The organism is Nocardioides nematodiphilus (assembly GCF_020216525.1).
In the GTDB taxonomy this organism is placed as follows: domain Bacteria; phylum Actinomycetota; class Actinomycetes; order Propionibacteriales; family Nocardioidaceae; genus Nocardioides; species Nocardioides nematodiphilus.
The window spans coordinates 115101-168736 of record NZ_JAIWOY010000009.1 but is presented as its reverse complement, the minus strand read 5'-3'; the positions used below and the strand labels follow the sequence as shown (position 1 = coordinate 168736).

General features: G+C 71.1%; 66 protein-coding genes, 2 tRNA genes and 1 other RNA gene (2 of these 69 cut by a window edge). 53 read left to right on the top strand and 16 right to left on the bottom strand.

The genetic code is table 11. From position 1 onward, the window contains the following. The 8 genes in view from KSO98_RS15125 to prfB are tightly spaced (at most 20 nt apart) and all read left to right on the top strand, a layout consistent with a single transcriptional unit that may run on beyond the window. Positions 1 to 60 carry the end of a P-loop NTPase family protein gene (locus KSO98_RS15125; protein ID WP_225286503.1) on the top strand. The gene continues 279 nt to the left of window position 1, outside the view, so the window shows 60 of its 339 coding nt (coding positions 280-339); its start codon lies beyond the left edge, outside the window; the stop codon is at positions 58 to 60. Continuing rightward, a complete protein-coding gene (locus KSO98_RS15120) occupies positions 60 to 911 on the top strand; it encodes a type II secretion system F family protein (RefSeq protein ID WP_225286502.1) in 852 nt (283 codons plus the stop codon). Before KSO98_RS15125 ends, KSO98_RS15120 begins: the two co-directional genes overlap by 1 nt. Continuing rightward, positions 908 to 1849, top strand: a complete 942-nt coding sequence (locus KSO98_RS15115; protein WP_225286501.1) for a type II secretion system F family protein — start codon at positions 908 to 910, stop codon at positions 1847 to 1849. The genes KSO98_RS15120 and KSO98_RS15115 overlap by 4 nt, the downstream gene beginning before the upstream one ends. A 20-nt stretch (positions 1850 to 1869) precedes the next feature. Continuing rightward, positions 1870 to 2058, top strand: a complete 189-nt coding sequence (locus KSO98_RS15110) for a hypothetical protein (protein ID WP_225286500.1) — start codon at positions 1870 to 1872, stop codon at positions 2056 to 2058. After that, on the top strand, positions 2055 to 2429 hold the full coding sequence (locus tag KSO98_RS15105; protein WP_225286499.1) for a TadE/TadG family type IV pilus assembly protein: 375 nt from the start codon (positions 2055 to 2057) through the stop codon (positions 2427 to 2429). Before KSO98_RS15110 ends, KSO98_RS15105 begins: the two co-directional genes overlap by 4 nt. Beyond that, positions 2426 to 2896: a hypothetical protein gene (locus KSO98_RS15100; protein ID WP_225286498.1), complete on the top strand. Its 471-nt coding sequence runs from the start codon at positions 2426 to 2428 to the stop codon at positions 2894 to 2896. Before KSO98_RS15105 ends, KSO98_RS15100 begins: the two co-directional genes overlap by 4 nt. Next, positions 2883 to 3326: a pilus assembly protein TadG-related protein gene (locus tag KSO98_RS15095; protein WP_225286497.1), complete on the top strand. Its 444-nt coding sequence runs from the start codon at positions 2883 to 2885 to the stop codon at positions 3324 to 3326. Before KSO98_RS15100 ends, KSO98_RS15095 begins: the two co-directional genes overlap by 14 nt. 11 nt (positions 3327 to 3337) lie before the next feature. Next, positions 3338 to 4453 carry a peptide chain release factor 2 gene (prfB, locus tag KSO98_RS15090; RefSeq protein WP_225286496.1) on the top strand — a complete coding sequence of 372 codons (1116 nt, stop codon included), beginning with the start codon at positions 3338 to 3340 and terminating at the stop codon, positions 4451 to 4453. A 244-nt stretch (positions 4454 to 4697) separates the two neighbouring features. Here prfB and KSO98_RS15085 read toward each other — a convergent pair whose 3' ends face one another. Together KSO98_RS15085 and KSO98_RS15080 are read right to left on the bottom strand one after the other, a co-directional pair. Next, complete coding sequence (locus KSO98_RS15085; RefSeq protein WP_225286495.1) at positions 4698 to 5465, bottom strand: ATP-binding cassette domain-containing protein; 768 nt, start codon at positions 5463 to 5465, stop codon at positions 4698 to 4700. 86 nt (positions 5466 to 5551) lie between these two features. Beyond that, entirely contained in the window at positions 5552 to 6091 is a 540-nt protein-coding gene (locus KSO98_RS15080) for a hypothetical protein (RefSeq protein WP_225286494.1), read from the bottom strand. A gap of 94 nt (positions 6092 to 6185) precedes the next feature. On the opposite strand from KSO98_RS15080, the gene ftsE reads away from it, so the two are divergent. The 9 genes from ftsE to KSO98_RS15035 all read left to right on the top strand — a co-directional run bounded on the left by ftsE (position 6186) and on the right by KSO98_RS15035 (position 12753). After that, the gene (gene ftsE, locus KSO98_RS15075; RefSeq protein ID WP_225286493.1) at positions 6186 to 6875 is read left to right on the top strand and encodes a cell division ATP-binding protein FtsE; all 690 of its coding nucleotides are present in this window, start codon (positions 6186 to 6188) and stop codon (positions 6873 to 6875) included. 59 nt (positions 6876 to 6934) lie between these two features. Further along, positions 6935 to 7849, top strand: a complete 915-nt coding sequence (gene ftsX, locus KSO98_RS15070) for a permease-like cell division protein FtsX (protein WP_225286491.1) — start codon at positions 6935 to 6937, stop codon at positions 7847 to 7849. Positions 7850 to 7906: 57 nt separating this feature from the next. Next, positions 7907 to 9175, top strand: coding sequence for a M23 family metallopeptidase (locus KSO98_RS18980; protein WP_225286490.1), 1269 nt, complete (start codon positions 7907 to 7909; stop codon positions 9173 to 9175). 11 nt (positions 9176 to 9186) lie between these two features. Then, on the top strand, positions 9187 to 9945 hold the full coding sequence (locus tag KSO98_RS15060; protein ID WP_225286489.1) for a crotonase/enoyl-CoA hydratase family protein: 759 nt from the start codon (positions 9187 to 9189) through the stop codon (positions 9943 to 9945). Between the two features lie 30 nt (positions 9946 to 9975). Continuing rightward, entirely contained in the window at positions 9976 to 10455 is a 480-nt protein-coding gene (smpB, locus tag KSO98_RS15055) for an SsrA-binding protein SmpB (RefSeq protein ID WP_225286488.1), read from the top strand. A 4-nt stretch (positions 10456 to 10459) separates the two neighbouring features. Further along, positions 10460 to 10906, top strand: coding sequence for a TIGR03668 family PPOX class F420-dependent oxidoreductase (locus KSO98_RS15050; RefSeq protein ID WP_225286487.1), 447 nt, complete (start codon positions 10460 to 10462; stop codon positions 10904 to 10906). Positions 10907 to 10913: 7 nt separating this feature from the next. Continuing rightward, positions 10914 to 11816 (top strand): amidohydrolase family protein, encoded by a 903-nt coding sequence (locus KSO98_RS15045; RefSeq protein ID WP_225286486.1) that lies wholly within the window; start codon positions 10914 to 10916, stop codon positions 11814 to 11816. 21 nt (positions 11817 to 11837) lie between these two features. Then, positions 11838 to 12209, top strand: a transfer-messenger RNA (tmRNA) gene (gene ssrA, locus KSO98_RS15040). Between the two features lie 121 nt (positions 12210 to 12330). Beyond that, positions 12331 to 12753 carry an HIT family protein gene (locus KSO98_RS15035; RefSeq protein ID WP_225286485.1) on the top strand — a complete coding sequence of 141 codons (423 nt, stop codon included), beginning with the start codon at positions 12331 to 12333 and terminating at the stop codon, positions 12751 to 12753. On the opposite strand, the gene KSO98_RS15030 is transcribed toward KSO98_RS15035, so the two are convergent. Both KSO98_RS15030 and KSO98_RS15025 read right to left on the bottom strand, forming a co-directional pair. Further along, complete coding sequence (locus KSO98_RS15030; RefSeq protein WP_225286484.1) at positions 12737 to 13432, bottom strand: DUF4386 domain-containing protein; 696 nt, start codon at positions 13430 to 13432, stop codon at positions 12737 to 12739. The genes KSO98_RS15035 and KSO98_RS15030 overlap by 17 nt on opposite strands. A gap of 56 nt (positions 13433 to 13488) precedes the next feature. Next, entirely contained in the window at positions 13489 to 14232 is a 744-nt protein-coding gene (locus tag KSO98_RS15025; protein ID WP_225286483.1) for a type 1 glutamine amidotransferase, read from the bottom strand. Between the two features lie 69 nt (positions 14233 to 14301). Here KSO98_RS15025 and KSO98_RS15020 point away from each other — a divergent pair, with 69 nt between their 5' ends. Together KSO98_RS15020 and KSO98_RS15015 are read left to right on the top strand one after the other, a co-directional pair. Further along, complete coding sequence (locus KSO98_RS15020; RefSeq protein ID WP_225286482.1) at positions 14302 to 15216, top strand: LysR family transcriptional regulator; 915 nt, start codon at positions 14302 to 14304, stop codon at positions 15214 to 15216. Positions 15217 to 15225: 9 nt separating this feature from the next. Next, the gene (locus KSO98_RS15015; protein ID WP_225286481.1) at positions 15226 to 16362 is read left to right on the top strand and encodes a glycoside hydrolase family 3 N-terminal domain-containing protein; all 1137 of its coding nucleotides are present in this window, start codon (positions 15226 to 15228) and stop codon (positions 16360 to 16362) included. Position 16363: 1 nt separating this feature from the next. On the opposite strand, the gene KSO98_RS15010 is transcribed toward KSO98_RS15015, so the two are convergent. Genes KSO98_RS15010 through KSO98_RS15000 form a run of 3 tightly spaced genes read right to left on the bottom strand, consistent with a single transcriptional unit; the run spans position 16364 to position 18721 of the window. Beyond that, entirely contained in the window at positions 16364 to 16516 is a 153-nt protein-coding gene (locus KSO98_RS15010) for a hypothetical protein (RefSeq protein WP_225286479.1), read from the bottom strand. Between the two features lie 47 nt (positions 16517 to 16563). Beyond that, positions 16564 to 17997 carry a pyridoxal phosphate-dependent decarboxylase family protein gene (locus KSO98_RS15005; protein ID WP_225286478.1) on the bottom strand — a complete coding sequence of 478 codons (1434 nt, stop codon included), beginning with the start codon at positions 17995 to 17997 and terminating at the stop codon, positions 16564 to 16566. Positions 17998 to 18028: 31 nt separating this feature from the next. Continuing rightward, on the bottom strand, positions 18029 to 18721 hold the full coding sequence (locus KSO98_RS15000; protein ID WP_225286477.1) for an SDR family oxidoreductase: 693 nt from the start codon (positions 18719 to 18721) through the stop codon (positions 18029 to 18031). Between the two features lie 115 nt (positions 18722 to 18836). Between KSO98_RS15000 and KSO98_RS14995 the strand changes: the two genes are divergently transcribed. Beyond that, the gene (locus KSO98_RS14995) at positions 18837 to 19610 is read left to right on the top strand and encodes an SDR family NAD(P)-dependent oxidoreductase (protein WP_225286476.1); all 774 of its coding nucleotides are present in this window, start codon (positions 18837 to 18839) and stop codon (positions 19608 to 19610) included. 134 nt (positions 19611 to 19744) lie between these two features. Beyond that, on the top strand, positions 19745 to 20803 hold the full coding sequence (locus KSO98_RS14990) for a DUF3048 domain-containing protein (protein WP_225286475.1): 1059 nt from the start codon (positions 19745 to 19747) through the stop codon (positions 20801 to 20803). A 20-nt stretch (positions 20804 to 20823) separates the two neighbouring features. Here the strand turns inward: KSO98_RS14990 and KSO98_RS14985 are convergent, their stop codons facing one another. Further along, entirely contained in the window at positions 20824 to 21552 is a 729-nt protein-coding gene (locus KSO98_RS14985; RefSeq protein ID WP_225286474.1) for a TetR family C-terminal domain-containing protein, read from the bottom strand. Between the two features lie 146 nt (positions 21553 to 21698). Between KSO98_RS14985 and KSO98_RS14980 the strand changes: the two genes are divergently transcribed. The 4 genes from KSO98_RS14980 (at position 21699) to KSO98_RS14965 (ending at position 24983) form a co-directional block, all read left to right on the top strand. After that, positions 21699 to 22217, top strand: a complete 519-nt coding sequence (locus KSO98_RS14980; protein ID WP_225286473.1) for a hypothetical protein — start codon at positions 21699 to 21701, stop codon at positions 22215 to 22217. A 53-nt stretch (positions 22218 to 22270) separates the two neighbouring features. Beyond that, entirely contained in the window at positions 22271 to 22825 is a 555-nt protein-coding gene (locus KSO98_RS14975; protein ID WP_225286472.1) for a YqgE/AlgH family protein, read from the top strand. A 101-nt stretch (positions 22826 to 22926) separates the two neighbouring features. Next, positions 22927 to 23199, top strand: coding sequence for a DUF3039 domain-containing protein (locus KSO98_RS14970; RefSeq protein WP_225286471.1), 273 nt, complete (start codon positions 22927 to 22929; stop codon positions 23197 to 23199). Next, positions 23196 to 24983 carry a DEAD/DEAH box helicase gene (locus KSO98_RS14965; RefSeq protein WP_225286469.1) on the top strand — a complete coding sequence of 596 codons (1788 nt, stop codon included), beginning with the start codon at positions 23196 to 23198 and terminating at the stop codon, positions 24981 to 24983. Before KSO98_RS14970 ends, KSO98_RS14965 begins: the two co-directional genes overlap by 4 nt. A gap of 98 nt (positions 24984 to 25081) precedes the next feature. Here KSO98_RS14965 and KSO98_RS14960 read toward each other — a convergent pair whose 3' ends face one another. From KSO98_RS14960 to KSO98_RS14950, 3 genes are all read right to left on the bottom strand, one after another. Further along, positions 25082 to 26389 carry a S53 family peptidase gene (locus KSO98_RS14960; protein ID WP_225286467.1) on the bottom strand — a complete coding sequence of 436 codons (1308 nt, stop codon included), beginning with the start codon at positions 26387 to 26389 and terminating at the stop codon, positions 25082 to 25084. Between the two features lie 145 nt (positions 26390 to 26534). Beyond that, a complete protein-coding gene (locus tag KSO98_RS14955; protein WP_225286466.1) occupies positions 26535 to 27860 on the bottom strand; it encodes an MFS transporter in 1326 nt (441 codons plus the stop codon). After that, a complete protein-coding gene (locus tag KSO98_RS14950; RefSeq protein ID WP_225286465.1) occupies positions 27857 to 28258 on the bottom strand; it encodes a MarR family winged helix-turn-helix transcriptional regulator in 402 nt (133 codons plus the stop codon). The genes KSO98_RS14955 and KSO98_RS14950 overlap by 4 nt, the downstream gene beginning before the upstream one ends. Before the next feature lie 64 nt (positions 28259 to 28322). Here KSO98_RS14950 and KSO98_RS14945 point away from each other — a divergent pair, with 64 nt between their 5' ends. Both KSO98_RS14945 and KSO98_RS14940 read left to right on the top strand, forming a co-directional pair. Further along, positions 28323 to 28898 (top strand): nicotinamidase, encoded by a 576-nt coding sequence (locus KSO98_RS14945; RefSeq protein ID WP_225286464.1) that lies wholly within the window; start codon positions 28323 to 28325, stop codon positions 28896 to 28898. Next, positions 28898 to 29104: a putative signal transducing protein gene (locus tag KSO98_RS14940; RefSeq protein ID WP_225286463.1), complete on the top strand. Its 207-nt coding sequence runs from the start codon at positions 28898 to 28900 to the stop codon at positions 29102 to 29104. The genes KSO98_RS14945 and KSO98_RS14940 overlap by 1 nt, the downstream gene beginning before the upstream one ends. Position 29105: 1 nt before the next feature. Here the strand turns inward: KSO98_RS14940 and KSO98_RS14935 are convergent, their stop codons facing one another. Beyond that, entirely contained in the window at positions 29106 to 30422 is a 1317-nt protein-coding gene (locus KSO98_RS14935; protein WP_225286462.1) for a nicotinate phosphoribosyltransferase, read from the bottom strand. 18 nt (positions 30423 to 30440) lie between these two features. On the opposite strand from KSO98_RS14935, the gene clpS reads away from it, so the two are divergent. The 5 genes from clpS (at position 30441) to KSO98_RS14910 (ending at position 33148) form a co-directional block, all read left to right on the top strand. Beyond that, positions 30441 to 30740 (top strand): ATP-dependent Clp protease adapter ClpS, encoded by a 300-nt coding sequence (gene clpS / locus KSO98_RS14930; protein WP_225286461.1) that lies wholly within the window; start codon positions 30441 to 30443, stop codon positions 30738 to 30740. Continuing rightward, positions 30737 to 31330, top strand: coding sequence for a DUF2017 domain-containing protein (locus KSO98_RS14925; RefSeq protein WP_225286460.1), 594 nt, complete (start codon positions 30737 to 30739; stop codon positions 31328 to 31330). The genes clpS and KSO98_RS14925 overlap by 4 nt, the downstream gene beginning before the upstream one ends. 70 nt (positions 31331 to 31400) lie before the next feature. Continuing rightward, positions 31401 to 31826 carry a M67 family metallopeptidase gene (locus tag KSO98_RS14920; RefSeq protein ID WP_225286459.1) on the top strand — a complete coding sequence of 142 codons (426 nt, stop codon included), beginning with the start codon at positions 31401 to 31403 and terminating at the stop codon, positions 31824 to 31826. A gap of 41 nt (positions 31827 to 31867) precedes the next feature. After that, positions 31868 to 32146, top strand: a complete 279-nt coding sequence (locus KSO98_RS14915) for a MoaD family protein (protein ID WP_225286458.1) — start codon at positions 31868 to 31870, stop codon at positions 32144 to 32146. A 27-nt stretch (positions 32147 to 32173) separates the two neighbouring features. Beyond that, positions 32174 to 33148: a PLP-dependent cysteine synthase family protein gene (locus KSO98_RS14910; RefSeq protein WP_225286456.1), complete on the top strand. Its 975-nt coding sequence runs from the start codon at positions 32174 to 32176 to the stop codon at positions 33146 to 33148. An 11-nt stretch (positions 33149 to 33159) separates the two neighbouring features. Here the strand turns inward: KSO98_RS14910 and KSO98_RS14905 are convergent, their stop codons facing one another. Beyond that, positions 33160 to 33771 (bottom strand): TetR/AcrR family transcriptional regulator, encoded by a 612-nt coding sequence (locus tag KSO98_RS14905; protein WP_225286455.1) that lies wholly within the window; start codon positions 33769 to 33771, stop codon positions 33160 to 33162. Between the two features lie 136 nt (positions 33772 to 33907). On the opposite strand from KSO98_RS14905, the gene KSO98_RS14900 reads away from it, so the two are divergent. The 9 genes from KSO98_RS14900 (at position 33908) to rdgB (ending at position 40888) form a co-directional block, all read left to right on the top strand. Continuing rightward, a complete protein-coding gene (locus KSO98_RS14900; RefSeq protein ID WP_225286454.1) occupies positions 33908 to 34657 on the top strand; it encodes an SDR family oxidoreductase in 750 nt (249 codons plus the stop codon). Between the two features lie 31 nt (positions 34658 to 34688). Continuing rightward, positions 34689 to 35048 carry a nuclear transport factor 2 family protein gene (locus KSO98_RS14895; RefSeq protein WP_225286453.1) on the top strand — a complete coding sequence of 120 codons (360 nt, stop codon included), beginning with the start codon at positions 34689 to 34691 and terminating at the stop codon, positions 35046 to 35048. 94 nt (positions 35049 to 35142) lie between these two features. Next, positions 35143 to 35967, top strand: coding sequence for a glutamate racemase (murI, locus tag KSO98_RS14890; RefSeq protein WP_225286452.1), 825 nt, complete (start codon positions 35143 to 35145; stop codon positions 35965 to 35967). Between the two features lie 115 nt (positions 35968 to 36082). After that, positions 36083 to 36841: an MBL fold metallo-hydrolase gene (locus KSO98_RS14885; protein WP_225286451.1), complete on the top strand. Its 759-nt coding sequence runs from the start codon at positions 36083 to 36085 to the stop codon at positions 36839 to 36841. 76 nt (positions 36842 to 36917) lie between these two features. Next, complete coding sequence (locus KSO98_RS14880) at positions 36918 to 37820, top strand: ABC transporter ATP-binding protein (protein ID WP_225286450.1); 903 nt, start codon at positions 36918 to 36920, stop codon at positions 37818 to 37820. Then, a complete protein-coding gene (locus KSO98_RS14875; protein WP_225286449.1) occupies positions 37817 to 38629 on the top strand; it encodes an ABC transporter permease in 813 nt (270 codons plus the stop codon). The genes KSO98_RS14880 and KSO98_RS14875 overlap by 4 nt, the downstream gene beginning before the upstream one ends. An 87-nt stretch (positions 38630 to 38716) precedes the next feature. Continuing rightward, positions 38717 to 39520 (top strand): SGNH/GDSL hydrolase family protein, encoded by an 804-nt coding sequence (locus KSO98_RS14870; protein ID WP_225286448.1) that lies wholly within the window; start codon positions 38717 to 38719, stop codon positions 39518 to 39520. Positions 39521 to 39563: 43 nt separating this feature from the next. Continuing rightward, the gene (gene rph, locus KSO98_RS14865; protein ID WP_225286446.1) at positions 39564 to 40274 is read left to right on the top strand and encodes a ribonuclease PH; all 711 of its coding nucleotides are present in this window, start codon (positions 39564 to 39566) and stop codon (positions 40272 to 40274) included. Next, a complete protein-coding gene (gene rdgB, locus KSO98_RS14860; RefSeq protein ID WP_225286444.1) occupies positions 40271 to 40888 on the top strand; it encodes an RdgB/HAM1 family non-canonical purine NTP pyrophosphatase in 618 nt (205 codons plus the stop codon). Before rph ends, rdgB begins: the two co-directional genes overlap by 4 nt. On the opposite strand, the gene KSO98_RS14855 is transcribed toward rdgB, so the two are convergent. Further along, a complete protein-coding gene (locus KSO98_RS14855) occupies positions 40885 to 41481 on the bottom strand; it encodes a carboxymuconolactone decarboxylase family protein (RefSeq protein ID WP_225286442.1) in 597 nt (198 codons plus the stop codon). The two genes, rdgB and KSO98_RS14855, sit on opposite strands and share 4 nt — an antisense overlap. Before the next feature lie 91 nt (positions 41482 to 41572). Here KSO98_RS14855 and KSO98_RS14850 point away from each other — a divergent pair, with 91 nt between their 5' ends. Next, positions 41573 to 42430 (top strand): alpha/beta hydrolase, encoded by an 858-nt coding sequence (locus KSO98_RS14850; RefSeq protein WP_225286441.1) that lies wholly within the window; start codon positions 41573 to 41575, stop codon positions 42428 to 42430. On the opposite strand, the gene KSO98_RS14845 is transcribed toward KSO98_RS14850, so the two are convergent. Beyond that, positions 42414 to 43892 carry a LamG domain-containing protein gene (locus KSO98_RS14845; RefSeq protein WP_225286439.1) on the bottom strand — a complete coding sequence of 493 codons (1479 nt, stop codon included), beginning with the start codon at positions 43890 to 43892 and terminating at the stop codon, positions 42414 to 42416. The genes KSO98_RS14850 and KSO98_RS14845 overlap by 17 nt on opposite strands. Before the next feature lie 81 nt (positions 43893 to 43973). On the opposite strand from KSO98_RS14845, the gene KSO98_RS14840 reads away from it, so the two are divergent. From KSO98_RS14840 to KSO98_RS14790, 11 genes are all read left to right on the top strand, one after another. Continuing rightward, complete coding sequence (locus KSO98_RS14840) at positions 43974 to 44492, top strand: ribose-5-phosphate isomerase (RefSeq protein WP_225286438.1); 519 nt, start codon at positions 43974 to 43976, stop codon at positions 44490 to 44492. Between the two features lie 17 nt (positions 44493 to 44509). Beyond that, on the top strand, positions 44510 to 45370 hold the full coding sequence (locus tag KSO98_RS14835; RefSeq protein WP_225286436.1) for an Fpg/Nei family DNA glycosylase: 861 nt from the start codon (positions 44510 to 44512) through the stop codon (positions 45368 to 45370). A 32-nt stretch (positions 45371 to 45402) separates the two neighbouring features. After that, on the top strand, positions 45403 to 46506 hold the full coding sequence (locus KSO98_RS14830; protein ID WP_225286435.1) for a PP2C family protein-serine/threonine phosphatase: 1104 nt from the start codon (positions 45403 to 45405) through the stop codon (positions 46504 to 46506). 103 nt (positions 46507 to 46609) lie between these two features. Continuing rightward, a tRNA-Gly gene (locus tag KSO98_RS14825) sits at positions 46610 to 46680 on the top strand. Between the two features lie 28 nt (positions 46681 to 46708). Continuing rightward, positions 46709 to 46781 (top strand) — tRNA-Pro (locus tag KSO98_RS14820). Between the two features lie 37 nt (positions 46782 to 46818). Further along, positions 46819 to 48204: a trigger factor gene (gene tig / locus KSO98_RS14815; protein WP_225286434.1), complete on the top strand. Its 1386-nt coding sequence runs from the start codon at positions 46819 to 46821 to the stop codon at positions 48202 to 48204. Positions 48205 to 48425: 221 nt separating this feature from the next. Further along, on the top strand, positions 48426 to 49400 hold the full coding sequence (locus KSO98_RS14810; protein ID WP_225286433.1) for a hypothetical protein: 975 nt from the start codon (positions 48426 to 48428) through the stop codon (positions 49398 to 49400). 69 nt (positions 49401 to 49469) lie between these two features. After that, positions 49470 to 50120 carry an ATP-dependent Clp protease proteolytic subunit gene (locus tag KSO98_RS14805; RefSeq protein ID WP_372457785.1) on the top strand — a complete coding sequence of 217 codons (651 nt, stop codon included), beginning with the start codon at positions 49470 to 49472 and terminating at the stop codon, positions 50118 to 50120. Between the two features lie 3 nt (positions 50121 to 50123). Further along, positions 50124 to 50735: an ATP-dependent Clp protease proteolytic subunit gene (locus KSO98_RS14800; RefSeq protein WP_225286432.1), complete on the top strand. Its 612-nt coding sequence runs from the start codon at positions 50124 to 50126 to the stop codon at positions 50733 to 50735. A gap of 157 nt (positions 50736 to 50892) precedes the next feature. Next, a complete protein-coding gene (gene clpX / locus KSO98_RS14795; protein ID WP_225286431.1) occupies positions 50893 to 52179 on the top strand; it encodes an ATP-dependent Clp protease ATP-binding subunit ClpX in 1287 nt (428 codons plus the stop codon). A 133-nt stretch (positions 52180 to 52312) separates the two neighbouring features. Next, positions 52313 to 53098: a hypothetical protein gene (locus KSO98_RS14790; RefSeq protein ID WP_225286430.1), complete on the top strand. Its 786-nt coding sequence runs from the start codon at positions 52313 to 52315 to the stop codon at positions 53096 to 53098. 130 nt (positions 53099 to 53228) lie between these two features. Here the strand turns inward: KSO98_RS14790 and valS are convergent, their stop codons facing one another. Further along, positions 53229 to 53636 carry the 3' portion of a valine--tRNA ligase gene (valS, locus tag KSO98_RS14785; RefSeq protein ID WP_225286429.1) on the bottom strand. Its footprint extends 2214 nt past the window's final position, so only the last 408 of its 2622 coding nucleotides appear in the window; its start codon lies off the right edge, out of view; the stop codon is at positions 53229 to 53231.

The window sequence follows — 53636 nt, the reverse complement described above, 5'->3', positions numbered from 1 at the left end:
GTGGAGCGGTACGAGCGGCTCGGCATCGATCTGCACGCGCTCCTGGCCGGAGCACGCTGATGGGTGCCGTGCTCGGTCTTGGCATCGGCGTGGGCCTGCTGCTGTGTTGGTCCGCCTTCGCGGTGCCGCGCGCGCCCCGCGGTCCGCGCGAGCGCGACCGCACCGGGGCCCTGCTGGCCCGCGCCGGCCTGCACGGCGTCTCCTCCACCAGCCTCTGGCTGCTCTGCGGCGCCTGCGCGATGGTGGTCCTCCTGCTCGCCGAGATCGTCACCCGCACGCCACCGGTCGCGGTCGTCTTCGCCGCGATGGCGGGCTACCTCCCGGTCGCGATCGTCTCCGGGCGGGCGCGCCGCCGCCAGCGTGAGTTCGCCGAGGTGTGGCCCGAGGCTGTCGACAACCTGGCCTCCGCCGTGCGGGCCGGGCTCTCGTTGCCCGAGGCGCTGTCCGGGCTCGCGATTCGCGGCCCGGAGGCCCTGCGCGAGCCCTTCGCCCAGTTCGCGGTCGACTACCAGGTCTCGGGGCGCTTCGGGGAGTGCCTCGACCGACTCAAGGACCGGCTGGCCGATCCGGTCGGCGATCGCGTGGTCGAGGGGCTGCGGATCGCCAGGGAGGTCGGTGGCGGCGAGCTCGGCCGGCTGCTGCGCAACCTCTCGGCCTACCTGCGTGCCGACGCCCGGACCCGCGCCGAGCTCGAGTCGCGCCAGGCGTGGGCGGTCAACGGCGCCCGCCTCGCAGTGGCCGCGCCGTGGCTGGTTCTGCTCTTCCTCTCCTTCCAGCCCGACGTCATCCAGCGCTACTCCTCACCGGGCGGTGCGATCGTGCTCGCGGGCGGTGCGGCTGCCTGCCTGGTCGCGTACCGGGTGATGCTCCGCATCGGCAGGCTCCCGATCGAGCGACGGATCCTGCGATGAGCGCCGCCGTGGTCGGTGGGGCGGCACTCGGTGCCGTGGCCGGGGGAGCGCTCCTTCTCGTCGGCGCCCGGGTGCGGGCGATCCGGCGACCGCAGCTGGCGGACCGGGTGCTCCCGTACGTCCGCGATCTGTCAGCCGCCCGCGCCGCGCGTCCGATCGACGCGAGCGGCCCGCTGCCGCCCGTCGTGGGCGCCGTCTTCGGGCCCGTGCTGCGGCGCGCTGCCGATGGGGTCGAGCGGGTGCTGGGCGGCGCCGCCTCGGTCCAGCGCCGCCTGGAGCGGGCCGGTCTCGACCGCACCGTGCACGACCTGCGGGTGGAGCAGGTGCTGTGGGGCCTGGCGTGCTTCGCGATCGCCGCCCTCTATGGCCTGCTGCGGGGGCTCAGCGACCCGGGCAACGCGCTGCCCGCGCTGCTGGTCTGCCTCGCCGCCTTCGCCTTCGGTGTGCTCGCCCGCGACTCCTGGCTCACCAGCCAGGTCCGCGACCGCGAGCGCCGGATCGTGGCGGAGTTCCCCGCCGTCGCCGAGCTGCTCGCCCTCGCGGTGGCGGCCGGTGAGTCGCCGGTCGCGGCCCTCGACCGGGTGGTGCAGCGCAGCGACGGCGAGCTCTCCGTGGAGCTCGCCCGCGTGCTCGCAGCGATCCGGACCGGGCAGCCGGTCGGTGGCGCCTTCGACGACCTCGCCGCGAGGACCGGCCTGCCGCTCGTCGCACGCTTCGCCGCCGGCATCGCCGTCGCGATCGAGCGCGGCACCCCGCTCGCCGACGTCCTGCATGCCCAGGCCGCCGACGTACGAGAGGCCGGGCGCCGCGAGCTCATCGAGGTCGCGGCCCGCAAGGAGGTGGCGATGATGGCGCCGATCGTCTTCCTCGTGATGCCGGTGACGGTGATCTTCGCGTTCTTCCCCGGGGTGCTCGGACTGCACCTCGGCGTCTCCTGATGCTCGGAAAGGAACACCCGATGGAACCGCTCCTGCTCGCCCTCCTCAGGCTCCAGCACGATCTGCGTACCCGGCGCGACGACCGCGGCGACGTGCCCGGCTGGGTGATGATCGTGGTGATGAGCGCCGGACTCTGCGCGATGCTGCTGGGCGTCGCGAAGACCCAGCTCCACGACATGCTGACCAATGCGCTCGACCAGGTGAAATGAGCAGGCAGCGCGGGTCGGCGGTCGTCGACTTCGTGCTGGTGCTGCTCATCCTGATCCCGCTCGTGCTCGGCATCCTCCAGGTCGGCCTCGTCCTCTACGTCCGCAACACGCTCACCTCCGCAGCCTCCGAGGGCGCGCGCTACGCCGCCACGCTCGACCACACCGGGGCCGACGGCGTCGCCCGGACGAGGAGCCAGCTGCGCGGCGTGATCTCAGCGGAGTACGCCCAGGACATCGAAGCCAGCCCCACGACGATCGCCGGCGCCCCCGCTATCGAGATCACCGTGCACGCCGAGGTGCCCGCGCTCGGGATGTGGGGACCGTCGGTCTCGCTGTCGGTCACCGGCCACGCCATCCGGGAGGCGCCATGACCGGCCGTACGAGACGCGATGAGCGGGCCGGTGAGCGGGGCAGCGGCCTCATCGAGGTGACCTGGCTCGGCATCCTGCTGCTCGTCCCGCTGGTCTGGATCCTGCTCTCGGTCTTCACCGTCCAGCGCGGCGCGTTCGCGGTCAGCGGCGCCGCACGTGCTGCCGGCCGGGCGTACGTCCTCGCACCCGACGACGCGACCGGCCGCGAGCGCGCCGAGGCCGCCGCCGGGCTGGCGCTCGCCGACCAGGGCATCGCCGGTGCCGACCTCGACGTCACGATCACCTGCGAGCCCTATCCGCGCGCCTGCCACAGCGGCACCTCGGTGGTGACGGTCAGGATCGGCAGCAGCGTCCAGCTCCCGCTGCTCCCCGTGCTGCTCGGCGGCGGCTCGCCGCGGTTCGCCCTGGACGCCACCCAGGTGGTGCCGGTGGGGCAGTACCAGGAGGTGGCTGATGGGTCGTCGTGACGAGCGCGGGTCGACCATCCCGCTGATCATCGGCTTCGCGCTGGTCCTGATGCTGGTGGTCGGCGTCGTCATCGACGCCACCGCGGCCTACCTCCGTCGCCAGGACCTCGACTCGCTGGCCGACGGCGCGGCCCTGCGCGGCGCCGACCTCGGCGCGGCCGGCACCGAGGTGTACGGCGGCGGTCTGGGTGCCGCCGACCTCCAGCTCACCCCGGCCGCCGCTCGCCAGGCCGTGGACGCCTACCTGGCTGCGGTCGACGCCTACCGGCGCTATCCCGGGCTGCTCGCCGAGGTGAGCGTCGACGTCACCGCGCGACGCGTCCGCGTCCACCTGCGCGCTCCTGCCGACCTGCCGCTGCACGTCCCCGGCTCGCCATCGCACCCGATCGTCGGTGCCGAGGGTTCGGCTGTGGTTGCTCTGGACCGATAACCTTGGCGATTGTGGCAGCCACCGACTTCGACGCCGAGATCAAGCAGCTCCAGGCGACGCTTCACACCGTCGAGCAGGTCCTCGACCTGCCTCAGATGAAGGCCGAGATCGCTGATCTCGGCGAGCAGGTCGCCGCACCCGACCTCTGGGACGACCAGGACAACGCGCAGCGCATCACCAGCCGTCTGTCCATGCTCCAGGGCGAGGTCGAGCGCTTCGAGGTGCTCGCCGGCCGCGTCGAGGACCTCGGTGTCCTCGCGGAGCTCGCACAGGAGGAGGCCGACGCCGGCGTCCTCGCCGAGGCCGAGGCCGAGCTGGTCCGCGTCCAGAAGGACGTCGAGGCGCTCGAGGTCCGCACCCTGCTCTCGGGTGAGTACGACGTGCGTGAGGCGATCGTCTCGATCCGGGCCGGCGCCGGTGGCGTGGACGCCGCCGACTTCGCCGAGACCCTGATGCGGATGTACACGCGCTGGGCCGAGCAGCACAAGTACCCCGTCGAGGTCTTCGACGTCTCCTACGCCGAGGAGGCCGGCATCAAGTCGGCCGAGTTCGCGATCCACGCCCCCTACGCCTACGGCACGCTCTCGGTCGAGGCCGGCACCCACCGCCTGGTCCGCATCTCGCCGTTCGACAACCAGGGCCGCCGCCAGACGTCGTTCGCCGCCGTCGAGGTCGTGCCCGTGCTCGAGCAGACCGACGAGATCGAGGTCGACGAGAACGACCTCCGCGTCGACGTCTTCCGCTCCGGCGGTCCGGGCGGTCAGTCGGTCAACACCACCGACTCCGCGGTCCGCCTCACCCACATCCCGACCGGCATCGTCGTCTCCTGCCAGAACGAGAAGTCGCAGCTGCAGAACAAGGCCTCTGCGATGGTCGTGCTCAAGGCCAAGCTCCTCGCGCGGAAGAAGGCCGAGGAGGCCGCGCTCAAGAAGGAGCTCAAGGGCGACGTCGCCGCCTCCTGGGGCGACCAGATGCGCAACTACGTGCTCAACCCGTACCAGATCGTCAAGGACCTGCGCACGGGCTTCGAGACCGGCAACCCGAGCTCGGTCTTCGACGGCGACCTCGACGGCTTCCTCGAGGCCGGCATCCGCTGGCGCCGCGACGCGGAGAAGGCGACCAAGTGAGCGACAGCGCGAGCGAGGAACGAGCTCTGGCGCTGGCCGCGAGCGCGGGAGCCGGCGCACCGAAGGTGCGCCTGACGGCTGCTGCCAATAACTGACGCACCACCCCGACGTACGACAGGGCCGCGACCCCCATCCCTGGGGTCGCGGCCCTGCTGCGTGGGCGGCGCGGATCGCGCCTGCTCCACCCGCCGCGCGGCTGCTCTGACTCAGCGGCGCGGCCCTCGGCGTGCGTGACGCCGGCGTCTCAGGCGGTCACCCGCCGTGTCACGTGCTCCTCGACCGGCGCGGTCTCGGTGCGCGACGGCGTCCCGACCCGCTCGACGACCCGCGCGCGCACCGCGGCGCGGGCGTCGTGGTCGTGGCGGGGGACCGGGAGCTCCTCGACGATCCGGCCGGCCTCGAGGACCAGCACGCGGTCGGCCACCTCGAGCACCTGGTCGGGGTCGTTGGTGACCATGAGCACGGCCGTCCGCCGCTCGGCGGCGCTGTATCGCAGCGCCCGGTGCAGGGCCAGCTTCCCCAGCGGCTCCAGGGTCTGCCACGGCTGGTCGGCCAGGATCAGCTCCGGCTCGCCGGCGAGCACCCGCGCCAGGGCGAGCCGCTGCTGGTCCAGGAAGGACAGGTCGCCGGCCCAGGACGCCTCCGCGTCGAGCAGGCCGACCTCGGCGAGTGCGCGGCGGGCGGGCCGCCGGGTGGCGACGCCCGGGACGCCCGCGGCGACGTACTCCAGCGTCCGCTTCCACGGCGCTGCGTCCGCCGACGTGCCCAACAGGGCGATCCGCTCGGGCAGGCGCAGGTAGCCCGACGCCACGACCTCGCGGTCCTGGCGCGCCAGGGCCCGCAGCAGGCTGGCCCGGCCGCTGCCGCGCCGCCCGACCAGGGCGACCACCTCGCCGGCGCCGAGGTCGAGGTCGACGCCGTCGAGGATGCCGGCGTCCGGGGTGAAGCGACGGCACAGTCCCCGCGCCCGTACGACGCTGTCTGCCGGGTCGTAGGTCGGGTGCTGGCTCATGCCGCCTCCTGGAGTTAGATCATGAAAGATGATCAAAATACTAGACAAAGACGGCGAGCGAGGCAAGCCGAGGCCCTGGCGGCGTGTCAGGCGGCCGCCCGGGCGACCGCGAGACACCAGCGGCCGACCAGGTCGAGGTCCTGGCTGGTGAGCGAGCAGCTGAGCCAGGCATCGCCGAACAGGCCGCGCACGACCGTCGCGTCCCCGCAGGTCAAAGCGGAGGTCGGCGCGCCGAAAGCGGGCACGCCCGACGCCGGATGACACCCGTCAGCCGGCTTCGTCGCAGCGAGCGCCGCTGCCCGCGCCCGGGTCACCGGGGGAGCGAAGACCCAGGCCCGTGCCACCGCCCCGGAGCTGGCCGTCCAGGAGCAGCCGAACTCGTCGGCGACGTCCTTCACGTGCGGCGCCAGCCGGGTCCGGTCGCCGGGCTTCCAGGACGAGGAGGAGACGACCGCGCCCCCGAGTACCGCCGGTGCCGCAGCCGTCAGGCCGTCACAGAACAACGCCCGCCGTACGGTCATCGTGGTGGTGTCCACCGACGCGAGCCGGGCGGCGAGCGGATCCGCCGGAGCGTGCGGCGCGGGGGAGGCCCGCAGCACGCCGATCGCCACCAGGATCCCCGTCACTAGCACACAAACTCCCGCCCTGAAGGGCAAAGAGTGGAAGAGCGACGGCACGCGGAGACCTTAACTGCTCGGTCCATCGTCTAACCTCGATCGGGTGATTCGCTTCGAGAAGGTCACCAAGACCTACCCCGGCTCGGGTAAGCCCGCGCTCGACCAGGTCTCCATCGACGTGGAGAAGGGCGAGTTCGTCTTCCTGGTCGGACAATCGGGCTCGGGCAAGTCCACCGCGCTGCGCCTCATCCTGCGCGAGGCACGGCCCAGCGCCGGTCGCGTGTACGTCGCCGGCAAGGAGATCAACCGCCTCGCCGGCTGGAAGGTGCCCCGGCTGCGCCGCCAGATCGGCACCGTCTTCCAGGACTTCCGCCTCCTGCAGAACAAGAACGTCGCCGAGAACGTCGCCTTCGCGATGCAGGTGACCGGGCACTCCCGCGAGGAGATCGCCGAGCGCGTCCCCGACACGCTCGAGCTGGTCGGGCTCGAGGGCAAGGCCGACCGGATGCCCGACGAGCTCTCCGGTGGCGAGCAGCAGCGGGTCGCGATCGCCCGCGCGTTCGTCGGCCGACCGATGATCCTCATCGCCGACGAGCCGACCGGAAACCTCGACCCGACCACCAGCGTCGGGATCATGAAGCTGCTCGACCGGATCAACCGCACCGGCACCACCGTGGTGATGGCGACCCACGACGCGAGCATCGTCGACCAGATGCGCAAGCGCGTCATCGAGCTCGAGGGGGGCAAGGTCGTGCGCGACCAGGCGCAGGGCGTCTACGGCTTCCAGCACTGACCCCGCCCCCGTACGTCCTCTGCCCCCACGCAGACAACAGAGAGAGACATCTCCCTCCCATGCAGCTTCGTTACGTCTTCACCGAGCTCCGTCAGGGCCTGCGCCGCAACCTGTCGATGCACCTGGCCGTGGTCCTCACCCTGCTGGTCTCGCTGAGCCTCCTCGGCGTCGGCATCCTGCTCTACCAGGAGGCCGACAAGACCGCCGAGCAGTGGGGCAGCGAGCTCCAGATCACGGTCTTCCTCTGCAACGGCACGACCGACGCGACCCCGTCGTGCGTCGGGCCGGTCACCGACGCGCAGAAGTCGGCCATCGAGAAGGTCCTCCACGAGAACCCGAACGTCGACACCTTCCGGCTGGAGTCGCAGCAGGAGGCGTACGAGCGCATCCAGCACCTCAACGTGCCGGCCAGCAGCTTCACCGGGTCGGACCCGGCGATCAAGGTCTCCGACATGCCGGAGTCCTACTGGATCACCATGAAGGACCCGCACAAGGCCGCCTCGATCAAGGAGTCGGTGCAGGGCCTCGACGGCGTCGCCAACGTGCAGGACCTGCACAACATCATGGGCTCGATCCTCGGGACCATCGACAAGCTCCGCAACGGCACCCTGATCGCCGCCTTCGTGCTGCTCGTCGCGGCCCTGCTGCTGGTCGCCAACACGATCCGGCTGGCTGCCTTCGCCCGCCGTCGCGAGATCGGCATCATGCGCCTGGTGGGTGCCTCCACGCTCTACATCGCGCTGCCGTTCCTCCTCGAGGCCCTGGTCACCGCCGTCGCCGGCGTCGCGCTGGCCGGTGGCGCGCTGGCCGTGGTGATGAAGTTCGGCGTCATCGACAGCCTGTCCAAGCTGCGCTGGGACGCGTGGGTCGGCTGGCATGAGTACTGGATCGCCGTCGGCATCATTTCGGTGCTCGGCGTCGTGATGACGGTGGCCCCGACACTCCTGCTGACCCGCAAATACATCAAAGTCTGATCCCGGTCACGTACGGTCGAGGCGTTCACTTCCCCGAACACCCGTAAGGCTGACCCGGTGCGCTCCTTCCCCCGTACCGTCCGCCAGCGCTTGCTCGCAGCCGCTCTGGTTGCGGTGAGCGTCGGTGGACTCTCCGTCCCCGTCGCGTACGCCAGCGACCACAGCGACAAGCTGAAGCAGCAGCAGAAGGCTGCCAAGCATCAGGTCGCGACCGTCCAGAACGACCTCGACGACTCGAGTGCGGCGCTGAAGAAGGCGGCCGGCCAGCTCGCCGGCGCCAAGGCCAAGCTCGCTGACGCCCGGGCCCACCTGGCGAGCGTCAACACCCAGCTGGCCGCCGCGCAGAAGGTCGAGGCCGCGGCCCAGGCCGCGCTGACGAAGGCGAAGGCGGACCTGGCCCAGGCCGTCGCCGACCTCAAGGCCGGACAGGCCGCCGTGGACACGCAGCGGGACGCGGTGAAGCAGACGGTGCTGACGACCTTCACCGCCGGGGACCCGAGCCTGCTGGAGATGGGCGACCTGCTCAACGCCACCTCGCCCTCGGACATCGTGCGGAAGCTGGACTACGGCCGGGTCGTCTCCACGGCCCAGACGAACACCTACCAGGCGCTGCAGTCGGCCGAGGTCGTGCTGAGCGTGAAGAAGAAGAACACCGCCGCCGCCGAGGCGAAGGTCGCCGACGACGAGCAGGCCGCGGCCGACCACCTCGCCGAGGTGCAGGACCTCCAGGCCCAGGCCGTCGCCGCGACCAGCGCGGTCACCGGCCTGGTCGACCAGGCCGAGGCCGCAAAGGCCGACGCCGCCACCGCCAAGGCGCACGACGAGGCGCTCCTCGAGGCCGCCAAGCAGCGCGAGCAGAAGATCACCCAGCAGATCCTCGCCGACGCCGCGAAGCACGGTCAGAAGCGCAGCGTCTCCTCGACCAGCGGGATGTTCCTCAACCCGGTGCGCAACACCTACGTCACCTCGCCCTACGGCTGGCGGATCCACCCGATCTACCACTACTGGGGTCTGCACGACGGCGACGACTTCCACGCCCCGTGCGGTGTGCCGGAGGTGGCGGTCGGCACCGGCCGGGTCGTCTCGGAGTACTACTCCGACGTGTGGGGCAACCGGCTCTTCCTCGACCTCGGCACGATCAACGGCGACCAGTACACGGCGATCTACAACCACATCAGCGCGTACCGCACCCACGAGGGGCAGATGGTCGACGCCGGCGAGACGCTGGCCCTGGCCGGCACCACCGGCTGGTCCACGGCGTGCCACCTGCACTTCACGATCATGCGCAACGGCAACCCGATCGACCCGCAGACGGTCCTGCAGTAGGGACAGCGGCGATGACGGTGCGCGTCGAGCGATCCGGTCCGGTCACCACGGTGATCATCGACCGGCCCGCGGCGCGCAACGCCGTCGATCGCCCGACCGCGGAGGCGCTCGCGGAGGCGTTCCGCGCCTTCGACGCCGACGAGTCGGCCGCGGTCGCGGTCCTGACCGGCGGAGGCGGCACGTTCTGCGCGGGCGCGGACCTCAAGGCCGTCGGCACCCCCTCCCAGAACCGTCTCGACGCCGAGGGTGACGCGCCGATGGGACTCTCCCGGCTGGCGCTGGGCAAGCCGGTGATCGCCGCGATCGAGGGGCACACGGTGGCCGGCGGGCTCGAGCTGGCGATCTGGTGCGACCTGCGGGTGGCCGCCTCCGATGCGACCCTCGGCGTCTTCTGCCGCCGCTTCGGCGTGCCGCTCATCGACGGCGGCACCGTCCGTCTGCCCCGCCTGATCGGGGAGTCGCGCGCGATGGACCTGATCCTCACCGGGCGCGCGGTCGGCGCCGAGGAGGCGTACGCCATCGGGCTGGTCAACCGCGTCGTCGAGCCTGGGACCGCGCGCGGGGCTGCCGAGGCGCTCGCTCACCAGCTCGCGGCGCTGCCGCAGACGACGATGCGCAACGACCGGCTCTCGGTCCTGCACGCGGCTGGACGGCCGACGGCCGAGGCGATGGCGTACGAGTTCTCGATCGGTCTCGGATCGCTCGCCGCCGACGGCGTCGGGGGAGCGGCGCGGTTCGCCGCAGGTGCCGGAAGGCACGGCGAGTCTTAATACCTTGCTGTTGTTTGGGATGATGGTCAGATGCCGAAGGAGCAGGGCCGCAAGCCGATCGCGCAGAACAAGAAGGCGCGACACGACTACCACATCGAGGACACCTACGAGGCTGGGATGGTCCTGCAGGGCACCGAGGTGAAGTCGCTGCGCGAGGGGCGCGCCTCCATCGTCGACGGCTTCGTCGAGATCGACCGCGGCGAGGCCTGGCTGCACCAGGTCTACATCCCGGAGTACCTCAACGGCTCCTGGACCAACCACGCCGCCCGCCGCAAGCGCAAGCTGCTGCTCAACCGCGCCGAGATCACCAAGATCGAGCGCGAGATCTCCGCCAAGGGCATGACGATCGTGCCCCTCTCGCTGTACTTCAACGACGGCCGCGCCAAGATCGAGATCGCGCTCGCCAAGGGCAAGAAGGCATGGGACAAGCGTCAGTCGATCGCCGAGCGCACCGCCAACCGCGAGAAGGAGCAGGAGCTCGGGCGGCACCTCAAGGGGATCAAGGACTGATCCCGTGCCGCGCCGGACATCGCAGTGGGCGCGTGCCCGGTTCGAGGAGTGCCGGATCGCGCGGCTGGCGACGGTCAGCCGCGATGGCACGCCCCACCTGGTGCCGGTCGTCTTCGCGGTGATCGGCGACACGGTCGTCACGGCCGTGGACCACAAGCCGAAGTCCACCGACCGGTTGCGGCGGCTGACGAACGTCGCGGCCGAGCCGCGCGTCTGTCTCCTCGTCGACGCGTACGACGAGGACTGGTCGCGGCTGTGGTGGGCGCGTGCCGACGGTCGCGCCGAGGTCGTCGACGAGCCCGCCACCGAGGTCGTCGCGGCACTCGCCGAGCGGTACCAGCAGTACGAGGGTCGGCCGCCGCGCGGTCCGTACGTCCTGATCGGGATCGAGCGCTGGAGCGGGTGGTCCGCCGCCCCGGAGGACACCGCCCCGCCGGAGGAGTGGGCATGATGGCGTGGTGACCGCGCTCGACGACCTGCTGCCCGAAGCCGCCGACGTCACCGCGTGGTGGCAGCGGCACGGCCTCCCCGGGCTCTTCGACGTCCACGTCCACTTCATGGCGCCACCGGTGCAGCGGGCGGTCTGGGAGGTCTTCGACTCCGCCGGCCCGAAGATCGGTCGGCCGTGGCCGATCCGGTACCGACTGCCGGACGACGACCGGGTCGCGCTGCTGCGCGCCCTGGGCGTACGCCGCTTCTCCGCGTTGTCCTACGCCCACAAGCCGGGTGTCGCGGCGTTCCTCAACGACTGGTCGCGCGCGTTCGCCGAGCGGGTGCCCGAGTCGCTGTGGTCGGCGACGCTCTACCCCGAGGAGTCCGTGCTCGGCTACGTCACGGAGCTCGTCGCCGCCGGCGTGGAGATCTTCAAGGTGCACGTCCAGGTGGGGGAGTTCCTGCTCGACGACCCGCTGCTCGACCCCGTGTGGGGGCTGCTCGCCGAGGCCGGTACGCCCGTGGTGATCCACGTGGGCTCGGGGCCGGTCGGCAACGAGTTCACCGGCCCGGCCTCGCTGCGCCGGGTCCTGGCGCGGCACCCGCGACTGACCGTGATCGTGGCCCACCTCGGCGCGCCGGAGTACGCGGACTTCCTCGACCTCGCCGAGCGCTACGACCGGGTACGGCTCGACACCACGATGGTCTTCACCGACTTCTTCGACGAGGCCGGCGCGAGGTTCCCCGCGGCGCTGCTGCCCCGGCTGCGCGACCTCGGCGACAGGGTGCTGCTCGGCACCGACTACCCGACGATCCCGTACCCGTACCTCCATCAGCTCACGGCCCTCGAGGCGCTCGACCTCGGGAATGAATGGCTGCGCGCGGTGTGTTGGGATAACGGTTCGTCACTCTTCGGCCCCGGCCGGTAGACTGGCGGCTACAACTCAAGAGGGGCTGATCGGTTTCGACTTGGGACGTTAGTCCGAAGGGAAGCGGGTCGAGGAGCCAGCGTTATCTCGTTAACGATCGCTGGAAAAAATATAACTGCCAACGCTAAGCGCAGTTCCTTCGCTCTCGTCGCCTGACGCGACGATCGAAGCGTCTGACCGGGTATCCGTCTTCGGCCCGGATCCAGGCGTCGACTAGAAGACTCACCGTGCGAGCTTCGTCAATGAGCCGCTAGGGACATTTAGTTGACTGAGCCCGTCGGGGAGGCGTCTGCGCCAGCCCCGGGGCCGAGAAAAGCGACATCGCAGACTGCACCCGGAGAAGACTTCGTTCGACGCTCGAGGACCGGGGTTCGATTCCCCGCAGCTCCACCAACCTCTGACCGGCGTGTGCCTCCTTGTGGGAGGGCACACGCCGGTTCGTCGTCTGATGGCGACCGTGGACCGCTCGCTCCGCGCGCGGTGCGCGGACCCGACCTGCCCCTAGGCTGCCGACGTGTCCAGTTGCCTGTTCTGCTCCATCGCGGCGGGGGAGACACCCGCTGACGTCGTGCTCGCCGACGACCTCTTCGTCGCGTTCCTCGACCATCGGCCGGTCTTCAAGGGGCACGTCCTGCTGGTGCCCCGCCAGCACGTCGTGACGCTGCCGGACCTGCCGGCCGAGCTCCGCGATCCGTTCCTCGCCCACGGGCAGGCCCTGGCGACCGCCATGGTCGAGGGTCTCGGCGCGCAGGGCAGCTTCGTGGCGATCAACAACACCGTCAGCCAGTCGGTGCCGCACCTGCACCTGCACGTCGTGCCGCGGACCAAGGGGGACGGGCTGCGAGGGTTCTTCTGGCCGCGCACCCGCTACCGCGGCGACGACGAGCGCGCCGAGTACGCGGCCCGGCTGCGCTCCGTCCTCAGCTCAGCGCCGTAGTGCTCCGGAAGCCCTTGAAGGTCAGCCAGAGGGCCAGGCCCAGCTCCCAGGCCGCGATCGGGAGCGCCATCACCGCAGCGCCCGCGGACGAGTCGCCCATCGCCCCGAACGCCACGATCAGCGACTTGAGCACCAGCAGCGGCGCCCCGACGAGACCGAGGAGCGGCAGCGCCCGCGGCACCAGACCCGACCGGTAGAGGATCGTGCCCAGGAAGAGCGCGTTGAAGGCCGGCATGACGCCGGGGCCGAGCAGGAAGGTCCAGGCGCGTACGTCGACGAGCGCGCGAGCAGTGGTGACGACTCCGTCCGAGGCCGCGGCGCCGCCCACGTCCTGACGCAGCGTCACCACGGTGAGGATGCTGACCACGCCGACCATGATGATCGCGGCCTCGAGCAGCCGGGACGCGACGAAGCCCAGCGCGAGCGTGCGGCTCACCCGGCTCGTCACGGGGTGGAGCAGCAACGCCGTGGCGACACAGGCCAGGGCGTTCAGCATCTCCGAGACGCCGCCGGCGATGACGCGCAGGTCGTCGCCGTCGCCTCCGCCCATGAAGGCACGGACGTGATCGGTGGCCGGTGCGAGCAGCGCGACCGCGGGGATCGAGAAGACGAAGGTGGCGAGGTAGGCGACGCCGCCCCAGAGGGCGATGCGGCGCAGACTCGGATCGGGGGTGCTCACGGTTGCTCCTGGCGGGGGACGGGATGACGACCGCAGCCAACCACCTACGAGGCTCCTCAGCCCGGTACTTGCAGGAACTCCTGAGCATCGGCTCCCGCGACCACGGCGTCGGAGGCCGCCATCTGTGCCCAGATCGTGTCGAGCAGCCCGTACGCCTCCGCACGGTTGGCCGCCTCGCGTCGCCGCACGTGCTCGACGTGCGGAGCCGAGAGCGCCGGGTCGACGCCGAGGTGGTCGAACCACACCTCGAGGAGATCGGCGGTGGCCTCGGGGTGGAACTGCAGACCCCACGCCCGGCCGCGACGGAAGCCGACGGTCGCGTGCTCGGCATCGGCCAGCAGCTCGACGTCCGACGGGAGGGTGAAGTGGTCCTCGTGGAGGTAGAACCACTCGCCGTCCAGCTCCGAGACCTCCGTACGGGGCCGCGCCCAGCCGGTGAAGCTCGCCGGCAGGGCGCTCACCCGGCCGCCGAGGGCCGAGCACAGCATCTGGCCGCCGAAGCAGATGCCCAGCGTGGGCCGATCGGAGGCGAGGCGGGTCTGCGCCAGGCCGTGCTCGGCGTGGATCGACGCGGTGGCGTGTGCGTCGTCAGTAGGGCGGGTCATCGGGCGGGCGAGGGACCACTTCGAACCGAGCATGACGAGCAGGTCGGCCCGGGCGGCGGTGTCGAGGTCGGCAGCCGAGATCGGACGGTCGCGGTCGATCAGGTGGAGGTCGAAGCCGCGCTCGTCGAGCCAGGCGCCGACGTGGCCGAACCCGCCACCGATGGTGGCGTTGTACGTGATGGCTGCGATGGGCATGGAGCAACCTTGGCAACAAGTCGGAATAAGGGCCAATGACCATCCGGCATGAATCTATAATCCAGATGCATGAATGCGGAGAGCCTCGACCCGCGCCTGCTGGCGACCCTCGCGGCCGTGGCCGAGACCGGCTCCTTCAGCGCCGCGGCCGACGCGCGGCACCTCACCCAGCCGGCCGTGTCGCAGCAGATCGCCGCGCTCGAGCGGCAGGTGGGCGAGCCGGTGCTGCACCGCCGTCCCCTGCGTCCGACGGCCACCGGCGAGGTCCTGCTCGCGGCCGCCGCGCGGATCCGGGCCGCACTGAGCTCGGCGGACCAGGAGCTGCGGGCGCTGCGCGAGGGCGGCCTCGGCAGCGTCACGGTCGCGGCGTTCAACTCCGCGGCTGCGGGTCCGGTACCGGCGGCGCTGGCTGCCTTCCATCGCGAGCTGCCCGGCGTCGCGGTCGGTCTCAGCCAGATGGAGCCCCGCGACGCCTACCCGGCCCTCGTGCGCGGGGAGGTCGACATCGCCGTGACCTACCGCTATCCGCAGTCGCAGAAGCTGATCCCGGACGCCGTCCGCGCCGAGGTGGTCGCGGTCGACGACTTCGTGGCGGTGGTCCCGGCCGCACATCCCCTCGCGGAGCGGGCCACCGTGACGCTGCAGGACGCCGTCAGCGCCGGCCTGATCGGCACGCCGCTGTCGGAGGTGCCGCTGCCGTGGCCCGCCGACGTTCAGCGCGAGGATCGCCACCTGGTGCGCTTCTCCGGCGAGGACTACACCACGACACTCGAGCTGGTGGCCCACGGCCTCGGGGTGGCACTGGTGCCGGAGCTGGTCACGCGCCGCCGCCTGGGAGACGTGCGTGCCGTCCCGCTGCAGGGCCGGCCGTGGCACCGGCGGGTCCTGGTCGCCGTGCTCGCCGACACCCGGCCCACCGCGGCCATGGAGGCGATGGCCCGGCATCTCACGGCCGCTATGACCACGCGCCAGGGGAGCGCCTAAGGTCGTCGCATGCGTTTGCGGACCGCCTCCATCGCCACCGCCCTGCTGCTCGTCGCGGGCGCCTCGACGCCGGCCGTCCCTGCCGAGGGGGCGCCGAAGCGCGAGGCCCGTACGGCCGCGAGCGTGCTCGCCGGCATGACGCTCCCGCAGCGCGTCGGCGAGCTGCTGATGGTCGGCACCCCGACGAGCAGGCCGTCGACAGCGGCCCTGGCCACGATCGGCCGCTACCACGTCGGCAGCGTCATCCTGATGGGCAACAGCACCGGCGGGCGCGCCGAGGTCGCCCCGACCGTCGCCGCCCTCCAGGACAGGACCAGCGCCGCCGCCACCGCGAGCACCCGGCTCTTCGTCGCGGTCGACCAGGAGGGCGGCAAGGTCCAGCACCTCAAGGGCCCCGGCTTCGCCGCGATGCCGAGCGCGCTCACCCAGGGCACCTGGGCACCGTCCGCCCTCCGGGCCGAGGCCCGCTCCTGGGCCGGCCAGCTGAGCGCCGCCGGCGTCAACCTCGACCTCGCGCCGGTGACCGACACCGTCCCGTCGGCACACGCGGACGACAACGCCCCGATCGGCCACTGGCAGCGCGAGCTCGGCCACCGGCCCGGCCCGGTCGGCACCCACGCGGCCGCCATCGTCCGGGGCATGGGCGCTGCCGGGGTCGCCACCTCGGCCAAGCACTTCCCGGGCCTGGGCCGCGTCACCGGCAACACCGACCTGGTCCGCACCGTCGTCGACAGGCGGACGACCCGCCACGACGCGTACCTCAAGCCGTTCGCGGCCACCATCGAGGCCGGCGTGCCGCTGGTGATGATGTCGCTGGCGACCTACCGCCGCATCGACGCCGGCGTCCCGGCGGCGTTCAGCCGCCGGATCGTCACCGGGATGCTGCGCCACGACCTCGCCTTCGACGGCGTGGTGATCTCCGACAGCCTCACCGCTGCGGCCGCCCAGCGCTACGGCGCGGGGGAGCGGGCGGTGCGCTTCGTCCAGGCGGGCGGGGACATCGCGCTGGTCACCGAGGCCGGCCCGATCGCGGGGATGTACGCAGCGCTCCTCGACAAGGCGCGCACGGACCCCGCGTTCCGCAAGCGGGTCGACGCCTCGGCGCTGCGGGTGCTTCAGGCCAAGGAGCGCTTCGGCCTGCTGTGAGTCAGTTGGCCAGGCCGTAGAAGAAGCCGAAGAGGCCCGCGGCCACGCCGGCGATGATGATGATCCACAGCGACCACATCGCGAGGCCGTGCATGCTCTCCTGGTAGGAGTTGTGCTCGAAGCCGTTGAACTGCTCGCCGCTGACGTCGCTCATAGAACTCTCCTGCTCACGGGGTGTGTCGGGGAGCACGCTAGCGCCTCTCACTCGGCCTGTCCCAGATCGCGGGCCACCTCGAGGACGGTTCCCACGTCGGACGGGGTGGTGCGGAAGTTCACGAAGCACGCGCGCAGACAGGTGCGCCCGTCGACGTCGGCGGGCGCGATGAAGACCCGGCCGTCGGCCTGCATCCGGCGCGCCAGGCGATCGTTGTGGGCGTTCGTCGCCTCGGGGGAGAGGCCCGCCGGAACGTGCCGGAAGCAGACGGTCGACAGCATCGGGTCGTGCAGCAGCTCGAACTCCGGATCCTCCCGGACGGCCTGCGCCAGCAGTTGCGCCAGATGGAGCGAGCCCTCCAACCACGCCCGGAACTGGTCGGCGCCGTGCACCCGCAGCGACAGCCACAGTCGCAGCGACCGGAACGGCCGGGAGTACTCGAACGTCGAGTCCACCGGGTTGGCGATGTCGCCCTCGTGCAGCATGTAGCGCTCCTGGTGGCCGAACGCCGCCTGCAGCGCACCCGCACGGCGCAGGAGGATCGCGCTGCAGCTCTTCGGCAGCCCCAGCCACTTGTGCGCGTCCACCGTCACCGAGTCGGCCCGGTCGAGCCCGTCGAACCAGTGCCCGGCGGTCGCGGTCGCCGCGGCCGGGACGCCGTACGCGCCGTCCACGTGCAGCCAGACGTCCTCGCGGGCACACACGTCCGCGATCGCCCCGATCGGGTCCACCGCGCCGGTCAGGGTGGTGCCGGCCGTCGCCACCACCGCCACCGGGGTGCAGCCCGCCGCCCGATCGGCCTGGATGGCGGCCTCGAGGTCGGGCACCGACATCCGCCGCAGATCGTCCAGCGGGATCCGGCGCAGCGCCCGGCTGCCCAGACCCGCGGTCTCGATGGCCCGCACGATCGAGTGGTGCGCCTCGTCGGAGCAGTAGACGGTCGCCCGGGAGGCGTCCACGCCGTTCTCCCTCGTGCCGGGCAGGGCCGCCTCCCGGGCGGCGAGCAGCGCGGTCAGGTTGGAGGTCTGACCGCCCGAGGTGAAGTGTCCGTCGACGACCGGATAGCCGATCAGCTCGGCCAGCCAGCGCAACGCCTGCCGATCGAGCAGATCCGCGGCGCCGGCCGAGATCGCGAGATTCGCGTCGTACGCCGCCGACAGCGCCGAGGCGAGCACGCCGGTGTGCAGACCGCTCGAGCCGACGTACGCGACGAAGAGCGGGCGCGACGGCGAGATGCTCGCGTCCAGGACCCGTACGGCGTCCTGGAGCGCCTCGTGCAGCTCGGTGGGCCCGGTCGGCAGTCCGGTCTCGAGCCGGCCCGCGAGCAAGGGGTCGACGCTCGGCTCCGACTCACGCGGGCGGGAGAAGGACTCCCACGCCACGGCGAGGTACTGGGACAGATCGCGGAGCACGTCCTCGCGATCGGCGAGTGCGGCATCGGCGAGATAGGCAGGGACAGTGGGATCGATCGGATCCGTCATGGGACACACCGTACGGCGAAGGGCCAGGGCGTCAACGGGCGAGGCGCGCGCCTCCCTCGACATGGATCGTCTCGCCGGTGACGTAGCCCGCGCCGAGCAGCCAGAGCGCGGCGTCGACGACGTCGTCGAGGACTCCGTGTCGTCCGACCAGGGTCCCGGCCGCGGCACCCTCCAGGAACGCGGTCTTGCCCGCACCGAGGCGGTCCCAGGCGCCGGAGTCGATGATGCCGGGCGAGATCGCGTTCACCCGCACCGGAGCGAGCTCCGCCGCCAGGTGCGCTGCGGCGAAGGAGACCGCGCCGTTGGTGGTGCCCTTCACCACCGAGGAAGGGCCGGGACGCCACCCGACCACGCCGGAGAACAGCAGGAGGGAGCCGCCGGGCCGCAGCCGGGGCGCGACGTGCTTGGCGACCAGCATCGGCCCGATCACCTTCGCGTCGAAGGCTCGAGCGACGCCGTCGCGCTCCAGCGACCCGACCGGGGCGTCGTGGGGGTCGGAGCCGACCATCACGACGTGGTCGAGATCGCCGAGCTGCGCGGCGACGGCGGCGATGCTCGCCTCGTCGCCGAGGTCGAGGCGGGCACCGGCCCGCCCGTCGCGGGTGGTGCCGTGGACGTCGGCGTCCTCGGCGCGCAGCCGGTCGGCGAGGGCGGCGCCGATGCCGCGGCCCGCGCCGATGACGAGGATCTTCTGTCCGGAGAGGGAGGTGCTGAGGGAGGTCATGTCGGGAACGGTATGGATTTGATACCGGTATCTTCAACGGAACTGGAGGTCCCGTCCCGGAGCGGCATCGTTACAGTGACGCTGGCAACGAGAGCTACGAGAATGGAGTCACACCATGGGTCGTTTCGACGGTCGGGTCGCCGTGATCACCGGCGCCGCGCGCGGCATCGGTTTCGGGGTCGCCACCCGCTTCGCCGAGGAGGGTGCGTCGGTCGCGATCGTCGACCTCGACGAGACCGCAGCCGCTGAGGCGGCCGCCAAGCTCCCCTCCGCCGGCGGGGCCGGCGTGAAGCACATCGGCATCGGCGCCAACGTCGGTGACAGCGCGTCGGTCGACGCCGCCATCGAGCGGGTCGTCACCGAGCTCGGCGGCATCCACATCTTGATGAACAACGCCGGCATCACCCGCGACAACCTGCTCTTCAAGATGTCCGAGGACGACTGGGACCTCGTCATGAACGTGCACCTCAAGGGCTCGTTCCTCATGACCAAGGCCGCCCAGAAGCACTTCGTCGCGCAGAAGTACGGGAAGATCATCAACGTCTCCTCGATCTCGGCGCTGGGCAACCGCGGCCAGGCCAACTACTCGGCCGCCAAGATGGGTCTGCAGGGCTTCACCCGCACCCTCGGCATCGAGCTCGGCCCGTTCGGCATCAACGCCAACGCGATCGCGCCGGGCTTCATCGCCACCGAGATGACCGACGCGACCGCGGCCCGTCTGGGCTTGGACGTCGAGGACTTCCGCAAGGCCGCCGCCGAACAGAACCCCGTCCGTCGCGTCGGCTTCCCGGAGGACATCGCGGCTGCGGCGGCCTTCCTCGCCAGCGACGAGTCGTCCTACATCACCGGCCAGACGCTATACGTCGATGGCGGCGTCACCCTGGGCTGATGCCCCGGAGCCGACGTTAAGTCGACCAGAACACACGAGAAAGGTGGCGGGGGCGGCGCGCCTCCGCCACCTGGTTGGCCCATCGGAGAGACTGATGCGGCATTCCCAGTTACGAATCCGGTTGGAGTCATCACATGCGCCCTACCCGCACCCTCGTGCGCGCCATCGTCCCCCTCGCCCTGGCCAGCGTCGTGCTGACCGGCTGCGGCGGCGGCAGCAAGGACAGCAGCAGCGGTGACTCGACGCCGACCGGCGGCTCCTCGGCCCCGGCCGCGCCGGCGGTCCCGAGCACGTGGCCGCTGACGGGCCTCTCCGCGCCCGACGGCGCCGCCGAGACCAAGCACTCGGTCTACATCGCCAAGATCGACAACACGTACGCGAGCAAGCCGCAGTACGGCATCGGCCAGGCCGACCTGGTGACCCAGGAGCTGGTCGAGGGCGGCATCACCCGGCTCGCCGTCTTCTTCTACTCCAAGCTGCCCGAGAAGGCCGGCCCGATCCGGTCGATGCGGCTCACCGACATCGGTGTGGCCAAGCCGCTCGGCGCGAAGCTGGTCACCTCGGGCGCCGCCCCGGTCACGCTGCAGGGCCTGGCCAAGGCGGGCGTGAAGTTCATCGACATGAACAACGACAACGTCAAGCGCGTCCTCGACGGCTCCCACGACACCCTGCACAGCGTCCAGGCGAACCTCACCGGCCTGGCGAAGAGCTCGCAGCAGAAGACCGCGACCCGCCCGCAGGACTTCTTCGAGTGGGGCAAGGACGCCGACTTCAAGGGCAAGGGCCCCGCGACGACGGTCAACACCCGCATCAGCAACCAGTCCGGCAGCGACGACATCTGGAAGTACACGGCCGGCAAGTACGTGCTCGCGAACAGCTACATGGACCCGGCGAGCACGTACAACCCGGACACGGTCATCGCGCTGACGGTGAAGACCAGCCTCGCCCCGTACCGGGACCCGGCGGGCAACCCCGTCCCGGTGACGCACTTCGAGGGCAAGGGCAAGGGCTGGATCTTCCACGGCGGCACGTTCCTGCCGGTCACCTGGACCAAGGACGGCGTCGAGGGCCTGCCCACGTTCACCGCGAAGGACGGCTCGCCCGTGAAGGTGCCGGCGGGCCATGTGTGGCTGGCGCTCGTGCCTCAGGGTGGCGACGCGGTCCAGGCCGGCTCGGTCACCTGGTCCAAGTAGGCATCGGCCGGATCTCCGGCTCAGTCCGGATCGATCGACGGGTCCGGCGCTTCGGCGCCGGGCCCGTCGGCGGCTCCCAGCCGTACGCCCTGCGCCGAGAGCGCCTGCATGCCGGCGAGGATGAAGGCCATCGCCTCCTCCACCCGGCGCGCCGCGGCGCCCCGGTCCTCGGCCTCGGCGACGGTCTCGCCGACCGAGGAGAGGGCACCGAAGAAGATCCGGGCGAACGTCGTGCGCATCGCCTCGTCCACGACCTGGCCCGCGGCCGCGAGGACCGTACCGACGATCTCCTCCACGACGGTGAAGGCTGAGCGCTCCTCCTGCTCGCGGTAGCGCTCGTGCCCCAGGACGGCGGGGCCGTCCTGGATGACGATGCGCCGGTACGCGGGCTCCTGGACCGCGGTCATGAAGGCGCGCAGTCCGATCAGGGCCTGCTCCCACGGGTCCTTGACACCCTTGATCTGCTGGCGGATGACCTTCGTCGAGGCGCTCTGCACGTCGACGAAGACCGCGTCGAACAGCGCCTGCTTGCCGCTGAAGTGGTGGTAGAGCGCGCCCTTGGTGACCTTGGCGCCCGCGACGATCGTGTCCAGTGAGGCGCCGGCGTAGCCGTGCTCGGCGAACAGCTGGGTCGCCACCTCGAGCAGCGCCCGCTTGGTCGAGGCCGAGTACTGCTGTCGCCGACTCGCGCCCGGAACGCTGGGGAGGGAGGGGACCTTCGGCACGAGCTTGCTCACGGACTTCGCCACCGGGCCACTTAACCATGCCGAAGGTATGTGAGGCAGTTCTCGAGGTGGTCAGGATCACTTGCGTCATTGTTGGCATACCGTCGGTATGCCTCGTACCTTCGTTACGTACTCACAGTATGTGAGGCCGACTAGTGAAGGGGCCGACCATGACCTGGAACAGCTACCACACCCGCGGAGAGATCCTCAGCACCGTCATCAAGACCGCCGACCAGCGGCAGGACGGGCGTCTCCCGATGGACGTCGAAGGCGTCACCGCCAAGTTCGACGACGAGTTCGACCTGCTGACCACGCTGCAGCTCAAGTGGCACACCCGCCTCGCGGGCAACCTCGAGCGTCAGCTGTCCGAGCAGCCGATGGACCTGCGTGCCGCCGCGATCGCCGCCTGGCACGCCACCGCTGCCGAGATGCCCGGGGTCCGCATCATCCTCGACCGCTACCTCGAGCACCCGCTCGACGCCCGGATGGCGACCGCCATGCGGAAGTCCACCGCCAAGGAGCACCTCCTGCTCGCCGTGATGGCCGGCATGGGCTCCTACGCCGACGAGCTCGCCATCCCGGCGGGCCGACGGATCGCCGAGGAGGCCCGGGCCTCGTACGTGCCGGCACCGGTCGTCCTCGAGCGCCCGACGCTGCTCAGCCGCCTGCGCTCGGCGCTCGCCGCCTGACCGCATCCCGCGGGGCGGCCCCCGCAGGGTGGACCCGGTGGGATGATGCCGTCATGGAGATCGCACCGGGCCACCTCCTCGTCGCCACCGCAGAGCTGGGCGACCCCAACTTCTCCCGCACCGTCGTCCTGATGGTCGACGTCGATGCCGACGGTGCCGTCGGGGTGGTCCTCAACCGGCCCACCGGCGTACGCGTCGCCGACGTGCTCGGGCCCTGGCGCGAGGGGGTCGCCGAACCGCCCGTCCTCTTCGAGGGCGGCCCGGTCAACACCGAGGCCGCGCTCGCCGTCGGGCTGCTGCGCGACGCGACCGACGTGCCCGTCGGCTTCCAGCCGTTCCACGGCCGGCTGGGCCTGCTCGACCTGGACACGCCGCAGGCACTGCTCGAGGGATCGCTGAGCGGTCTGAGGATCTTCGCCGGCTACTCCGGCTGGGGAGCCGACCAGCTCGCGGACGAGATCGCCGAGGGCAGCTGGCACGTCGTGCCGGCGCGCCGCGAGGACGTCTTCCGGGCTTCGGTCGACACGCTGTGGAGCGACGTGCTCCGGCGCCAGCCGGGCGAGCTGGCCTGGCAGTCGACCCGGCCAGCCGACCCCCGCGACAACTGACTTCGCCGGCCGCGCTGCGCGCGGCCTCCCGGGCTCACGGGAAGCGCCGGGCCTCGTCCGTCGGTCACGCTTCTGCTCGCTCGGTCACCTAGGATGGACCCATGGGATTCGGCTTCGGAAGCACCGGCACGGACACCGCCGTCAAGGAGCGCGTGGGTGAGCGCGAGGAGACGATCCCGAGCGAGGAGGGCGATCACGATCGCTACTCGCACTACGCGGACAAGGACAAGGTCACCGAGGCGATGGTGATGGGTACGCCCGTCGTCGCCCTGTGCGGCAAGGTCTGGGTGCCGAGCCGTGACGGCTCGAAGTTCCCCGTCTGCCCGGAGTGCAAGGAAGTCTGGGAGTCCATGCCTCCCGAGGGAGATGCGTGAACAACCTCAGTCCGGCGTGGCCCAACAAGGCCGCGTGGGGGACAGCGCCGTCCCTGCGCGCCTGGCAGGCCGCGGCGATGGATCTCTACTTCGAGCGCCAGCCGCGTGACTTCCTCGCGGTCGCGACGCCGGGCGCCGGCAAGACGACCTTCGCGCTGACGGTCGCCGCCGAGCTGCTCGGGCGACGCATCGTCGACCGCATCATCATCGTCGCCCCCACCGAGCACCTGAAGGTGCAGTGGGCCGAGGCCGCCGGTCGCGCCGGCATCCCGATCGACCCCAACTACTCAGCCGGGCAGGGCAAGACGTCGGCCGAGTACCTGGGCATCGCGGTGACGTACGCGGGCGTCGGGGTCAACCCCAACGCGATGCGGATCCGCGCGGACCGCTGGAAGACCCTCGTCATCCTCGACGAGGTGCACCACGCGGGCGACGCGCTGTCGTGGGGCGAGGGCGTGCGCGAGGCGTTCGAGGACGCCACCCGCCGCCTATGCCTGACCGGCACGCCGTTCCGCTCCGACATCAACCCGATCCCGTTCGTCACCTACGCCCCCGACGAGGAGGGCGTCCCGCGCTCGGTCGCCGACTACACGTACGGCTACGCCGAGGCGCTGGCCGACCACGTCGTGCGTCCGGTGCTGTTCATGGCGTACTCCGGGCAGATGACGTGGCGTACGAGCGCCGGCGACGAGATCGCCGCCCACCTCGGCGAGCCGCTGACCAAGGACCTCACCCAGCAGGCGTTGCGTACCGCTCTCGACCCCAAGGGGTCGTGGATGCCGGCCGTCCTCGAGGCCGCCGACAAGCGCCTCTCGGAGGTGCGCCGGCACGTGCCCGACGCGGGCGCCCTGGTGATCGCCACCGACCAGGACTCCGCGCGCGCGTACGCCAAGACGCTCAAGGAGATCACCGGCGAGCTGCCCACCGTCGTCCTCTCGGACGAGAAGGACGGCTCCAAGAAGATCGCTGAGTACGCCGCCAGCGACAAGCGCTGGATGGTCGCGGTCCGGATGGTCTCCGAGGGCGTCGACGTCCCGCGCCTGGCGGTCGGCGTCTACGCCACCACGATCTCGACGCCGCTCTTCTTCGCCCAGGCGATCGGTCGCTTCGTGCGTGCCCGGACCCGCGGCGAGACCGCGTCGGTCTTCCTGCCGTCGGTGCCCCACCTCCTCAGCTTCGCCAATGAGATGGAGGTCGCTCGCGACCACGTGCTCAAGCGCAAGGAGCGCGAGGACGGGGACATGTTCGCCCCCGAGGACGCCCTGATGGCGGCGGCGAACGCCACCGAGTCGGCCTCGGCGGAGGAGGAGAAGGGCCCGTGGGAGGCGCTCGGCTCCGAGGCCCGCTTCGACCGGGTGCTCTTCGACGGCGGCGAGTTCGGCCACGCGGGCGAGGTGCACGTCGGCTCGGAGGAGGAGATGGACTTCCTCGGCATCCCGGGTCTGCTCGAGCCGGCGCAGATGAAGCAGCTGCTCCAGCAGCGGCAGAGCGACCGGGCCAAGCAGCAGCAGGCGCGCGGCGACTCGATGGAGGAGGCCCGTCGTCGGGCCGCCGCCGAGGGCCTGGCCGAGACCTCGACCCATGAGCAGCTCGCCGTGCTGCGCCGTGAGCTCAACGGCCTGGTCGCCGCGTGGCACCACCGCACCGGTCAGGCGCACGGCATCACCCACGCAGCGCTGCGCCGCGAGTGCGGCGGTCCTGCCGCCGCGGTGGCCACCGCTGACCAGCTCCGCGCCCGCATCGAGCGGGTCCGCGAGTGGGCCAGCGCCCGGAAGACCAGCTGACGTCGAGAAGTCACTTCTTGCGGGTCGAGGGGTCACTTTCCGCGGATCGAGTGGCCACGAGATGTGACCACTCAACCCGCAGAAAGTGACCTCTCGACTTACTTTCCGGCGAGTGCGTGCACGAACGCGTGCGCGTCGGCCGGGGTGCCCGCACCGGTCACGGCGTCCCAGCCGGGGCCGGCCGAGTAGCCCGGGATGCCGGTGCCGGCCTGCACGTTGTCACCCTTGGTGACGTCGTACGTCCCGGCGAGCGGCTTCGCCAGCGCGGCGTTGATGTTGCCGAGGTTGTGCCCGGCCGCCTGCGCGGCGATCGCGACCACGCCGGCGAACATCGGGGAGGCCTCCGAGGTGCCACAGACGCCGTAGTAGCCACCGAAGCCGGGGGCCGTGTCGAGCACGACGACGTACGTCTTGCAGGAGGCGTTCATCGAGATGTCCGGGACCCTCCGGTCGGCGAAGACCGTGCTGTAGCCGCCACCGGAGCCGTTCCACGCGGTCTCCCGGTCGCCCGACGCGCACTCGGCCGGGCCGGAGACCGAGTCGATGACCGCGCCGTTGAACGGGCTGGTGCACAGGTTCGTGCCGCCGATCGCGCTGACGAGCGGGTCGGAGGCGGGCCAGCCGACCTCGGGCGTGGGCAGCAGCGTGCCGCCCTTGCCGACCGGCTGCTTCGCCGAGCCGGTGCTGCCGTCGTCCCCGGAGGAGGCGAGGAAGGTGATGCCGGCCGCGGTGCCTGACTCGAAGGCGTGACGCAGGTTCTCCAGCGACGCGACCGAACCGAACGCGCCCTCGGCGGTGCCGAAGCTCTGCGAGACCACGTCGGCGAGGTGCTGGTCGACGACCTGCTGCTCGGCGTTCATCATCTGCGGCAGGCCCTGCACGCCGAGCGTCTCGGCGGTCGGGCTGGCGACGAGCAGGATGTTGGCGCCCGGCGCGATCGTGTGGGCGTACTCGATGTCGAGGGCGACCTCGAGCGACCACGCGTTGGAGGCCTCCTGCTGCGGCGACTGGCTGCCCTCCGGCGGCGCCTTCACCTGGTGGTTGCCGATGGTCAGGGTCCTGAACTTCGCCATTCCGGGCTGGCAGGCGACGTCCGGCATGCCGCACATCAGCGGCAGGCCGTAGTCGCTGCTGAACTGCTTGAGGTCGGCGGCGGCCTCGTCGTACCCGAACGAGTCGACGATCGCGATCGTCTTCCCGGCGCCGGTCAGGCCCTCGTCGTAGAGCGCCTTCATGTTGTACGACTGCTGGATGCCCGGCGGGGTGAAGACGCGCCGGCTGGCGCTCGTGCTGGGCTTGGGGGCCTCGGTGCTGCTGAGGAAGACCGCCTGGGCCGGGGTGAGCTGGTGGACGATCGGAAGGGTGGTGGCGGTGGTGACCGCGGCACCCGATGCGCTCAGGGTCATGCCGGCGACGGTGGTGACCGTCGCAGCCAGGGCCCCGGACCTGCGAAGAAACATCTGTGCTCCCGAGTGAAGACGATGTGATGGGTGACCTGATCGGACACCCGCCGCCTTCGCGTTGTCAACGGTCCCGGCAGAGCTGGGAGGCTCAGCCGGCGTCGGCGGTCTCGAGGACCTCGGCCTCGTCGACCGAGCCGTGCGCGGGCGCGGGCGCCACCGCGATGAAGCGGCGGAAGAGCGCCAGCACGACGAGCGCGACGGCGACGACACCGGCGCCGAGGAAGAACGCGCCCTGGAACGTGTGCTCGGCGACCTTGCCGGAGACGTAGGCGCCCACCGCGCCGCCGAAGAACCGGACGAAGGAGTACGCGGCCGAGGCGACGGGGCGCGGGACCGGCGCGGCACCCATCACCAGGGTGGTGATGACGGTGTTGGTGATGCCCAGGAAGAGACCGGTGGCGATCGTGGCGACCACGACGCCCCACGGGTGACCGCCGTCCATGCCGGCCGTCGTGCTGCCGGTGGAGAAGACGCCCATGAGGGCGATGCAGGCGCTCAGCCCGACCAGGGCGATGGCGATCGCCGCGAGGGTGCCGACGCGCTTCTCGAGCCACGGTGCGCCCCAGATCGAGGTGAAGGCCAGGCACATTCCCCAGCCGAAGAACACCCAGCCGGTGTCGGAGGCCCCGAACTGCGTCGAGCCGAGGGCCATCGGGTAGGGAGCCACCGCCATCAGGGTGAACATGCCGTAGTTGTAGAAGAGCGCGACGAGGGCGACGACCAACAGCCCCGGGTACTTCAGCGCCTTGATGGGGTCGGAGACCTTCGTACGGGTCTCGGGCTTCGGGGTCGCGGGCAGGAAGACCAGGGTGGCCACCAGCGCGATCGCCATCAGCACGGAGACGCCGAAGAAGGGTCCACGCCAGCCGATGTGCTGACCCAGCTGGCCGCCCACGATCGGCCCGAGGCCGATGCCGATGCCGAGCGCGGACTCGTAGAGCAGGATCGCCTGCTTGAGGGAGCCGGTCGCGAGGCTGACGATGGTCGCCAGCGAGGTGGCGATGAAGAGCGCGTTGCCGAGGCCCCAGAAGGCGCGCGCGGCCACGATCCAGCCGACGCCACCCCAGTACTCACCGAGGCCGGCGTTGAAGGCGAGGTCGGCCAGGCCGCCGAGGGCTGCGAAGACGACGATGAGCGCCAGGCCCGAGATGAGCGTCCACTTCACGCCGATGCGCGAGCTCACCCAGCCGGTGATCAGCATCGCGACGGCGGTGACCACGAGGTAGGAGGTGAAGAGCAGGGAGACGTCACCGGAGGTGGCGTGCAGGTCCGCGGCGATCGAGGTCAGGATCGGGTCGACCAGGCCGAGGCCCATGAACGAGATGACACAGGCGAAGGCGACCGCCCAGACCGCGCGCGGCTGCTGGAGGAGCGACCCCTGAGGGGCGCTGGTGGTGATTGCGGGGGAGTTCACGCGTTTCCTTTCTCGGTGAGGCTGGTGAGCACGGCGATCGCGGTCGCGACGTCGGCGTCGGAGTGGCTGCTGAGGCGCCCGCGCACCGATCCGGCGAGACGGTCGCGCTGCTCGTGGAGGTACTCCCGGCCGCTGTCGGTGAGGGTGAGCACCTGGGCGCGGGCGTCGGTCGGGTGCGGCATCCTGGCGACGTGCCCCGCCTGCACGAGTGCGGCGACCTGGGCGCTCATCGTCGGCTGGGAGACGCCATCGGCCAGGGCCAGTTGGCTGATCCCGGCGGTGCCGAGGTCGTCGAGCACCGCGAGGACGCGGTAGCCGACCGGGACCTGGGCGTCACGGCGCAGCTGGCGCACCAGCCTGCCGGCGAGGAGGACGATCTCGGCGGTCGCATCAGTCACATCGAAAAACTATATACCTTGCCTATGTAAAAATCGAGAGTGTCCGGCCGTCTACCCTGGTCGTATGGCCCGTGCGCTGATCGTGGTGGATGTGCAGAACGACTTCTGTGAGGGCGGCTCCCTGCCGGTCGCCGGCGGGGCGCAGGTCGCCCACGACGTCGCGGAGGCGTTGCGCGCCCGCACGGCGGGGCTGCCGGGCGCGGTGCGCTACGACCGCGTCGTGGCCACCAAGGACCACCACATCGACCCGGGTCCGCACTTCGGGGACCCGCCGGACTACGTCGACAGCTGGCCGAAGCACTGCGTGGTCGGGACGGGCGGGGAGGCGTTCCATCCCAACCTCGATCCCGAGCCGTTCGACGCGATCTTCCGCAAGGGCGAGCACCGCGCTGCGTACTCGGGGTTCGAGGGCGCGACCGAGACCGGCGACGGCCTCGAGACCTGGCTGCGCGCGCACAGGATCACGGAGGTCGACGTGTGCGGCATCGCCACCGACCACTGCGTACGAGCCACTGCCCTGGATGCGCGACGGGCCGGCTTCCGGACCCGTGTGCTCACCGCACTGGTCGCCGGCGTCGCGCCGGACTCCACCGAGCGGGCGCTCGCCGAGATGACCGCCGCCGGCATCGAGCTCGTCTGATGCTCGAGCTGATCCGGACCGGCGACCCGGCGCTCACCTCCTTCGTCGAGGCGCTGCTGACTGACGCCGGCATCGCGTACCAGGTCGCCGACAGGGGCGTCGCCAACCTGCAGGGCGCGCTCCCGGTGATCCAGCCGCGCATCCTCGTCGCGGACGACCGTCTCGCCGAGGCACGCCAGCTCCTGGCCGACGCCGAGCTGCTCTGACTCAGGCGAACAGGGTCGGGATCGCCGCCTCGCCCCTCATCATCGACTGGATGGCGAGCGGGAGCTCGTCGCGTGCGGCCCGGTGGCGCTCGCGCGCGGCGGTCAGCGGCTCGCGGCCGACGATCTCGCCCGAGCGCACCAGCGGCACCAGCAGCGACCGGTCGTCGCCGTCGTCGACGGGGGGAGTGCCGATCCCGATCACCTCGGCCTCGGCGACGCCCTGGGGCGAGCGGCGCCGCAGCGCGTACTTGCGTCCGCCGATCGAGGCCTTGTCGGCGCTCTTCTTCGCCACCGGGACCATCTCGCCGTCCGCGCCCTCGCGGGAGACCAGTTTGTAGACGAAGCCGCAGGTCGGGGCCCCGGAGCCGGTGACCAGCTGGGTGCCGACGCCATAGCCGTCCACGGGCGCGGCGGCCAGGGCGCCGATGGCGAACTCGTCGAGATCGGAGGTGACGATGATGCGGGTGTCGTGGGCGCCGAGGGCGTCGAGCTGCTCGCGCACCTGCACCGCCAGCACGCCCAGGTCGCCCGAGTCGAGCCGCACCGCGCCGAGCCCGGTCCCGGCCACCTCGATCGCCGTACGGACGGCCTCGGCGATGTCGTAGGTGTCGACCAGCAGCGTCGTGCCCGTCCCGAACGAGCGCACCTGTGCGGTGAACGCGTCCCGCTCGGTGTCGTGCAGCAGCGTGAACGCGTGCGCGGAGGTGCCGGTCGACGGCACGCCGTACGCGGCGCGCGCGGCCAGGTTGGAGGTCGCCTCGAAGCCCGCGATGTACGCGGCCCGGGCGGCGGCGACGGCCGCCCCCTCGTGGGTGCGGCGCGAGCCCATCTCGATGCACGGGCGCTCGCCGGCGGCAAGCGTCATCCGGGAGGCCGCCGAGGCGATGGCGCTGTCGTGGTTATAGATGGAGAGCAGCACGGTCTCCAGCAGCACCGCGTCGGCGAAGCTGCCCTCGACGATCAGCAGCGGCGAGTGCGGGAAGTAGACCTCGCCCTCCGGGTAGCCCCAGATCGAGCCGGAGAACCGGTACGACTGCAGCCACGACAGGGTCGCGTCGTCGACGACCCCCTCGAGCGCCGCCAGCTCCGCGTCGCCGAAGCGGAACGCCTCGAGCGCGTCCAGTGCCCGGCCGACCCCGGCGACGACGCCGTAGCGGCGCCCCTCCGGGAGGCGGCGCGGGAAGAGCTCGAAGACGGAGCGGCGTCCGGCGGTGCCGGCCGCCAGAGCGGCCTGGAGCATGGTCAGCTCGTAGTGGTCGGTCAGGAGGGCTGTCGATGCGGTGCCTGGGGCGGGCAGGGTCGAGTCCACACGCGCCATCGTGGCACGATGGGCCATATGTCTGCGCCGAGCCCCGTCGAACTCGACGAGCCCGTCACCGATGACCTGACCATGGCGGCCACGCCGTGGGTCACCATCGTCTGGAACGACCCGGTCAACCTCATGTCGTACGTCACCTATGTCTTCCGCACCTACTTCGGCTACGACAAGAAGAAGGCCGAGAAGCTGATGATGGAGGTCCACACCGACGGGCGCTCCGCGGTCAGCTCCGGCAGCCGCGAGGAGATGGAGCGCGACGTGCAGGCCATGCACGGCTACGGCCTCTGGGCCACTCTCGAGAAGCAGACGGGTCGATGATGTCAGGCTTCTCGTATCAACGGCGCGGCAAGCAGATCGCCGCGACCTTCACCGGCTTCGAGGCCGACCTGCTGCGCTCGCTCGCGGCCCAGCTGATCGAGCTGCTGCACGACGAGGCGGCGATGCCGCAGCAGGCGGTCGACCCGCTCGAGGCGCTGCTCGACTTCTCCGGCCCGACCACCGAGCCCGAGGACCCGGTGCTGGCCCGGCTGTTCCCGACCGCCTACCAGCACGACGAGGAGGCGGCGGGGGAGTTCCGCCGCTTCACCGAGGGCACCCTGCGCGAGGCCAAGACGGCCGGGGCCGGCGCGATCGTGGACGCCCTCGAGGAGGCGGGCCTGCCGCCCGAGCTCCGGGAGGACGGCCTGATGATCGACGTGGAGCTGTCGCACCCCGAGGCCGAGGTCTGGCTGCGCTCCTTCACCGATCTTCGGCTCGCCCTCGCGACCCGGCTCGGTATCGAGGAGGGCGACGAGGACCACTGGGACCAGCTCGACGACGAGGACCCGACCGGGCAGGTGTACGGCATCTACCAGTGGCTCGGCTACCTCCAGGAGACCCTGGTCGAGTCCCTGATCAAGGCCACCTGAGGGCTACGTCACCCATCCCACAGATTGGGCGATGCGACTCGCGACCGGTCGCCAAACTAGGCTGGGATCCGTGCTGACCATCGACCAGGCGACGTACGACGCCATCGTCGCCCACGCGAAGCGTGACCACCCCGACGAGGCCTGTGGCATCGTCGCCGGTCCCGAGGGCAGCGACCGCCCCGAGCGGCTCGTGGAGATGATCAACGCCGCGGGCAGCCCGACGTTCTACGAGTTCGACTCCACCGACCTCTTCCAGCTCTACAAGGAGATGGACGAGCGCGACGAGGAGCCGGTGGTCGTCTACCACTCGCACACCGCCACCGAGGCGTACCCGAGCCGTACGGACATCGGCCTGGCCAGTGAGCCGAACGCGCACTACGTGCTGGTCAGCACGCGCGAGCACGGGAATAACGAGGGCCCCGTGGAGTTTCGTTCCTATCGGATCGTCGACGGCGAGGTGACCGAGGAGCCGGTCACCGTCGTCGCCAGCCTCTGATCCCGTCCCGAGCCTTCAGCAACAGAACCAAGGAGTAAGACATGGCCATCGAGGTCCGCATCCCCACCATCCTGCGCACGTACACGGGCGGCGAGAAGGCCGTCTCGGCCGACGGTGCCAACCTGAGCGCGCTCATCGACGACCTCGAGGCCAACCACGTCGGCATCAAGGACCGCCTGATCGACAACGGCGACCTGCGCCGCTTCGTCAACGTCTACATCAACGACGAGGACGTCCGCTTCATCGGCGGCCTCGAGGCCGAGCTCAAGGACGGCGACGCGGTCGTCATCCTGCCGGCCGTCGCGGGCGGAGCCCGCTGATCCGCTCTGCGGCGGAGGCGGATTGACATGACGCGCTACGACAACCTGATCAGCTCGGTCGGCGGGACCCCGCTGGTCGGGCTGCCCAGGCTGTCGGAGATGGTCGGCGGCTCGAACCCCGACGGTCCCGAGGTCCGGCTGTGGGCCAAGCTCGAGGACCGCAACCCGACCGGCTCGATCAAGGACCGCCCGGCCCTGAAGATGATCGAGCGGGCGGAGAAGGACGGCACCCTGCGCCCCGGTTGCACGATCCTCGAGCCGACGTCGGGCAACACCGGCATCTCGCTGGCGATGGCGGCCAAGCTCAAGGGCTACCGGATCGTCTGCGTGATGCCGGAGAACACCTCCGAGGAGCGCCGCCAGCTCCTGCGGATGTGGGGCGCCGAGATCGTCTCCTCGCCCGCTGCGGGCGGCTCCAACGAGGCCGTACGGGTGGCGAAGCGACTCGCCGCCGAGCACCCCGACTGGGTGATGCTCTACCAGTACGGCAACGCCGCCAACGCGCTCGCGCACGAGGAGGGCACCGGCCCGGAGCTCCTCTCCGACCTGCCGAGCATCACGCACTTCGTCGCGGGCCTCGGCACCACGGGCACCCTGATGGGCGTCTCGCGGTTCTTCCGCACGGCCAAGCCCGAGACCCGCATCATCGCCGCTGAGCCGCGCTACGGCGAGCTCGTCTACGGCCTGCGCAACCTCGACGAGGGCTTCGTCCCGGAGCTCTACGACGCCTCCCTGATCGACAGCCGCTTCTCGGTGGGACCGCGCGACGCGGTGCGACGGGTGCGCGAGCTGCTCGAGTTCGAGGGCATCTTCGCTGGCATCTCGACCGGCGCGATCCTGCACGCCGCGCTCGGCCAGGCCGCCAAGTGCGTCAAGGCCGGCGAGAACGCCGACATCGCCTTCGTCGTCGCGGACGGCGGCTGGAAGTACCTCTCCACCGGCGCGTACGAGGGCACCATCGACGAGGCCGAAGAGGGCCTCGAAGGCCAGCTCTGGGCCTGACGCGGCCGTCCTCAGGCACCCGCGAGCGGAATGGCGCGCAGCGCCACATCCACGGAGGCGTGCAGCTCGCTGCGGCCCACGCCGGCGGCGGCGTGGACCGCGTGCCCCTCGCTGAGCGCCATCACGAAGCGGGCCATCGCCACGGTGTCGGTGTCGGCGGGCAGGTCGCCCTCGGCCGCTGAGCGTGCGAGTCTCTCGGCCAGGGCGCGCTCGCCGGCGAGCCTGCTTCGCGCCAGGAAGGCAGCGACCCTCCCGCCGTCGGAGCCGGTGGCGAGCCCGCCCTGGACGGACAGGCAGCCGGCGGGGCGGTCCGGACGGGTCAACGCCTCGACATTGGCGCGCAGGAAGTGCTCGACCACCGCGTAGGCCGTCGGCTGCTCCAGCGCCTGTTGCGCATAGGCCATGTCGATCTCGGCGTACCGCGCCACCGCGAGCCGGAACAGCGCCTCCTTGTCGCCGAAGGCCGCGTAGAGGCTGGGCCGGTTGATCCCCATCGCCTCGGTCAGGGCGCTCATCGAGGCGCCCTCGTAGCCGAGCCGCCAGAAGACCTCCACCGCCTTGTCGAGGGCGGCGTCGGCATCGAAGGCTCGTGGCCGTCCTCGCGGCGCCGGTTCCGTCGTCATCGCATCGCACCTCCTGACTGAACGGTACAGAAATCCTTCACGCCGGGAATGCCTCGACGCCGATCCTCATTATGTACTGAGCGATACAAAATAGGAGGACGCGAGATCCGCGTGCCCGGGATGCGAGGAGAAGGACATGGCACGCTTCGAGAACAAGACGGTCCTGGTCACCGGTGGCACGTCGGGCATCGGCCTGGCGGCAGCGCGCCGGTTCGCCGAGGAAGGGGCCCGGGTCGTCGTGACGGGTCGGCGCCAGGAGGCGCTCGACCGGGCGGTGGCCCACATCGGCGCGGCGGCCGTCGGCGTACGCGGCGACGTGGCCGAGCTCGCCGACCTGGACCGGGTGGTCACCGCGGTGCGCGAGCTCGGACACGGCTTGGACGTGGTCTTCGCCAACGCGGGCGGCGGCGAGTTCGCGGCGATCGAGGAGATCACCTGGGAGCACTACGCCGCGACGTTCAACGCCAACGTCGGCGGCACGCTGTTCACGGTCCAGAAGACGCTGCCGCTGCTCAATCCCGGTGCGGCGATCGTGATCACCAGCTCGAACATCGACGTCAAGGGGGTGCCCGCGTTCAGCGTGTACGCCGCCTCGAAGGCTGCGTTGCGCTCCTTCACCAGGAGCTGGGCCGCGGAGCTGACCGGTCGGTGGATCCGGGTCAACGCCGTCGCCCCCGGTCCGATCGGGACTCCCGGCCTCAGCGGCCTGGCACCCGACGCGGCGGCCGCCGACCAGCTGTTCGCCGGCCTCGCCGGCAGCGTGCCGATGGGGCGGTTGGGCACGACCGAGGAGATCGCCGACGCGGTGCTCTTCCTCGCCTCCGACGCCAGCTCCTATCTCACCGGTTCCGAGCTGTACGTCGACGGCGGCGCGAGCCAGATCTGACAGGCTCGGACCGGGATCGAAGGAGAGTCTGATGAATGAGAACGCTGCCGCGCTGATGCGCGCGAACCTGCTCGAGGTCTTCGGGGAGCGCGATGTCGAGCGTCGTGCTCAGGCCGCCGCCCGGATCTACGCCGACGACGTCGCCTTCGCCGATGAGGACGGCGTCATCACCGGCCGCCGGGCGATCACGGCACGAGCCCAGGAGCTGCTCGACGGGGTGCCTGCGGAGTTCGCCTTCGTGGAGGACGGCCCGATCTACGGCGTCGGCTCGCGAGCCGCACTCGCCTGGCGGTTCGGGGCGCCGGGCGCCGAGCCGGTGGCCCGCGGGGTCGACATCGCCACCATCGTCGATGGCCGGATCAGCGCACTGGAGACGCTGCTCGCCGGCTGAGCCGTGCGACGGGGTCGGGCGGCGCGCAGGCCGGGCCGGCGGACGGCGGCGCCCCGGAGCCGCGTCGCCTTCGCCGACCGCCTAGCATTTCACTGTGCCCGGCCTGACCCCGTCCCCCGACCGCGACGCTCCGATCGGGATCTTCGACTCCGGCTTCGGCGGCCTCACCGTCGCCCGCGCGGTCATCGACCAGCTGCCCCACGAGTCGATCTCCTACGTCGGCGACACCGCCCGCGCCCCGTACGGCGACCGCTCGATCGCCGAGGTGCGCGAGTACGCCCTCGAGTGCCTCGACCACCTGGTCGACCAGGGCGTCAAGGCGCTCGTCATCGCCTGCAACGCCGCGAGCTCGGCGATGCTGCGCGATGCCCGCGAGCGCTACGACGTGCCGGTCGTCGAGGTGATCCTGCCGGCCACCCGGCGCGCGGTCGCCGCGAGCCGCACGGGCCGCATCGGCGTCATCTGCACCCAGGTGACGGCCGACTCGATGTCGTACGACGACGCTTTCGCGGCCGCCGCCCACGTCGAGCTCCACACCCGGGCGTGCCCGAAGTTCGTCCCGTTCGTCGAGGCCGGCATCACCAGCGGCGACGAGCTCCTCGAGGCGGCGCACGAGTACCTCGATCCGCTGATCGGCGCGGGGGTCGACACCCTGATCCTGGGGTGCACCCACTACCCCCTGCTCACCGGCGTCATCTCGATGGTGATGGGCGACAACGTCACCCTGGTCAGCAGTGCCGAGGAGTGCGCGAAGGACGTCTACCGGATGCTCGCGCAGCGCGACCTGATGCGCCCCGGCGGCGAGCCCGTGTACTCGTTCACCACCACCGGATCGCCGGAGGCCTTCGAGACCATCGGGCGCCGGTTCCTCGGTCCGGAGATGGCGGCTGCGCGCCAGTTCGCCGGCGGTCTGGCGTAACAACCGGTCCGGACGGGCATAGTGTCCTTCCCAGGTCACATGTGACCTGGGTCAAGACGTACTGCCAAGCGGATGGTTAAGCCCTAGCCTTGCGACCCATGTGCGGAGGTCTCCTGTGAAGCTGACGATCGTGGGGTGCAGCGGTTCCTACCCGGGGCCCGACTCACCGGCCAGCTGCTACCTGCTCCAGGCCGACGACGCCGAGGGCCGCACCTGGAACCTCCTGCTGGACCTGGGCAACGGCGCGCTCGGCGCGCTGCACCGCTACATCGACCCGCTCCAGGTCGACGCGATCCTGCTCAGCCATCTGCACGCCGATCACTGCATCGACATCACCAGCTACTACGTGCTGCGCAAGTACCACCCCAGCGGCCAGCAGCCGGTGATCCCCGTCTACGGGCCGCGCGGCACCCCGCGCCGGCTCGCCCGTGCGTACGACCTGCCGCGCAAGCCCGGCATGGAGGAGGAGTTCGACTTCCTGCGCCACCGGGGCGTCGTCGAGATCGGACCGTTCACCATCGAGCCCCGCGAGGTCGAGCATCCGGTGCCCGCCTTCGCGCTGCGGGTCACCGCCGACGGCGCGTCCGTGGTCTACAGCGGCGACACCGGACCGACCGACGCGCTGGTGGAGATCGCCAAGGACGCCGACCTGTTCCTGTGCGAGGCGTCGTTCCGCGAGCAGGACGACAACCCGCCGAACCTGCACCTCACCGGCAAGGAGGCCGGCGAGGCCGCCGAGGCCGCTGGGGTGCGTCGCCTCGTGCTCACCCACGTGCCGCCGTGGCACGACGAGCAGGAGATCCTCGCCGAGGCCGTGCCGGCGTTCTCCGGCCCGACCGAGCTGGCCCGCCCAGGAGCCACCTACTTCGTGTAGGACCGTGACATCTGTCGTGGGACATTCGGGGTGAACCCCGATGCGCGGTGTGGTCGGGACTGGCAGGCTGTCACCCATGATCAAGGTCGAGGGACTCACCCGCGTGTACGGGGCCTACACCGCGGTCGACGACGTCACGTTCACCTGCGAGCCCGGCCGGGTCACCGGCTTCCTGGGCCCCAACGGTGCCGGCAAGTCGACCACGATGCGCATCATGGTCGGCCTGACGCCGCCGACCAAGGGGCGCACCACCATCAAGGGCGTCGACTACCACGACCTGCCCAACCCGGGTCGCACGGTCGGGGTCCTGCTGGACGCCTCGGCCCAGCACGGCGGACGTACGGGCCGCGAGGTGCTCACCCTCAGCGCCATGACCATGGGCCTGCCGTCGAGCCGCGTCGACGAGATGCTCCAGCTGGTCTCGCTCTCGCCGAGTGAGGCCAAGCGCCGGGTGAAGAACTACTCGCTCGGCATGAAGCAGCGACTCGGCATCGCGAACGCCCTGCTCGGCGACCCCGAGATCCTCATCCTCGACGAGCCGGCCAACGGCCTCGACCCCGCCGGCATCCGGTGGATGCGTGGGCTGCTGAAGTCGTACGCCGACCGGGGCGGCACGGTGCTGCTCTCCAGCCATCTGCTGCACGAGGTCGAGATGATCGCCGACGAGATGATCCTCATCGGCCGCGGCAAGATCCTCGCCCAGGGCGACCGGGCGGCCCTGCTGTCCCACAACACGAAGGTCGAGACGCTCGCGACCTCCCTCGACAACGACGGGCTGAGCGCCGCGCTGAGCGCCAAGGGGATCCCCGTGGTCCCGGCAGGAGAGGGTCTGCGGATCACCGCCGAGCCCGTCGAGGTCGGCCGCACCGCCGTCGAGCACCACATCGTCCTGACCGACCTGCGCTCCGGCGACGGCGGTCTCGAGGAGCTGTTCCTGCAGCTCACCGCCGACACCCAGCGCGAAGGAGTGGTGGCATGAGCACCGCGACCCAGACCCCCGCGGCGCCGCGCTCGACCGCGCCGAGCGGCATCCCGTTCAGCCGGTTGCTCCAGGTCGAGTTCCGCAAGTCGTGGGACACCAAGGCCAGCTTCTGGCTGCTCTTCGCGCTCGGTGCCGTCGTGGTGGCGGCCGAGTTCATCGCGGCGATCGTGCTCGCCGTCAACGGCGACGGCGACACGACCGTCGATCTGGGCACCTTCGCCGGGGTGGCCGGCTTCGTGTGCGAGCTGATGCTCCCGGTCGTGGCGATCCTGCTGGTCACCTCCGAGTGGACCCAGCGCACCGCCATGGTCACCTTCGCCCTGGAGCCCCGCCGCGACCGGGTCATCACCGCGAAGCTCGGCGTCGCGCTCATCTGGACGCTCGTCACCGTCGTCTTCGCACTGGTGATGGGCGTGCTCTTCAACCTCTTCTACGGCGCGGTGGGCGGCTCGGTCACGTGGACGGGCGGTGCCGGCGTGGTCGGCTTCGTGATCGTGCAGTGCGCGCTGATGCTGATCGGCTTCGCCTGGGCGGCGCTGGTGCTCAACACCCCGGCCGCGATCGTCATCTACTACGCGTTCTGGTTCGCAGTCCCGACGATCCTGGGGATCGGCAACGCGCTGATCGGCTGGTTCGACAGCTTCTCCCGCTGGATCTTCTTCCAGCAGGCGACCGGTCCGCTCTACGACGGCTTCTGGAACATGAGCGCCGGCGAGTGGGGCCACCTGATCGTGGCGGTGCTGATCTGGCTCGGCGCCCCGCTCCTCCTAGGCCTGCGCCGCATCAGCCGCGCCGAGGTGAAGTAGCCGACGCGACGCAACCGTTCGCGGAGCGTTCCGGAGCACGACATCCTGACGGGGCCGGCTGGTAGCCGGCCCCGTCAGGCTGGTCTCGTGGCCGGATACCTCCGTTTCGCGGCGCTGGGTGACAGCACCACCTTCGGCATCGGGGACCCGACGCCGGACGGGTGGCGTGGCTGGGCCCGCCTGCTCGCCGACTCGCTCACCACCGCCTACGACGTCAGCGCGTGCCATCTGGCCGTGCCCGGTGCCACCGGCACCGCGGTCCTCGACGACCAGCTCGATGACGCCATCGCCCACCACCCCGACATCGCCTCGCTGATCGTCGGTGTCAACGACACCATGCGCTCGACCTGGGATCCCGCCCGCCTGCGGGTGGAGCTGATGACCTGCGCCGAGGCTCTCACCGGGAGTGGCGCGCTGTTGCTCACCGCCCGCTTCCACGACCACAGCACGGTGCTCGGGCTGCCGCACGCCCTGCGTCGCCCGCTGCTGCGGCGGCTCACCGAGCTCAACAGCGTCTGGGACGAGGTCCACCGCAGGTTCGGGGGAGCGCGGGTCGATCTCGGCGCCCACCCGGAGGCGCTCGACCGCTCGTACTGGTCCGTCGACCGGATGCACCCCGGCGAGCGCGGCCACCGCCTGCTGGCCCGGCACTTCGCGCTCGACCTGCACCGGTTCGGCTACGACTTCGAGCTGCCCTCGCTGGAGTGCTCCGGTGGGCTGCCGGGCAGCTGGCGGCGGGACGCCGCCTGGATGATCGCGGAGGGGGCGCCCTGGATCGGTCGCCGGGCACGCGACCTCGGCCCATGGGTCGTACGCCAGGCCGTCCGCCCCGGCGAGCGGGCCGACCGCAGGACACCGCCCTCCGGGCCGCGACTCAGTCGCTCGGCCTGAGCGAGCTCGCTCCGTCTCGCTCCCGTCGCCTAGGCTCGCCCGCATGACCAGCAACCGCGAAGACGGCCGCGCCAACGACGAGCTGCGCCCCATCACCATCACCCGCAACTGGCTCGACCACGCCGCCGGCTCGGTGCTGATCGAGTTCGGCAGGACGAAGGTGCTGTGCGCCGCCTCCGCGTCCGAGGGCGTCCCGCGCTGGCGCAAGGGCTCCGGCCTGGGCTGGGTCACCGCCGAGTACTCCATGCTCCCGGCCTCGACCAACACCCGCTCGGATCGCGAGTCGGTCAAGGGCCGCATCGGCGGGCGTACGCACGAGATCTCGCGCCTGATCGGCCGCTCGCTGCGCGCGATCATCGACTACGAGAAGCTCGGCGAGAACACCATCCAGATCGACTGCGACGTGCTGCAGGCCGATGGCGGCACCCGCACCGCCTCGATCACCGGCGCGTACATCGCGCTCGCCGACGCCTGCGCCAAGCTCGGCGTGCCGCAGGCCCTGACCGGCTCGGTCGCGGCCATCTCGGTCGGCATCATCGACGGCGAGGCGCGTCTCGACCTCCCGTACGTCGAGGACGTCCGGGCCGAGACCGACATGAACATCGTGATGACCGGCGAGGGCAGGTTCGTCGAGGTCCAGGGCACCGCCGAGGGCGTCGCCTTCGACCGCGTCGAGCTCGACGCGCTGCTCGCGCTGGGGGAGAAGGGCTGCGCCGACCTCACCCACCTGCAGGCGGAGTCGCTGGGCCGATGACCGCTCGGATCTTCGTCGCCTCCCGCAACGCCAAGAAGATCGCCGAGATGGAGCGGATCCTCGCTCCGCTCGTCCCCGGCGTACGTGTGCTCGGCCTCGACGACGTCGACTTCTACGAGGAGCCGGTCGAGGACGCGCCGACGTTCGAGGGCAACGCGCTGCTCAAGGCGCGCGCGGGCTTCGCCGCCACCGGGCTGCCGTCGGTCTCCGACGACTCCGGTCTGTGCGTCGACGCGCTCAATGGCATGCCCGGCGTGCTGTCCGCGCGCTGGGGCGGACGCCCCAAGTCCGATCAGCGCAACAACGAGCTGCTGCTCGACCAGCTCAACGACGTCCCCGACGAGCGTCGCGGCGCGCACTTCGCCTGTGCGATCGCGTTCGTGTTCGGCGACGGCCCCGACGGCGAGATCGTGGTCGAGGGCCGGATGGACGGTCGCGTCATCCGCGAGCTGCGCGGCGAGGGCGGGTTCGGCTACGACGTCATGTTCGTCGCCGACGACACCCCCGACGGCCGTACCAGCGCGGAGCTGACGGTGGCGGAGAAGGACGCGATCTCCCACCGCGGCAAGGCGATGCGCGAGCTCGGCCCGCGGATCGCGAAGGTCCTCGGCTAGGACGCTTCGCCGCCCACCGGGCGTCCCACGATGAGGCCCGCCAGGGTCTCGTCGGGGAACGCCGCGGCGGTCTGCGGGTCGAGCTGCGCCCCGAGCCCGTCGAGGACGGTGGTGAAGAACGCCCGGGCGGCGACGGCGTAGACGACCTCCGCGATCTCGGCGTCGCCCAGGCCGTGCGCGCGCAGCGCCGCCACGTCGTCGCTGTCCACGGTGTCGGCCGCGGTGGCGACCTTGGTCGCGAAGGCGTAGAGCGCCCGATCCACCGGCGCGAGGCCTGCTCCGCTCGGATCAGCGGTCAGGGCGTCAAGGGTCCCGACGTCGCCGCAGTCGTCGCGCAGGAACTTCGAGTGGGCCGCGGTGCAGTAGGTCGACCGTCGCGCGCGAGCGGCTGCGATCGTGACCAGCTCGAAGCGGCGCCGGTCCATGCCGCCGCGGATCGCGCCGTTGAGGGCGGCCCAGCCCTCGGCGACCGCGGGTCTGGGAGCGAACGCGCCGGCGTAGTCGGGCAGGAAGCCCCACTGTCGGCGTTGCTGGTCGTAGTAGTCGGCCACGGCTCCGGTGGCCTCGTCCTCGGGAACGGTCCGGATGAACATCCCTGAAGCGTGCGCCCGACGGGGCGCTGCCGCCAAGGCGTCCGGTGAGAAATCCGATGTGTGCCCGGCCGCCACCTGAGAGGGTGACCGCGTGCACGTACCTCATGACGCCGACTACGAGCAGACCCTCGCCGACCGCGAAGCGGGCCGCGCGGAGGCCGCGACGCATCCGAAGGAGCCCGTCGCGCACGTCGAGGACGTCGACGTCGACGGCGTCCCGGCCCGCCTCTACCTGCCCGAGGGCGCGGATCTCGCCGAGTCCGTGATCGTCCACCTGCACGGTGGCGGTTTCGTCTTCAACGACGTCGAGGTGCACGACGCGCCGAGCCGGCGGCTCGCCAACCGCACCGGCCGCGCGGTGCTCAGCGTCGACTACCGGCTCGCGCCCGAGCACCCGTACCCGGCGGCCGTCGAGGACACGGACCGGGCCCTGCGCTGGGCGGCCGAGCGCAGCCGCCGGGTGATCGGCCACGGCGACAGCGCCGGCGGCAACCTCGCGATGGTGGGCGCGCTGCGCAACCCGGGCCTGGTGACCGCGCTGGTGCTGATCTACCCGTTCCTCGACCCGACCAGCTCCTTCGCCAGCTACCAGGCCACCGACTGGACCTGGGACCGCGACGAGGCGCAGTGGTACTGGCAGCAGTACGTCGACCGCAGCGCCCACCCGGCCGCCCTGACCCATCCGCACGTGGCGCCGCTCGGCTCGCCCGACCTCGGGACGCTGCCGCCGACCCTCATCGTCACGGCGGCCCACGACATCGCCCGGGACGAGGGCGAGCACCTCCTGACCCGGCTGCGCGCGGAGGGCGTACGGGCTGTCGGCTCGCGCATCCTCGACGTCCCGCACGCGTTCTGGCGCCAGCCCGAGCACGCCGACGCCTCCGACCTGGTGATGCGCCAGACCGGAGCGTTCCTCGACGGGGTCGCGGAGCTCAGCAGGCGCCGGTGACGGCAGTCGCCGTGGGGGCGGGCCCGGCGATCCGGCCCTTGTCCTTCTGCGCCAGTGTGAAGTAGCGCAGCCAGTCGGTGTTGAGCCGGGCGTGGTTCATCTCCACGCCCGCGCCGGCCCCATCGAGCCGCAGCTGCGGCACCAGCGGGACCCGCGGGATGGCGGCACTGTTCTTGAGGACCGCGGTCACCCTCGCATCGATGAACCACACGATCCGCGTCGGGGTGACCTCGACGGCCAGCGTGTGCCAGTTCTCCTCGTTGCGGGCCTTGCTGCGGGTCGTGGTCCAGGCGGTGTTGCCGTGCCGTACGCCGATCGTGGTGGTGCTGCTGTACCCGGTCCACGACCCGACGTCCACGCTCAAGCCACCGCAGTGCTGGTCGCCCGGCCGCGCGGGCACCAGGCTGAAGCCCATCCGATAGTCGGCGCTGCCGCTCTGGAAGATCGGTCCACGCACCTTCGCCTCCCAGCGGCCGTACGCGTGCCCGGCACCGGTCAGCGTGGCGCGCACGCTCCCGGTGTCGCGCTGCCGCGGCTTGGCCACGCCCGAGTCGAGCACGAGCAGAGCGGTGTCGATCGAGGCCCGGCCGCTGCCGTCGGAGTAGATCTGCCACGGGTCGGTCGACTCACCCTTCTCCCAGCCCCAGTCCTCGGTGATCCGACCCCACTTGAAGGTGTTCGCCGCGTTCACCGGGCCAGGCTGCGGACCCGTGCTGTGCGGGGCGCCGGTCGGAGCCGGTCCCGGCCCCTGGGCCTGCGGGAGCGGACCCGCGCCGACGCTCAGGTCGACCGGGAACGTCGGCATCCAGCCCGAGCCGTGCCAGGTCTCGGCGCGTACCCGATAGGTGAAGATCCCCGCCGTCGACGTGTCGAGGGCGAAGGTGGCACTGCCGCGGGCGTCCTCGCGATGACTGGCTACGGTCTGCCACCGCGTCGGGCTGATCCGACGTTGCAGGGTGAGCGGCCGGCCCGGGCGTACGGGCGTGCCGACCGCCGTGAGCTCGACCGGCGCGCCGACCGCGACGGCGTCGGCCGAGAGGGCCGCGCTCACGTTGGGGCGAAGCGTCACGATGGTCCGGGCGGCGGTGATGATCGCCGGGTAGGTCCGGTGATGCTTGCGCACCTGCGGAGCCCGTACTCGGTACGGATCGCTGGGCATCCCGTTCTTCGGGATCGTGACCCGGAAGCGGCCGTGCTTGTCGGTATGCGTGCGGACGAGGTCGCCGAAGCTCCCGAACATGCCTCGCTGCACGAAGATCGTTCGCCGGAACGTGGTCGGCAGCTTCCCGCGGATCACCAGCGGCTCGCCGGGCGCGGCCCGGGAGGGCGTGATCGTGATCCGGGCCCGGTGGGCGGCGTCAGCACCCGGGATCAGCATCACCGTCCCGGCGACCAGCGCCAGCACAGGGATCCAGGCCGAGATCCGGCGGACGATGCGCACGATGGCGGGGGAGAAGAGCATGGAGGCTCCAAGGCGACGAGGACGGGAGCGGGGTCAGGTATCCATGCGGCCGGACGGCCATGCGTCTGAGAGAATCCGGCCATGCGCGTTCACCTCGGCTGCGACCACGCCGGACTCGACCTCAAGGCCCACCTCACCGACCGGCTCACCGAGCTCGGGTACGACGTCGTGGACCACGGTCCGTTCGTCTACGACGCGCTGGACGACTACCCGGTCTTCTGCATCCGCGCGGCCGAGGCGGTCGCCCGTGAGCGTGCCGAGGGCCTCGACAGCCTCGGCGTCGTCATCGGCGGCTCGGGCAACGGTGAGCAGATGGCCGCCAACAAGGTCAAGGGCATCCGCTCCGCGCTGGTCTGGTCGGACGAGACCGCCAAGCTGGCCCGCGACCACAACGACTCGCAGGTCATCGCCGTCGGCGGTCGGATGCACTCGCTCGAGGACATGACCCGCTTCGTCGAGATCTTTCTCGCCGAGGGGTTCAGCAACGACGAGCGGCACGTGCGCCGGATCGAGCAGATGGCCACGTACGAGAGCCTCGGCCGGCGGCCCGCGCTGCCGGAGTCGGCCGTGGGCCTCGGCCCGGCCGACGACCAGGACTGAGCCCGGGGCGCTCCTGAATGCCTGAGGGACACACCCTCCACCGGCTCGCCGCCGACCTGGGTGCTGCGTTCGGCGGCCGACAGGTGCGTGTCGGCAGCCCGCAGGGCCGCTTCGCCGAGTCGGCCGCGCAGGTCGACGGTCAGGTGCTCGAACGCGCCGAGGCGTGGGGCAAGCACCTCTTCGTCGCCTTCCCGGACGACCGATACGTCCACATCCATCTCGGCCTCTACGGCAAGTTCCTCATCGCGCGCCGCGAGTCCGGGCAGCCGGCGCCCGCGCCGGTCGGGCAGGTCCGTCTGCGGATCGTCGGCCCCGAGGCGTACGCCGATCTGCGCGGCGCCACCACCTGCCACCTGATCACCGCCGCCGAGCGCGATGCGGTGATCGCCCGGCTCGGCCCCGACCCGCTGCGCACCGACAGCGACCCCGCCCGCGCGTGGGATCGGATCAGCCGCAGCAAGGTCGCGATCGGCGCGCTGCTGATGGATCAGGCGGTGTTGGCCGGCGTCGGCAACGTCTACCGCGCCGAGCTGCTCTTCCGGCACCGGATCGACCCGATGCGCCCCGGGAACACCCTGCGCCGTGCCCAGTGGAACGCCATGTGGACCGACCTCGTCGAGCTCATGCACCAGGGCGTCATCGACAACCGGATCGACACCGTGCGCCCCGAGCACACCCCCGAGGCGATGGGGCGCCCGCCGCGCCAGGACGACCACGGCGGCGAGGTGTACGTCTACCGTCGTACGGGGCAGGCGTGCCATGTCTGTGGCAAGGTCGTACGCACAGCGGAGCTTCAGGGACGCAATCTCTTCTGGTGCCCCGGGTGCCAGCCTCGGTACAGACCGCGCACAGCCTCTTTACAGTCAGGCCTAGAGTGATCCCACGAACCCCGACTCGGAGACGAGGCTCGATGAGTGCTTTGGCCGCGATGGCGCCTGCCGGCATGCGGCGGACGCTGGCTGAGCTGCGCGCTCAGCAGCGGCGCTCCGGTGCGGAGGGCGTGGCGCTGCTGTGGCTCACGCTGCTCGGCATCGTGCTCGCCGTCCTGATCGTGCTCCAGCCCACCCGGGTCCCGCTCAACTCGCTGTTGGTGCCGCTGATCGTCGGCAGCCTGGTCCTCGGACCGCGCGTGCTTCCGTGGTTCGTCGTGCTCCTGATGACCATGCTGGTCGTGGCGGTGCTGCTCAGACATGGCGAGATCACCCCGCTCACCCAGGCCTCGATCGCGATCGAGTTCCTGCTCGGTCTGCTGGTGCTGCTCGTCTCGTTCCGCCGATCGCGGCTGGGTGTGGCGGGCTTCATGGGCGAGTCGATGTTCGTCGACCTGCGCGACCGGATCCTCAACCAGGGCGGCATCCCGAGGCTGCCGGAGGGCTGGCACGCCGAGTCCTCGCTCGCGTCGGCCGGCGGCACGCTCTTCGCGGGCGACTTCGTGGTCGCCAGCAATCCGACCCCGGACCGGCTCGACGTGGTGGTGGTCGACGTCTCCGGCAAGGGCGAGCAGGCCGGCACCCGCGCCCTGCTGCTCTCCGGCGCCTTCGGCGGCATGCTCAGCGCGCTGCCGCCGGACGGCTTCCTGCCGGCCGCGAACGCCTACCTGTTGCGCCAGGGCTGGGAGGAGGGCTTCGCCACCGCCGTCCACCTCACGGTCCGCTTCGACACCGGCGCGTTCGAGGTCCGTACGGCCGGCCACCCGCCGGCCGTGCAGCGCACCGCGGGCGACGGGCGCTGGAAGGTCCTCGCCAGCGAGGGCCCGCTGCTCGGGCTGATCGAGGGCGCCGACTTCACCGCCGCGACCGGGACCCTGCGCCCCGGCGACGCGGTCCTGCTCTACACCGACGGGATGGTGGAGGAGCCGCGCCGCGACATCGACCTCGGGATCGACCGCCTGCTGGGGGAGGCCGAGCAGCTGTTGCGCGGTGACTTCCACGGTGCCGCGCGGCGGCTCGTCGATGCGCTGGGATCCAAGGACGACGACCGCGCCATGGTCGTGGTCACCCGCTCGGTGGCCTGACGCCGGAGCGGCCCGCGACGCCGGACCGGTTGGGTCGCACCGTGTCCTGTGTGGCACCATGTGCGGGTTGCTCGCAGCCGGTTCCCCGGCTGTGGAACAGCGCGCGGATGTAGCTCAATGGTAGAGCCTCAGTCTTCCAAACTGATTACGCGGGTTCGATTCCCGTCATCCGCTCGAAGCCGGCTCACTGGGGGTCGATTCGCGGGGCGTAGCGTAGTGGCTAGCGCGCCTGCTTTGGGAGCAGGAGACCGCAGGTTCGAGTCCTGTCGCCCCGACTGCTTCACCACCCGATCAACCAAGAGGAGAAAGCCTGTGAAGAGCGCCGTCGAGACCTTGAGCCCGACCCGGGCCAAGCTGACCGTCGAGGTGCCCTTCGAGGAGCTCAAGCCGAGCCTCGACAAGGCATACAAGCAGATCGCCCAGCAGGTGAACGTGCCCGGCTTCCGCCGCGGCAAGGTTCCGCCGTCGGTGATCGACCGCCAGGTCGGCCGCGCCGCGGTCCTCGACCAGGCCCTCAACGACGTGCTTCCGCAGAAGTACAGCGAGGCGCTGCAGGAGAACAACCTGACCCCGCTGGCGCAGCCGGAGCTCGAGGTCACCAAGTTCGACGACAACGGCCCGCTGGAGTTCGTGGCCGAGGTCGACGTCAAGCCCGAGATCGTGGTCCCGGACTACGACGGCATCGCCGCCGAGGTCGCGGACATCGAGGTCAGCGACGAGGACGACGAGGAGCAGGTCCAGGCGCTGCGTGAGCGCTTCGGCACCCTCAAGGACGTCGAGCGCGCCGCTGCCGAGAACGACTTCGTCGTGATCGACCTCAAGGCGACCCAGGACGGCGAGGCCGTCGAGGGCGCCGAGGTCAGCGGCATGAGCTACCAGGTCGGCCGCGGCGGCATGCTCGACGGTCTCGACGAGGCCGTCGCCGGCCTGTCGGCCGGCGAGGAGAAGGCCTTCACCAGCCAGCTCGTCGGTGGCGACCTGATCGGCCAGCAGGTCGACGTCGTCGTCAAGGTCACGCAGGTCCAGGAGCAGGAGCTGCCCGAGGTCGACGACGACTTCGCCCAGCTCGCCAGCGAGTTCGACACCGTCGCTGAGCTCAAGGCCGACGTCAAGGAGCGGCTCGGCCGGGGCAAGCGCCTCGAGCAGGCCGCTGAGGCCCGTGACGCCGTCCTCGAGGCTCTCCTCGAGAAGGTCGAGATCCCGCTTCCCGAGGGTCTGGTGACCGACGAGCTCAACACCCGCCGCGAGCAGTTCGAGCAGCAGCTCGTCTTCGCTGGTCTCACCCTCGAGAAGTACCTCGAGGACGAGGGCCAGACCCAGGACGAGTTCGAGGCCGACCTCGAGCGTCGCGTCCGCGACTCGATCGCCGCGCAGATGCTCCTCGACGAGATCGCCGCCAAGAACGAGTACGGCGTGGACCAGAACGAGCTGACCCAGCACGTCATCCGCCGCGCGCAGCAGCAGGGCCAGGACCCGCAGCAGGCCTTCGCCCACCTGCAGGAGCACCCGCACCACATCAGCGAGTACGCCGCCGAGATCGTCCGCGGCAAGGCCCTCGCCGAGATCGTCGAGGCCGCCAAGGTCACCGACAAGTCGGGCAACGAGGTCGTCCTCAAGGGCCTCCTCCCCGACGGCACCTTCGCCCCCGAGGGCGACGAGGCCGCCGAGGCTGCGGACGAGACCGTCGACGAGAGCTGAGGAGCGAGGCCGAGAGCCGAGCTTGCGAGTGTTCTTGTCCCGAGCCACGAGGTCGGGCGTGCGTAGCACGCCGACCCGGGCCGCGCGCTGAAGCACGGACGCGCCCCGTACCCGAACTCCGGGTGCGGGGCGCGTCACGTTTCCCGGCGTACCCGCGGGTAATGCGCGCTTGGCGCGCTGCTCGCTCGCCCGGCCTCGCTCGTGTCGCGTAGGTTGTCCCGGTGAGCCGCCCCGCCCCGCGCCGTACCCGCCTCGGGGGACTCTTCCGCCGCACCTGGCGGGCGACCAGCCTGGCGCGCCGCCCGATCAGCCGCGCGATCGTGCCGGTCGCCGCCCCCATCGCCCGTCCGCTGGCCGCCCTCGCGGCGCCGATGATGCGCACGCCGCTGGCGATCGCGGGCGCCTCCCTCGGTCGCGCGGTGGCCGAGCTGGACCGGCCGGTCTTCGCCTTCCGCCACGGTGACGAGGACGTGCCGCCCGGCGAGCTCGCCGATCTCCTCGCCCGTACGACCACGCTCACCGGTCGCCTGCTCGTCCTGGTGCCGCCCCCGGGCGAGGACGAGTACCTCTGGGCGGAGGGCCGCGACACCACCGGCGCGACGTACGCCGAGCGACTGCAGACGCTGCTGGGCTGGACGCCGATCCACACCCGCCTCGACGTCGGCTCGCCGAGCCGCGCGGGGATCGAGCTCGCCTCCCAGCTCCAGCGTCTCACCGGCTCCTGGCCCGTCCCGGTGGAGCGGATCGTGCTGCTGGCGGCGGGCAACGGGGGACTGGCCGTGCGCGCCGCCGCCGCGATGCGCCTGCCGGACGCGGCCCCGTGGACCGCGAAGGTCACCGAGGTGATCGGGCTCGGCGTGCCGCGCTACGCCTGCGAGCCGAGCCTCCTGGCCACCGGCGTCGGGCGCCGGATCGACGAGCAGCTGGCCGGGATCGTCCAGGCCGACGCCGCCTTCCTGGCGCTGGAGCCCGCCGTGAGCGCCGACCACCTGCTGGTCACCGAGCGGATGGCCGGGCCGAACCCCTTCGGCAGCGCGTTCGGCCGGCTGTTCTGGGGCCGGCACCGCCGCGGCGGCCGGCGTCCGCGTGAGGTCGTCGACCTGTTCCCCACCGCGGAGGCGTTCGAGCTGCCCGTGGGGGAGCCGCTGACCAACCGCGGTGCCGTCCACGACGCGCTGCTGCGCTGGCTCGTCTGAAATCTGCTCTCGGCGAACAGGGCACGCCATCCCGTGGTTCTGTCTGCTTCGGCGGCTAGTGTCGCCATTGTGAACCTGAACTCCAGCGCACCCCAGGGGTACGACGCGCCGACCATGAACGGTGGCGCCGGGCTCAACTTCCTCGACGACAACATCTACAGCCGACTGCTCAAGGAGCGGATCGTGTTCCTCGGTTCCGAGGTACGCGACCAGAACGCGAACGCGATCTGCGCCCAGCTGCTGCTGCTCTCGGCCGAGGACCCCGAGGCCGACATCTTCCTGCACATCAACAGCCCCGGCGGCTCGGTCGATGCGGGCATGGCGATCTACGACACCATGAACTACATCCCCAACGACGTCGCCACGGTCGGCATGGGCCTGGCCGCATCGATGGGCCAGTTCCTGCTCTGCGCGGGTGCTGCGGGCAAGCGCTATGCGCTGCCGCACGCGCGCATCATGATGCACCAGCCCTCCTCCGGCATGGGCGGCTCGGCCTCGGACATCAAGATCCAGGCCCAGCAGTCGCTGCACATCAAGAAGGTGCTGCTCGACCTGATCTCCAAGCACACCGGTCAGCCCGTCGAGCAGGTCATCGCCGATGCCGATCGCGACCGCTGGTTCACCGCCGACGAGGCCCTCGAGTACGGCCTCGTCGACAAGGTGATCTCCAGTGCCAAGGAAGCCGCCGGCGAGGGCCGCCCGGCCCACAAGAAGGACTGACGCATGAACTATTACATCCCGCAGTGGGAGGAGCGGACGTCCTACGGCTTCCGCCGCATCGACCCCTACGCGAAGCTCTTCGAAGAGCGGATCATCTACCTGGGCACCCCGATCAGCGACGACGTCGCCAACGCGGTGATCGCCCAGCTGCTGTGCCTGCAGTCGATGAACCCCGACCAGGACATCAGCATCTACATCAACAGCCCGGGTGGCTCGTTCACGGCGCTGACCGCGATCTACGACACCATCCAGTTCATCAAGCCCGACGTGCAGACCGTCTGCATGGGTCAGGCCGCCTCGGCGGCCGCGATCCTGCTCGCGGCCGGCACCCACGGCAAGCGGATGGCACTGCCCAACAGCCGCATCCTGATCCACCAGCCCTACACCGAGGGCACGTTCGGCCAGACCTCCGACATCGAGATCCAGGCCAACGAGATCCTCCGGATGCGCGAGCTGCTGGAGAAGATGATCTCGGATCACAGCGGCAAGTCGATCGAGGAGGTCAGCCGCGACATCGAGCGCGACAAGATCCTCACCGCGCAGCAGGCTGTCGAGTACGGCATCGTCGACCAGGTGCTGGGCTCCCTCAAGACCCCTGCTCCCGCGCTCGCCTGAGCCGATAGAGAAGTAACGGCACGACCCTGCGCCGTACCGTTGGTGGATCCCTCACCGGCGGCACGGCGCGGGGTACGGTCGGCAGGTCAGCAACACAGCAGCACCAGCAACACAGTCTCGAACCAGCAATACACGCAAACGCGGAGGTTGATCGCCCATGGCACGCATCGGTGACGGTGGCGACCTGCTCAAGTGCTCTTTCTGTGGCAAGAGCCAGAAGCAGGTGAAGAAGCTCATCGCCGGGCCGGGCGTGTACATCTGCGACGAGTGCATCGACCTGTGCAACGAGATCATCGAGGAGGAGCTCGCCGAGGGCTCCGAGGTCAGCATCGACGAGCTGCCCAAGCCGCGCGAGATCTTCGAGTTCCTCAACTCCTACGTGATCGGCCAGGAGCAGGCCAAGAAGGCGCTCGCCGTCGCGGTCTACAACCACTACAAGCGGGTCCAGGCCGGCGTGCAGTCGGGTGCCAACGGCCCCGGCAAGCACAAGGACGAGAACGTCGAGGTCGCCAAGTCCAACATCCTGGTCGTGGGTCCGACGGGCTGCGGCAAGACCTACCTCGCCCAGACCCTCGCTCGGATGCTCAACGTCCCGTTCGCGATCGCGGACGCCACCGCCCTGACGGAGGCTGGCTACGTCGGCGAGGACGTCGAGAACATCCTGCTCAAGCTGATCCAGGCCGCTGACTACGACGTCAAGAAGGCCGAGACGGGCATCATCTACATCGACGAGATCGACAAGGTCGCCCGGAAGGCCGAGAACCCCTCGATCACCCGCGACGTCTCGGGCGAGGGCGTCCAGCAGGCGCTGCTGAAGATCATCGAGGGCACCACCGCCTCGGTGCCGCCGCAGGGCGGCCGCAAGCACCCGCACCAGGAGTTCATCCAGATCGACACCACGAACATCCTGTTCGTCGTCGGCGGCGCCTTCGCCGGCCTGGAGCACATCATCGAGCAGCGGGTCGGCAAGAAGACCCTCGGCTTCACCGCCGAGGTGCACAGCAAGGCCGAGAAGGACGCGGAGGACCTGCTCAAGCTGGTCCGCCCCGAGGACCTCACCAAGTTCGGCCTGATCCCCGAGTTCATCGGACGTCTGCCCCTGATCGCGAGCGTCACCAAGCTCGACCAGGCCGCGCTCGTGCAGATCCTCACCGAGCCGCGCAACGCCCTGATCAAGCAGTACCAGAAGCTCTTCGACATCGACGGTGTCGAGCTCGAGTTCACCGAGGACGCCATCCAGGCGATCGCCGACAAGGCGCTGGAGCGCCAGACCGGCGCCCGTGGCCTGCGCGCGATCATCGAGGAGATCCTCCTCCACGCCATGTACGAGGTGCCCTCACGCGGAGACGTGGCGAAGGTGATCGTCACCGCGGAGGTCGTCACCGGCGAGTCCGCCCCGACCCTCATCCCCGTCGACGAGGCGAAGAAGAAGAAGTCGGCCTGAGCGCTGCGTGCCGAACGTCCCGAGCCGCATAGTCCGTTTGGGTCATTTGCCTCAGGACAGTTCGCTTCTGACCGATCGGTTAGGCGAGACTAGGGTCCTGTCATCACCAGGTCCGGGCTGGGAAGGGGCGAGCGTGTCCTCGAATCACAAGGCACCGCTGACGGCGTTCGTCGTCGTTGCGATCGCCTGTGTCGTCGTGCTGGCGACCAACAGCATGCGCAGCTACGCGAAGGACGCGTGGCGCAGCTTCGCTGCGCCCGTCGTCGCGGGGCTCCAGCTGATGGAGATCCAGCAGGGTGAGACGCTCCAGCCCTCCACGCCGGCGAAGCCCGCGGCTCCCGCGACGGTCGACTCCACGCCGGTCGTTTCTTCGCCCGCGCAGGTCCTGCACCTGACCCACCCGTCGGCGATCCCGGCCGCGCACATCACGCGTGGCTTCCACGCGCACCCGGTCGTTCCGGTGCACTCGCAGCCCAAGCAGCCGGTCGCGCCCGCCACGCCTGTGAACACCGTCAAGACGGTCGCGCCTGCCACGTCCGCGAGCCACGGTGGACCGAAGCACGACCCGGTCGCGTCCACCGCGACCGTCGCGACGCCGATCAGCGGCCCCGACCATGGCTGGGGCGCCCCGCATGGACACGCCGCGCACGGCGTCGCCGGGCCGCAGTCCCATGGCGCCTCGAAGCACGGCAGCCCGACGCCGGTCGTCAACACCCGCAGCTACAGCTACAGCTACAGCGGCCCGACCAGCACCGCCGGCCCCACGATGGACAAGGGCCACGGTCCGGCTCACGGCGGCCCCAGCGCCACCGCACCCGGCAGGAGCAGCCACACGAGCACGGCTCCCGGCAACAGCGGGTTCGGCCACGGCCACGCTCCCGGCATGATCGGCCCGGCCCACGGCCACAGCGGTCACTGATCCCGACCCAGCAGACAGCAGAACGGAGGGCCACCCCTCCGGGTGGGCCGCCGTTCGTTCGTCGTGGGGCTCGAGGCGAGCAAGGAGCCGGGCGCCTTCGCGCCCCGCTCCCACTCGAACCACCTCGCGCTCACTCCGCGGGCGCGGCCTCCGGCTCCGGGGCCAGCTCCGCGGTGACCCGCAGCTCGGACGCCTCGGCGTCGACGGTGAAGACCAGGTCGCCGACGATCGTGCCGGAGCGGCGCAGGTCGCCCTGGGCGAGCTCGGCGGCGCGGACCAGCGCCTCGGGGCCGGTGACCTCGGTGCGGGCCAGCGGCGCACGCATCTTGACCTTGGCGTTCGACTTCACGCCGCGGATCCCTGACAGGGCGACGGCGGCGGCACCGAGGACGGTGTCGTCGGCCGCCGCGGCGGAGCCGAGCTCGAGCTCGGTCGGCCACGAGGCGCGGTGGATCGAGCCCTCCTGCCACCACGACCAGACCTCCTCGGTCACGTACGGCAGGAACGGGGCGAGCAGGCGCAACTGCGTGTGCAGCGT

Coding starts and splice junctions, on each gene's coding strand:
- KSO98_RS15120 (WP_225286502.1), top strand. CDS start 60: ATGGGTGCCGTGCTCGGTCTTGGCATCGGCGTGGGCCTGCTGCTGTGT.
- KSO98_RS15115 (WP_225286501.1), top strand. CDS start 908: ATGAGCGCCGCCGTGGTCGGTGGGGCGGCACTCGGTGCCGTGGCCGGG.
- KSO98_RS15110 (WP_225286500.1), top strand. CDS start 1,870: ATGGAACCGCTCCTGCTCGCCCTCCTCAGGCTCCAGCACGATCTGCGT.
- KSO98_RS15105 (WP_225286499.1), top strand. CDS start 2,055: ATGAGCAGGCAGCGCGGGTCGGCGGTCGTCGACTTCGTGCTGGTGCTG.
- KSO98_RS15100 (WP_225286498.1), top strand. CDS start 2,426: ATGACCGGCCGTACGAGACGCGATGAGCGGGCCGGTGAGCGGGGCAGC.
- KSO98_RS15095 (WP_225286497.1), top strand. CDS start 2,883: ATGGGTCGTCGTGACGAGCGCGGGTCGACCATCCCGCTGATCATCGGC.
- KSO98_RS15085 (WP_225286495.1), bottom strand. CDS start 5,465: ATGAGCCAGCACCCGACCTACGACCCGGCAGACAGCGTCGTACGGGCG.
- ftsX (WP_225286491.1), top strand. CDS start 6,935: ATGCAGCTTCGTTACGTCTTCACCGAGCTCCGTCAGGGCCTGCGCCGC.
- KSO98_RS15060 (WP_225286489.1), top strand. CDS start 9,187: ATGACGGTGCGCGTCGAGCGATCCGGTCCGGTCACCACGGTGATCATC.
- smpB (WP_225286488.1), top strand. CDS start 9,976: ATGCCGAAGGAGCAGGGCCGCAAGCCGATCGCGCAGAACAAGAAGGCG.
- KSO98_RS15025 (WP_225286483.1), bottom strand. CDS start 14,232: ATGCCCATCGCAGCCATCACGTACAACGCCACCATCGGTGGCGGGTTC.
- KSO98_RS15020 (WP_225286482.1), top strand. CDS start 14,302: ATGAATGCGGAGAGCCTCGACCCGCGCCTGCTGGCGACCCTCGCGGCC.
- KSO98_RS15015 (WP_225286481.1), top strand. CDS start 15,226: ATGCGTTTGCGGACCGCCTCCATCGCCACCGCCCTGCTGCTCGTCGCG.
- KSO98_RS15010 (WP_225286479.1), bottom strand. CDS start 16,516: ATGAGCGACGTCAGCGGCGAGCAGTTCAACGGCTTCGAGCACAACTCC.
- KSO98_RS15005 (WP_225286478.1), bottom strand. CDS start 17,997: ATGACGGATCCGATCGATCCCACTGTCCCTGCCTATCTCGCCGATGCC.
- KSO98_RS15000 (WP_225286477.1), bottom strand. CDS start 18,721: ATGACCTCCCTCAGCACCTCCCTCTCCGGACAGAAGATCCTCGTCATC.
- KSO98_RS14995 (WP_225286476.1), top strand. CDS start 18,837: ATGGGTCGTTTCGACGGTCGGGTCGCCGTGATCACCGGCGCCGCGCGC.
- KSO98_RS14990 (WP_225286475.1), top strand. CDS start 19,745: ATGCGCCCTACCCGCACCCTCGTGCGCGCCATCGTCCCCCTCGCCCTG.
- KSO98_RS14980 (WP_225286473.1), top strand. CDS start 21,699: ATGACCTGGAACAGCTACCACACCCGCGGAGAGATCCTCAGCACCGTC.
- KSO98_RS14975 (WP_225286472.1), top strand. CDS start 22,271: ATGGAGATCGCACCGGGCCACCTCCTCGTCGCCACCGCAGAGCTGGGC.
- KSO98_RS14970 (WP_225286471.1), top strand. CDS start 22,927: ATGGGATTCGGCTTCGGAAGCACCGGCACGGACACCGCCGTCAAGGAG.
- KSO98_RS14960 (WP_225286467.1), bottom strand. CDS start 26,389: ATGACCCTGAGCGCATCGGGTGCCGCGGTCACCACCGCCACCACCCTT.
- KSO98_RS14945 (WP_225286464.1), top strand. CDS start 28,323: ATGGCCCGTGCGCTGATCGTGGTGGATGTGCAGAACGACTTCTGTGAG.
- KSO98_RS14940 (WP_225286463.1), top strand. CDS start 28,898: ATGCTCGAGCTGATCCGGACCGGCGACCCGGCGCTCACCTCCTTCGTC.
- KSO98_RS14935 (WP_225286462.1), bottom strand. CDS start 30,422: ATGGCGCGTGTGGACTCGACCCTGCCCGCCCCAGGCACCGCATCGACA.
- clpS (WP_225286461.1), top strand. CDS start 30,441: ATGTCTGCGCCGAGCCCCGTCGAACTCGACGAGCCCGTCACCGATGAC.
- KSO98_RS14925 (WP_225286460.1), top strand. CDS start 30,737: ATGATGTCAGGCTTCTCGTATCAACGGCGCGGCAAGCAGATCGCCGCG.
- KSO98_RS14915 (WP_225286458.1), top strand. CDS start 31,868: ATGGCCATCGAGGTCCGCATCCCCACCATCCTGCGCACGTACACGGGC.
- KSO98_RS14910 (WP_225286456.1), top strand. CDS start 32,174: ATGACGCGCTACGACAACCTGATCAGCTCGGTCGGCGGGACCCCGCTG.
- KSO98_RS14905 (WP_225286455.1), bottom strand. CDS start 33,771: ATGACGACGGAACCGGCGCCGCGAGGACGGCCACGAGCCTTCGATGCC.
- KSO98_RS14900 (WP_225286454.1), top strand. CDS start 33,908: ATGGCACGCTTCGAGAACAAGACGGTCCTGGTCACCGGTGGCACGTCG.
- KSO98_RS14895 (WP_225286453.1), top strand. CDS start 34,689: ATGAATGAGAACGCTGCCGCGCTGATGCGCGCGAACCTGCTCGAGGTC.
- KSO98_RS14880 (WP_225286450.1), top strand. CDS start 36,918: ATGATCAAGGTCGAGGGACTCACCCGCGTGTACGGGGCCTACACCGCG.
- KSO98_RS14875 (WP_225286449.1), top strand. CDS start 37,817: ATGAGCACCGCGACCCAGACCCCCGCGGCGCCGCGCTCGACCGCGCCG.
- rph (WP_225286446.1), top strand. CDS start 39,564: ATGACCAGCAACCGCGAAGACGGCCGCGCCAACGACGAGCTGCGCCCC.
- rdgB (WP_225286444.1), top strand. CDS start 40,271: ATGACCGCTCGGATCTTCGTCGCCTCCCGCAACGCCAAGAAGATCGCC.
- KSO98_RS14855 (WP_225286442.1), bottom strand. CDS start 41,481: ATGTTCATCCGGACCGTTCCCGAGGACGAGGCCACCGGAGCCGTGGCC.
- KSO98_RS14845 (WP_225286439.1), bottom strand. CDS start 43,892: ATGCTCTTCTCCCCCGCCATCGTGCGCATCGTCCGCCGGATCTCGGCC.
- KSO98_RS14840 (WP_225286438.1), top strand. CDS start 43,974: ATGCGCGTTCACCTCGGCTGCGACCACGCCGGACTCGACCTCAAGGCC.
- KSO98_RS14835 (WP_225286436.1), top strand. CDS start 44,510: ATGCCTGAGGGACACACCCTCCACCGGCTCGCCGCCGACCTGGGTGCT.
- KSO98_RS14830 (WP_225286435.1), top strand. CDS start 45,403: ATGAGTGCTTTGGCCGCGATGGCGCCTGCCGGCATGCGGCGGACGCTG.
- KSO98_RS14800 (WP_225286432.1), top strand. CDS start 50,124: ATGAACTATTACATCCCGCAGTGGGAGGAGCGGACGTCCTACGGCTTC.
- clpX (WP_225286431.1), top strand. CDS start 50,893: ATGGCACGCATCGGTGACGGTGGCGACCTGCTCAAGTGCTCTTTCTGT.